We start from the raw sequence: 50701 nt of genomic DNA, 5'->3' as shown, positions 1-50701 counted from the left end.
CTTGGGCAGAGGCTGACATATGGCGAGCGTCTTTGAGTTTCATGGCACACTCCAGACTTAGCTACTTTTTTATGTTAACTAATCCCTGCTCTGGTTAGTAAGACCTACATCAGCCGTCAACCTCAAGACTGTACTATGAGTGACGAAGAAGCCCTTGCTGCCGCTCCTAAGTCCAATAAACCAGCCAAGCTAACAGCTAAAGAGATAGGCAAGTGGCATCACCAAGCACGAATCATGGAAGAACAACTCTATGAAGTACACATGTTCATTGGTAAGTTCTTGTATGATACGCGCAAGAGGTTAGCTAAGACTAGTAGACACCATAAGGGTAAGACGTTTGATAAGTGGATTGAGGAAAACAAAGATGTGCTGGGTATGAGTCGAGCTACTGTGTTCCGTTACATAGATGGATATGAAACATACGGACTAGGCATCAAACCTATACCAGCACAGGAGTCTAGCGGTTCTATTAGTCTCAACGTGAGACAAGTAGAATTACCTCAAACCCAGACACAGCAAGGCGTTGAAGCTCTAGAGAAATTATTAGAGCAGACACCAACACCGACACCAGATGTACATCCAATTGAAGTGAAAGGTATGGGTAGACCAGCCGAGTTGTCTGACCAACATAAGATGAAACTGTTGTGGTTGCAGCGTCATTTCAATCTGAAGACTCAGAAGGCAGTACATGAAAAGTTAGTGGATGATGCTTACGTCCGCTATCACGATAGGTAACAGGATGTGTAAGGACTCTTGGCTTAGCTAGGAGTCCCGCTCTCCGAGACGTTGCACTTATAATTTTCTGGAGTTGGTATGAATGGGCATAACACAATACAGATAGCGTGTAGGCGTTGCAAGGCTGATAGTGTACCAGATTCTTATGTCAAGGCTATGGAGGAGAGCTGTGTATCTGATGGTGCTGTGAAAATATCCTTGCTTTTCAAGGCTGAAAAAATCCTCACAAAATCCTCACAATTGACCTGTACCATGTGGGTAGGTTTGGACGTGAAGTAACCAGAAATAGATAATCATAGAATTCGCGAACAGCTTAGCGGAGTCTATCAGTGATACCCGTAGCCCCAACCACAGGGGCGGAGGGGCAGTGGACGGAGCGTAAAGCTAGAGTGAATTCGAGATAATCAAAGATTTAAATCAATGATTATCACGCAAATCAAAGCTTTTTTACACGACTCAATATCAGATGTGTATCCACTCTTCAGCTTCGCTCATTAATCGCTCAGCCTCATCGAAGATTATCTTCTTGGACATGGCTGTAGTAAATATGAGATGTGTAAATTTATCAAAGATTAACTTTGGAATATCCTAGATATTCTATAGGGTAAGCATAGATTTTTTCAGCAGAGAATATATCTGATGTGTGTAAAGAAATCATTGATTGGAGCGGTCGCTGTAATGTTCATTAATGACCGCGACCTTATCAGCAACTCAAAGCTGAAAAATTATTCACAAATTTAGCGTGAGAGCCAACGTATAACAGTATTTAATAACAAGAAAAAACCCCTTGTTTTGGCTGCAAGAGGATGTGGAGATTATATGCTTATTGAGGACGACGACGAGAAGAAAAAGCGATTAAATATAAAGGTAAAATATAGGTGGAGTTACACCTATTCTAACAAATTTCCATGTCAGAAATTCAAATTAGAGCGCACCAACTGCAACAATTTCCAGAAAAAGGAGACGTGTTTGTAGACCCCACCACTCCACCTACCAAACCAGTCAAAAGATACAGGATTAAGGGTACTGGATTTGTGGTCAATCAAATTCCCCCTGGTGCAAATATGGAAGACTTGGAAGAATTTTAAAAGTCTATCTTCGGCTTACCTTCCTGTGGTTTGGAGTTGTTAGAGTCACTCTCAAACTTGAGATTAAGGTTAGAAGTACCGTTACTATTAGCCCAACTCCAATTTGTCTTTGAGTCGCGCTTGAAATCAGGGATTTGCATCTCGTAGCGGCGTGGGGTGTCGCCATTGTTGGAAGTTCTAGACATAGTTTTTACTCCTATCTTTACTATCTTTACTATCTTTACTATCTTTATTTTCGCTCATCAACCCAACGTCACGATGAATTGATAGTTAGCAAAAGCTGATGCAGCACTTTCTAAGACTCTCACCACACCACCTTGGTGCATGTCGAACCTGAAGAGAGTGTTAACTGGCAACAGAAATCCATTCGTACCAGTGGGAGTACTCGCGTCGAGCGTGAGCCTCACAGGTTGTCCCTCAAAACTTATCAATACACCAGTGGCAGTAGACGGTAGTGTAATCGTTTGAGCCGTGTTGACCGCCACCCTGGTCATGGCTCCCACTACTCGGAAAGATTCGTTGGTCTTGAATGCATTACTAGTGATAACCCACCTCCATTAATTTGCGTAATCGATTAGACCCTTGGACAGAAGCGCATCCACCAGCCCCGACAGTTCCTTATAATCAGATTCATTCAAAGAGTTGATAATGCTGATGGGTACGAACTTGTTATGTTTGAGCGCATCCTTCAAGCGCATGACCAGGATTGCTTTATCAGCAGCAGCCAACGTCTCTTTAGATACCTGGTTATAGCTCTGGCTCCTGATAGCGCGATGCTGGTGCGGCAACTTATTGCTGTTGATTCCCCGTTTCATCTCTTCTCCAAAATAAATGCAACCCCTAAGCCTAAGACAACGATGCTAAGGTCGCGGTCATCCGATAATCCATGCGCGACCGCTCTAAGCATTCCTGTCCACAAGCCCTCTAGCGTACCAAGCTGTGATTCTGTCAGCGTTATTGCCATAGTCCACATTACTCAAGCTATTAATCCAGCTCTGTTTGAGCTTGCCTTGCTTGGTCAGAGCGGAATTGCTAAAGCCTTGAATATTGCGCTTCGACGAACCTCTAGGATTATCGTTAGTGAGTCGGCTCGGCTGCTGTCGTTGCTGAGCCTGTTTCTGAGCCTGGGCTTGCTGTCTGCGATAGGAGACACGCTGATGCAATGCCCACAACCCAGCAGGATTATCGTATGGCTCCCGCTCCAGTGGAGATAGTGACTCAAATTCATCGATGCAATCGTTCAGGATGGACGACCACTCAGCATCGCTGGCTTGCGAGAAATAGACACGCCTCATGTAATTGACGCTATCGAGAGCAGCAGTGTAATCCGGCGCGGGGTCAATTTTAAGGCTGGAAGGTTCGCTAGTATCTTCCGCGTCATAATCATCGTCCTCAGCCCTGAGAGGCTGCTGCTGTTTGACATATTCATCCCGCTGGTCTGTAGGCAGTTGTGGTTTAGGTGTCTGCTTACCAGTGAAAGCCATCTCAATCAGAGCCAAGTCCTCAGTCGTTAGTTTGTGGTGGTAGACGTAAGCCTTAGCCGTGTCTTCATCTAGTCCCCACACCTCATTAGCTAGCTGTAATTGCTGGGGAGATAATCGCATACTCATATATGCATCGTCATCGCTATCAAGATACGCTTGAAATGTTGGTGTCTCCCAGCCATATTCGAGACTACTAGCGACTAATCTAGCGTTCGCTCCTTGGACTTGCTCGGCTTGCTCTTGCGGCTGCTCGGCTTTTTGTTTCTGGATTAGGTATTGCTCGTAAGCAATCTCTTGCTGCGGTCGGGTGTCTACAGGCTTGGCTTGTTCTCGCGGCTGCACGTTCATCCACAAATCATTCTCGTAGAAGTTGGGAATGTAGCCAGGGTCATCTTGGGGTGGATAGTATTCAGTTGGACTTGCAAGCTCGGCGCTCAACTCCGCTCCCAACTCAACGCCGTATTTTTGTGCAAGGGATGCAGCCGTCTGTACTGATTGTGTTACCGCTTGTTGCTCCTGAGACATTATGCTGGCTCCTGTGGCAAATTCTTGCTAATGCGTTTTGTAATAGACTTGACCATCTGCTCCTGCAACCGCTCCTCGCGCTCTGTAAAACGCTTGAGCCGCTCTGCGTTAGGGTTGGTGGGAGCGGCATAAATCTTGTCGAATGCCCTGTCCACAGCTTGATGAATGCCGTCATCGAGCGATAGTTGGAAGTATTCGCACAGACGATAGAACTCGTTCCATAACCTGGTGCTAATCATGAAGGTACTGCAATGCTTGGTCATAGTACTCGACTTACCTTCAACCATATTCAGTATTGGCTCGACTGGGATATGTTTGCGGAGGATGGTAGATTCCACGGTGACATAATGCTCAACGCTACCACCTACCTGCTTGAAATTCTGGGTCAAGCACTTCTGAAGCTGAACCTTTCGCGTTGTCTTGTACCAAGATTCTTTACTCTTCGGCTCTTCCGTGCGCACCACTCCACGACTGTCATTAATTAAATCTAAGATTGCCTGCGATAAAAATGCGTCAATATCTTTTAGCTTGGCAACTTCTTTGAATACTGGCTCAGGCAGGCAATAACGCTGAGTGATAACCTTGCTGTCTTTGAATTCCTCCATCCTTGAAAAAGGTATAGGTTTTGGTGGCGGCTCTTGCATCATCTTGCGCTCGTTAAGTGGGACAATTTTAGGCATATATACTTAAATCCTCCAAAAAATTTAGGTCAGGATTCTGAGGCAGGGACATTATCACTAATTACTCGAACATTTCCACCAATAGAAAACGGTTGTATCGCGCAGGCAGGAGCGCCATCAGTACCCACTGTTGGAGTGTCAAACTTACGTAACTGTTCGGGTGATAAACCAGCTTTATGGTAGAGTCGCTTACCGATTTGTAGGTATAAATGCTGCTGCTCTAGCGGAATGTCTTCCATCTGGATAGTGTCAGTCCTGCCCATCGGCTTGACACGGGTACGACTCATGCTGACATTGGCATCGCTGTTATTGTCGTTTTGCTTACTTTTAGACATCGCTCGACGAACCTCCTTGTTGTTGAACCATCCCAGCCTCACGCATGACCTGCATTAACACCTCCCTGGGTAAGGCTTTGAGCATCTTGGTGAACTCTGCCATCCGAGCCGATTCGCCAAACTCCCTAGTCTGTTGTTGCTGCTGTCGTAGCTGTCGTGCTGTCTCGCGCTCCATGAGCCGCTGTCTTTGGACGCGCATCTGCAAAACCTCATCAGGCGACCACACCTCATAGTCATCGATGGAGTTGCCACCGCCAGCCTTGCGCCGCACTACCCATCCTTCCAGGTTCTCGCCCATGTTGTAGCGCCGAATCATCTCCAGCTTTTGGGCTTGCCTGTCCCATTCATTTGCATAGCGGCTGCTGAATTTCTTCTGAAGCTCGGCGCTGCGAGATACAAGTGGCTCATCTGAGCGAGGATGCTCCCTAATTGATGCATTATCGTGAAAGGCTGGCTGATATCGCTCCCTGTCTAGCACCACAGTATTCATGCTGCCTACTATCGATGGAGGTGGCAGCGTTCTACCTACCCTGACCTCCTGCTCCAACTCTTCGCTAGTCTTGTTACTGTCATCAGAGTAGAATTTGTCTGGGTGATACCATTTTCGATTGTCAAAATCATAGTGATAGCCAGACCTGATGAGATGCTGTACCCGCTCGTTATCAACACTTATACCCAACTCTTGAAGTTGCACTAAATCTGCTGCTGAAATCATGATTTCGTAAACCCTGCATTGATTAATTGTTCTCTTTCCCGCTTCAACTCCCGAAGCTGATAGCGTAACTCAGCATTCTCCTGCGTCAGTGACTTAGTACGCTGGTCTTTCAGTAAAACCTGTAGTCGTAGCTCATCAGGCGTTTCTAGGCGCAAATCCTTAGCAAACTCGTGATAGCTGATTTTGTGTTCTCGTAGAGAGTAATGCGTAACTGCTCGATATAACAACGACGCAACCGAGCAATGCTCGACATTTCCAGCCAAGTGGAATACGAATGCCCTCATGGTTGGGTCAATATGCCACGTATACATATAACGACTGGCTTGTTTCTTAAATGGTCTGGTCACATCTAACTCAATATCCAATCAGTAGTATATCTGTATTGTATAACAGGTATAACCCTTTATCAGTAATACATCTAGCTGAGTAGCAAAACATGGATTACCTATTGTGATACACGTAAGACTCAATGATTAGTTGTTTGCCTAGCTGGTGTAATGCGATGACTAGATTCTTGTAATTCTTGGGTATTTGTTTGGTATGAGGCTATTATCGCCATGCTCAGCCAATGAAAAATCTCATAATGTATCATGAATCGATTCAAGATACATACTTACAACATCAGCATTCTGTTGGTATCACATAGCTCAATGAGTATTGATTGAGTATGACAATTCAATGGTTAGAGCAGAAAGCTTGATGTATCAAAGAATAGAGACGATGTTGCTTGAAGTGAACGAATGAGTATTGCTTCGTGAAGAATTCTGTGTGGCGTAACGGGGGGATGGAGTATCTGAGACTCCTATATGCATTAGGGAGAGAAAATTTATGCTATGAAATTTATGCTACATGACCCCTTCATGCCGATGGGTGAGAGGTGTGTTGGCAGTTTTTTGAAAACAGCCAGGGTGTTACACAAGCAGGCTTAGAGGCGATGCTAGGGACTTGTAACAATTTTAACAGCCATATCGCAATTAAGTAATTATACTTTATAGCCGACTGCTTCTAATGCTCAACCAATACAAAATCAAACTTTTAATAATCAATGCACAAAGAAACTTTAGTCTTGGAGCTAGAACCGGAAGACCTAGAGTTGCTAGCTAATGCTGCAAAAGCAACCGGAAAATCTCCCGAGCAGCTTGTTGCAGCAGCTATAAAGGCTATGTATGGTAGCGTCAACGATGAAGCCATAGCAGCCTTCTTTTACACCATAAAAGCGATTAGAAGAAACTCTCGTGACATATCTGAGGCTGTTAAACAACAAAAGGAAGTGATACATCAAATTTCCAAGAAACCATGAGTCACTGATTGACTGTTTCAGTTGAATTTCTGCAATCAATCTATATCCGCAGATGCTTGTAGAAAAAGTAGACCATTCTTATTACAAAAGGTAGGAGGGCTACTTTTAAATGCATGAGATTTCAGAAGAAAGCATACACTTAGCGCAGTTACACGCCAACCAAGTGCAGGAACACGGTAAGAGATTGGTAGAGTTTGGTCTAGCCTTACAGAGTAAGAGCGACCAGAATACAAGAGATTGTGGTTCCTTGATAAAAGAGTACGGGCGACGCATCCAAGAATTAGGACGTGAATCACTACTGTACGCCCAAGCTGCACGAACAATAAATGGACATTCTACAGAGTTATACGGAAAGGCAGTAGAAGTCCATACAACTGCAACGAAGTTACATATAAAGGCAATGAAGGTTTACGCTGAGAAAATAAAAGAATAGCTTTTTCTTACCGAAGATAGATGAATGTACTTGTCATTTCAACAAATGTGTGATGTAAAGCACATGAGTTGTATCAAATGTGGGTGAGGAATCACGCTGGCAAGTACCGCTTTTAAATGAAAACACGGCGAAATTTCCGGTTGATGTCTACTTGTACTGTGGCAGCTTACACGATAGATGGCTGCTGATTACTCACTACCACTTGGGTAATGCTATTCTTCTTGCCCGTAGAGCTGGGTCATTGAATTTGTTCGTGTTCCCGCAGGATGTTGACCCTAGAACAGAAAAACTGGAGTAACTAGTAGATTAGCCCAGCTATCTTCATTGAGTTATGAAGATAATGCATTCAACTCATCCTTTTGGACGAATTGGACGAAGAATAATCTCGGTAGTCTAGGAAATGTCTAACTTCTGTTCAACTTCTGTCTAACTGCGATACGTCATGTCTGAAGCTACAATCTCTACCCATGCGCTGGAGCAACACGCCCTGAAGCTACAAGAGCATGGACTCAAAGTAGAACAATGGGGTAAGAGATTGCAAGAACGTAGCGACCAATTAGCATTGGAACACGGTCAACTGATTGAGGAATGCGGTCAGTTGATTCAGCAAAAAGCAAAAGAATCACTTGCCTACACTCAAGTAGCGCTAGAACAGAAGGATGATTCTCCAGAGTTGATAATACTGATTGCAGAAACACAATCGGAAGCAAGAGCTGCGTTTATTCAGGCGACTATCATTTACGTACAGATGCTGAAAAAAAGAATCGAGTTAGTCGGGAAGCATCTCTAAAATCGCCTAAACTTCCTCTATCCACATGGCAGTAATCACACAGGGGTGTTCCCGCTGCAAAACTTCCCTGGCACTAGAGATTAATTTGTAACAATAGGCATCGGCATCATTTATAGTCCAGCAGGCGTTACGCCCGCCAGTCCAAAAGAGTTCAATCCCTTCAGCTTCAGCGCAGACAATGTAATACTTCATAAGGTGATGCCGAAGTAAGAACCTGTAGGATTATGTGAGGTAATCGAATACGTTAGGAGACGTTCGACTTAAAGCAAACGTATGCATTTCATCCACTATACTGATTTTTGCTGCACACGGTGTATCAGTATTTCTTAACACATATATAAATGAGCTTCTAAGAGGAACCACCGACCTCTCTATTTTTCTCTAACCAACCTGCCATCCTCGTCCAGCTTGACTACAGCGTACTAGTTGGGCTGACCTATGACTCACAACTCGCTAATTAATGCTGCGTGTGAATCAAATGCTCTGTGGGCTATTGATATTCGACTCTTAAGTGAGTCTGTGCTTGGTCTTACGCTCGCTTGTGGTAAAGACAGGTGTAATGGTCTTAAGACCGCTTAGAGGCACGTCTATCGTGCGGTAATTGACTAAACTTGTGACTGTCACAATCTGAGATTTCCTATCCAAGGTATCAGCTTGTGGAATCACCGTATGGTTGACGAAGCTCTTGTTCGCGCATTGTACGATACGCATCTTTTTGCCTGCCAAGACATCCTCCTCTATTTGGGTGTGTGACGATTGCTGCTCCTGAACTGTAGCTTCCTCCTCCTGCGTTATACACGCTTGCCTGAGCGGGAAGTTGGAGTAAAGGTCTACCCTTGCATTTTCTCGCAATAGTCGCGCTCGTCCTACTGCCTGCGTTAGCCCCTCCTGTATGAAGAAGAATTGCAAAATGCGGATGTCCTCGCTTGCGTAAGTAAGGAAAGTGAATCTAAAGCCCCCATACTCTACAACACGATTCTGCATGGCAAAGTCTGACGGCTGCGTGTGTATACCGAGAACTTGAGCATAGAGGATGTAAGTTATGGGGTGGATGTGTGGTGTCCCTACCACGATTAGGTCTTGCCCCTTGTAAGAGTCGTAGCCCATGACGTTTCCGAAATGCATTTCTTCGAGTGCCTGTTTGAACAAATGCTTGTGTTCGGCAAAAGTAATCACGTTCTTACCTGACTCGTTTATGTCGTCGAGAACCTGTTTCTTGCGGTCGGAGTCTGTAGCAAGCGAATAGCGGCTGAAGGAAAACTCGGTGTGTTGCCGCAGCAATCCTTTAAGCTGCACATCAGATAAATCGTGAAATACCAAAGTATCACCGAATAGCTTGCGGTAAATAAATTCGTTGGCAGTGGCGCTCATGACAATAAAACGCTTCTTCTTGCGCTCCAAGCCCTGTAGAGTGCCAATTCGATTAGATAAGTAGTGAATCTGTAAATCCTTGGCTTTTCCGTTAAGGTACTGCTCTTTATCATGCTCGGTAACGGCATAACAGTCAGCACCAAGAAGCCCCAGAATACAGGAATCGAAAATAGGATTATTCGATACTTCTCGCTCGATAGCCGTGTAGTCAAAGAAGGTAAACTGCGGACGTAGGATTGCAGAGTTACACATTCCACTCAACACCATCTGAATGAAGTCTTTTAAAACTTGTGCATCCTTGGGATGAATGCCGTCTTGCACGTCTGGATGAGAGCGCACTCGCCGAGACAGCGTTTCTAGGTCGGACAATTTAACCGATTTGATTTCTAGCATCGAACGCAGTGGGTCTTCATCAAAGATGACAGTATTAAGATGCTTGAACTCGTGCCAGAAGCACATCTGATGCGTGGTAAGCGTAGTTATGCTGCTTGAATGAAGGCTGTGAAAACTTTTTAGGTAAGCCTTAACAGAAGGATACTCTTGTTCCAATGTCTTCAGGAAAGAATGAGCGCGTCCGTAAGCCCCTATTTTGTAAAGGTAATTTAAGTGTTTCAACGCGCCACTAGGCAGGTCGTGAGGTAGTTCGAGAGACTTGGTGTGTCGCACCATCATGCGCTTGGATACCTCGTCTTTGAGGTCGTGCGTAGGGAACGCTAGAACTACGTTGTTGAGGTGTAAAAGTGCTTCGGTCTTACCAAACCCTGTGGGCAGTAGGAAGACGTGATTTTTGTTGTCATGTAGAGCTGCTTGAAACTCTTTGTTAAATCTTTCTTCTGTTTGCTGTAGTGTCATAGTGGCTCTGGGTTCCTGTAGTCTTATGGGGGTGGTAGGGCGTTTTCTAACCTGCAATAAGTTTAGAAATCTGCGGTCTTCTGGGTAAGGGCTGAAATTCTCCAAACGCATCGGATAGTAACGGCGTTCTCGTAATGATTTCATCAAAGCAGTTGATGTAGGTCTGTCATTGTAGGTGTTGGCAGCGCATCGTTGAAACCAAAGCAGTCCCCCTTCGATATACATGAGATTCGATATTAGTCCCATCCTTTCGTGATAACTAAGCTGCCTGCCTTCCTTCAAATCGCGTAAAATCTTCACGTCAGCACAAGCCGCATCAAAGTCATAGTTCTTCACGCTCTCCAGATTGTGAGCAAACACGGGTTGCTCGTTCGCGCAAAAGGAGGGGTGTACATCGTCCGAAAGATAGTCATAAAAGGACTTTCGAGGATTTTTGCCAATGGAATTTTCAAAATCTATGGGAGAACCTTGAGGGCTATATATATTGTTATAGGGTTCGAGGTTCTTCCGAAGACTTGCCAAAAACTGTCTTTCATTTCCACTCGAATGGCTTATCCCATAAGCGATGCAGCCATTTATCGCCTCGTATAGTTTAGCTTCTGTTAGCACCTCATTTGGTTGGTATTCTATCAAAGCTTGAGTACCACCATAGAATAAACGGGCGATATCACGAGCAGCAGGGTCACTTTCTGGGAATAAATACGGTAAGAGACGTTTTAAGAGGAATTCTGCGAATTTCTTGTCTGTAATAGGTTTGTCCAGAATCCACCCTCCCCGCCATTTCGGACAGAGTAGGGTATCGCTGAAGGTAGCGTAAGCAAAAGTGAAATCTAAGCCAAACTCAGCTAATCTGCTCCTTGCTTCTTCTAAATAGAATCCATTATCAAAGTCTTGACCTATCACCCACATCCCCTCCCAACTACCTACCGTCCTTCTGTTCCTGAAGAAGTAACTAGGTGTCCAAGAATGCCCGTTGGATATTTTCTCTACAAAAGTCTTGGGGTCAATCTTTCTGCGACTACGGGCAACTCTATTGTTGATTTCTGCCGCTGCCTTCTCGCTTGGTTTCTTCTCGTAGCGAATTCTATCCAAGTGGATTTCTATTAAGATTTCATCATAGTTTTGATTGCAGCCGTTATTTTTGTGCATAATATTTTGTAGGTAAGCTTGAAAAAATCTTTACTTCTAACCTCTTGTGGCGCAAGAGGTTTATTGCTTTTTACGAGGTCAATACGGGTTAGTTAGGTAGTCCGGCAGTGCGTAAGGGTCGTGATGGATTAACCATATTGTTTTTCGCAACACCCTCCTCTCGAAATCAGCTTCCTTCTCCTCTTGTGATTTACGGATTGATGCCATTGTCATTTGGAGTAAACGTTCTCCTGTAACTAACTCGCTGTTGCGTATTTTTGCCGATGGTCGATTTTCGTTTGTCATGTTAGGTTATAGCTTCAAGGTGGTTTTATAGAATTTGCCAGGGTAATTAGGGGGTAGGAGAGTTGTCGCTCTCCCACCTCTTTTTGCTATGCTGTTGTTTTTGATTTAGCTAGTTGATGCTTGAATTGTCGTTGCAATGCTTCAACTACTACGGAAGAGAAAGAGCGTTTTTGTTTAATGGCTTTTTGATTGACGAGTGCAATGAGTTCATCGGGCAAGCTAACATTTCGAGCTGACATATTTAGCACCATTGCTAACAGTTTGAACCGATATATTATGCCATATACAAAACACGTTTTATGGGTAAACAAATAACAGCAATCGTTTGGTTACTACAAGCAGAGAATAATCGCAATCAAAGCAAATCAGGGATTTGTGGTAGGCATACTACACCTACGTAGTGCGCGTACATTGTCTGCACGTTATGACCAGTGATTGAAGAAACCGTTATTGGGCTGAGTCCTGACTCTAAGCAATGACTGATGAATGTATGACGGCAGTTGTAAGGCTTTCTATACTCAACGTTTGCCGCTGCTAGTGCTGGCTTCCAATAGCGCATAGAAAATTGAGAATCTTGGATTCCACAACCCCTTGGACTTGTAAACACCAATCTATTAGGGTTTGTGTTTTCTGCTCTCATGTTCAGCAGCAATGACTTAACTGTTTGGTTGCACGGTACAACTCTAGCTTTGTGAGTTTTTGTGTCAGATTTCCTGCCGCGAGATAGCGTCTCACCTACCCAAAAACTGGAACAATCATCAGCTACGTGTTTCCATCTCAGCCCAACGGCTTCAGCAGTCCTTACCCCTGTATTCATCATGAACGTGACGTAGGGTAGATAGTGAGGAAACATCGTCTCAAATGTTTCTAGAATGCGACCTACTTCGTCTTTAGCAAATGGCTTGGCTGATTGCTTAGGTGGTGCTTTAATCGCCTTTAAAGCTACTGTAAGAGGCTTACAATCTATATCGGCAAATCGTAGGACAGCATTTAGCAACCACAAGTCAATCTTGGCTGTAGCGACACCTAATCCACCTTCCCTGAGTTTAGTGTAAATCCTGGCAACTGCTACTTCATCTAGTTCGGATGCAGTTAACTTAGCTAGTCCAGCTCTAGCTAGACGACGTGACAGGGTTCTGTATTTCTCTAGAGAACGAGACGATGTATAGTTAATTTTGTTGTCGATGAAATTAGTTATCAACTCTAGCAAGGTAGGGCTATTCTTCTTTGCTAAGGGCTGTTGCCTGTATTTATCAAGCGTGGGGTCAAAGTAACCACCTACAATGTCTAGCCAAATCTTATTAGCTAGGATTTGCGTTGCTGCGCGACATTCTGGAGTGTCAGGATAACCAGTAGCCAAACAAAGCTGCTTCCCCTGATATCTCCACCTCAGCCTTAACCTACCTTTAACTGATTCAATGTTGACTAGCCCTTTAGGATTTTTCTTCGTCTTGACATTCATGTTAAGTACACCTGACCGTGTAAAAATCAGGTACAACTCTTGCTTTGCTTAGCTTCCATGCTATTTGTCCAGATAGAGGCAACATTCCCTGATGGAACGAAATTAGTTACCGTCCACAACCCGATTCGTTAGTTAGAAATGGGCGGAAGAATAGCTTTACACTTCGTAATTTTTTCTAAACTGAGAAGAGTAGAGGTATTTAAACGCTCGAATTATGATTTTGCGCCCTCACGACCGGATCAAGTTAGACGATACCAACGACCAGCAGTTCTATTCTTTTCCGCGATTTGTCACCCATGTAGACGATAATTTTATTCAACAACTGACTCAGTTATATCGAGAACGGCTCAAACCCCACACCCGAATTTTCGACATGATGAGTAGCTGGGTGTCCCACCTTCCAGAGGAAATGGAGTTTGCTCATGTAGAGGGACACGGGATGAATGAAGAGGAACTAGCCCGTAATCCTCGATTGCATCATTATTTCGTGCAAAATCTGAATCAGAATCCTAAATTTCCGCTACCAGACCAAGATTTCGACGCAGTATTGAATACTGTTTCGATACAATACTTGCAGTATCCAGAAGCAGTGTTTAACGAGATTCATCGGATTCTGAAACCGGGTGGAATTGTTATCATCAGCTTTTCCAACCGCATGTTTTACCAAAAAGCAATTCAAGCTTGGCGCGATGGAACGGAGTCGAGCCGGGTAGAATTAGTCAAACAGTATTTTCAAGCTATACCAGGATTCTCCGAACCCGAAGTTATTACCCATCAGTCCGGCACGAATAATTTCATTCAGTGGTTGGGTGTCGGTGTGAAAGATCCGTTTTACGCTGTCATTGCCCAACGCATCTAAAATCTTCCGAAACTAAAGCAAGCGATCGCCAGAATAAATGATAAGTGTAAAGCATCGAGCAGGAGGCGTTATGTTTTTTCGTCAAGGGCGTAAAATTTTAGTGGCGTTAATGCTGTCATTGTTACTATTTACTACAGCATGTACAGCTACAGAAACTCCAGGGCGGTTTGACCAAGCACAACAGGTCAGCAATCGGCAAAAAAGCGGTCAAGCAGTAGTAAAAGAAGCGACTCAAGGCAGCGAGTTCAACCGATTTTTCCCAGCTGCGAACGGTGAATTTCAACGAGTTTATACCCAAGAGAAAAAAGGTTTTGCTGAGGCAAAATTGAAGAGAGGTGGTAAAGATATCGCAATGCTATCTATTTCTGATACTAAAAGCTTGCCGACTGCCGCAGCAAAATTTAAGACGAGTACGAAACAGATTAACGGTTATCCCGCCGTGGAAGTTGGTACGACACAAACAGCAGTATTAGTAGGCGATCGCTACCAAGTTAAAGTTTTATCTCGCGATCCATCCTTCACAACTAGCGATCGCGAAGCGTGGTTAAAGAAATTCAACCTCAATGGACTCTCAAAATTGCCATGAATTAGTCATTCCGCGATCGCAAATGACAAATGACAAATGACAAATGACTAATCAAGGAGTTTAATATGAGCAAATCAATTATTGAGTTGGTGGACGGATTATCTACCAATAATATGACTGTTTCCATGCTGCGATCGCTTGATTTTGTGATTCCCGGGCAGTGGAATAATTTAGTCGGTTTTGAAAATACAATTCGTACCGTTACAGGCGAAACTGACGAAAGTATTATTCAACAAGTTGGCGAACGGGCAATCTATCTCTACAACGATCGCTCTCAAGGATATCAGAGGGCGATGTGGTTATACCAAACTGTAGATAGTACTGATAAAGCTTTAGGTGCAGCAGCTTTAGCGAATAAAGTTGGAGAAAAAATTCCGCTTTTGGGTTTCTTAAATAAAGTCACTCCTAAAGCTGATAAAGCCCAAACTATCGACTTGACTTTGAAATTAGTAGTTGAGTTGCTAGCTTTTTGTCAAATTAATGGCATTCCTGGCGATAGTATTGGCGATTTCGTTACTTCCCTGGCGGATTACAGTAGCGAATCTTTGATGCGCATGGTAGCTTTAGTTTGCGTCGATGGTTTGATTCCTTTTGGCTCTGATTTTATCCAAAAGGCTTTAGCAACTTTAGATAAAACGAGTCCCCAGGAATTAGAGCAAAACTCTACCTTCCAAAATATCAATAGCGATATTCCAGGAAATAACTCTGCCAGTAAGTTGAACTTTATGGGTGAAAGTTTCAACTCTGTCACGGGTTGGATGAGCGATTTGGTTGTTTCTCGCGGACTAACGCCGCAGAAAGTTGTAAGCAATCTACGAGGTTTTATGGATGTTGCTGACGATAAATTAGACTACCTCGCTGCCTTTCTCGATGTCTCGACCAATTACTACGAACATACAGGAACCCAAACCTTAGCACGACGGTTAATTGAAAGAGCAGTAGCAGAAATATAAGTCTCGTACAGACGTTTGTAGAGGCGTACGCATAGCGTCTCTACATTCTCAGCTTTTTCCACAGAATATTGCTAGCAAAATATCTCTGTAGGGGGATTGTTTTTTAGCAATCAATCCTCTGCATTCTCCTATCAATAAGCCTTGCTTGTATTTGCTATATCAAATTATACCAAACTAAAGCTAGTAGTAAATAATATGGAAGAAACATTTGAACTAACAGAATTGCAACCTGAAGATTTAGAAACAATTAAAGTTGACTCTTTAGCAGATCTAGATAGTTTAATAGCAGAAAAATTTAATCTATTCGTGCGCCCCTATTCTACAGATATCAGAGCTGCATTAGAATTAGTAGCTTGGGATTTAGAAAACTCAGTCGCACCTCACTTTGAGTTATTTCGCGTTGAGGAACACTCCTTGCCAGGACTACCTTTTGTTGCTAGCTTTATCCCAAATGGTGTTTGGGGGTATGGTGAAACTGCGCCTCTAGCAATTTGCCAAGCAGCACTATTTCGGCATAAACAAATTAAGTTTGAGCTATCAGTAAATTCGCCAGGTAGCGAACGAGCTTGAAAAATTGTTGAGGATTGTTATAAAGTGGCGGTACGCTTGTAAGGCTGTTTAAATGTCTTATCTTCCTCACAACTTCCAAACCGACACACTCGCTAAAATTTTTCCAGTAGATGCGCTGACAGTACGTTTGTACGATCGCACTGATGAACTTACCACAGACGCAGCTAAAATTACGCAACGCTATTTACAAAACTTACTGACGCAGCAAGATACTGCTACGGTAATATTAGCAACTGGCAATTCTCAAATTGAATTTCTCTCGAAATTGGTGAATTTAGGTGAGATAGACTGGTCGCGAATTGTCTTTTTTCATCTCGATGAATACTTAGGAATTGATGCTAACCATCCGGCGAGTTTTCGGCGTTACTTACGCGAACGAGTCGAACAGAAAGTCAATCCAGCTGCATTTCACTATATTAAAGGCGATACCGTACAACCGCTGGCAGAATGCGATCGCTACACTAAGTTATTATTGTCCCAGCCTATCGATCTATGTTGTTTGGGAATGGGAGGCAACGGACACTTAGCTTTTAACGAACCATCAGTAGCAGATTTTCAAGATCCTTACTATATAAAACTTGTAAAATTAGAATTATCGACTCGTCAACAACAAGTCAGTCAGGGCTATTTTACTAATATTGAAGTCGTACCACAATACGCTTTTACGCTGACAATTTCAGCAATTTGTTTAGCACAAAAGATATTTTGTTTTGCTCCAGGAAAACATAAAGCTACAGCAGTACAGCAGACTTTAGAAGGCGCGATCGCTACGAGTTGTCCTGCTACTATACTCAGAAGTCAAGCTCAGGCAACATTGTTTTTAGATGTAGATTCAGCAAGTCTTTTGGGAAAGTCAAAAGTTAAAAGTTAAAAACTTAAGTTTTAGTTTTTTGTCGCGCCAAGACGCAAAGGCGCAAAGAAGAAGGCTAAGAGTTTATCTCAATATTACTAAACCATTGAGTAATTCCTTGGGCGATCGCGCTGGCTAGTTGTTGTTGTGCTTGCGGATTGACGATCCATTCAAATTCGTAAGGGTTAATCATAAATCCTAGTTCTAATAATATTGTTGGGGCTGAAGCGGGACGAGTTAAAGCGAGGTTGTTCCAGTACAGTCCGTAGTCAGGGCGGTTCAGTTTTTGGACTAAATAACTATGTAAAAAGCTGGCGAGATCGTGTGCTTGGGGATGATACCAAAAGGCGGCTAATCCCTTCGTTTTCATGGCATTACCTGCATCTGGTAGAGCATTGTAATGTAGAGAAATTGCGATCGCGGGTTCAATTTTATCGATTATGTCTACTCGATCTGGTAACGATAAATCGCGATCGTCCTCCCGCGTCAGGTAAACTTCAGCACCTCGCCGTGCTAATTGTTCTCGAACTAATTTAGATATTAATAAATTGATATCTTTTTCAGGATAACCCGTTGGTCCCAAAGCCCCAGTTTCCTTCCCTCCATGCCCGGGATCGAGAAGAATTTTGATTCCTGCAAGAGGGGAGTCGGTAGGGGCGCACTGCTGTGCGCCCGTACAGGGGAGTTGGAAGTCGGAAACTTGGAATTTTGAATTTTGAATTTTGAATTTTGAATTTTGAATTTTAGGAGAATGACGCAGTGTCAACACCAAACTCGTTCCTTCGTAGCGCAATTTATAACCCCATTGCTGTTGGGATTTGAGGTTAAAAATATATTCCAAGCGATCGGGTGTGACTTGTTGCCAATCGAGGCGAGAGATCGTTGGGTCGTCGTCGAAGCGGATTGTATCGGTTTGAGCGGTGGTATTGTATAGAGTTAGTGTTAAAGTGCGATCGCCCTGCTGTATACTTACGGGTACGGGGACTTGTAGCGGAAACACGATTTCTGTTGCTCCAGATACGCGACGGGCGCTGACACTCCGAATGAGCGATCGCGGTGGGATTGCTCCTGGTATGATTCTGGTTTCCTTACTATTAATCCAACCGCCATAATCTAAGCGCAGCCATTCCCCTTCTTTTCCTGTAACTGCTGCCTGCGTACCCTTGGGTAAAGGTGTGAGGCGAGAGTAATCGGTACTCGCACCAGTTCGCGCTACCCCTTCATTTGCTGTGACTTCGACGACTTCTAAATTTGCAGGTGAGAGGATTGTAACTTTACCTGGACTTGGTTGAGTCACGGTTTGACTGTTTAATGTTAGTTGAAACTGTGGTTGAATTCCAGTACTAGGAGTGAAACCGCTAGTAATAGTATTATTGCCATCTACCAGATTTCCTAGTTCTGGCAGAGTTGTACAACCTTGGTATTGCCCAGACGTTAATTGTCGAGTTGGCTGATTTCGTCCGGTTAAAAGTGCGGAGTTAGCTGGTAGTTGTGCTTGCTGTAGTTGGGGGAGAAGGCGAATGTTATCTTTGCCCAATTGCACGGAAACTACAGATTGAGGAGGTGCGATCGCGCTAAAACAAACAAGTTCCCCTGGCATTCTGGCAATATCGACATTAGGAGTCAAGGAATCTTTACCAAAAGCCAAGCCTACAGGTGGCGCGGGAGTTGTATCTTGTCGCTGTACCTTTAGTTGCACCTGTCGATCTTGATATTGCAATATAAAAGTATTCTCCCCGACTCGCAAGGGAAAACTAGGGGCAAAATGTCCGGCGCGACTGCGTTCTATCGGTTTACCGTTAACCAAAACTTTACCCGTTGGCGGCGCTGTTCCTACCAAAAAGATGCGATCGGCTACTGTTTGGTGGTTAGCAGGGGGATACACTACTGATAGTTGCTGTTCTGCCCCAACTGGACGTACCATAAGCAGGACAAAGATAGTTCCGAGCAAGAATAATCCGAAAAGTTTTTTCACGCCAAAATAGGAGAATAGGGTATCGTAGGGGCGGGTTTACCTAGAATACCTGTTATCTAATAAGTATGCTTAATAAACCCGCCCGTACAGGAGTGGGGAGTCGGGGATTTTGACTTTCAACTTTTGACTTTTAACTTCTCCCTTCCCCCTCAAGAATATGTCACAATTATCGGGGTGAATGGCTGAAAGTTGCCCAAGATTAAGAAAAACTACTATGACTAAATTTGTGTTTGTGACTGGTGGCGTAGTCTCCAGCATTGGTAAGGGTATTGTAGCGGCAAGCTTGGGACGGCTGCTCAAATCGCGAGATTATTCAGTTTCTATTCTCAAACTCGACCCCTATATTAATGTCGATCCAGGTACAATGAGTCCCTTTCAACACGGGGAGGTTTTTGTCACCGAAGATGGCGCGGAAACAGATTTAGACTTAGGACACTACGAACGCTTTACTGATACTTCCATGTCGCGCCTCAATAGCGTCACGACTGGTTCAATTTATCAGGCAGTAATTAATAAAGAACGGCGTGGCGATTATATGGGGGGAACGGTACAAGTCATTCCCCATATTACGAATGAAATTAAAGAAAGGATTCAGCGCGTTGCCAAAAATACGAATCCCGATGTCGTCATTACCGAAATTGGCGGTACGGTGGGAGACATCGAATCGCTACCATTTCTCGAAGCAATTCGGCAGTTTCGTAAGGATGTAGGGCGACAAAACGTCTTGTATATGCACGTTACCCTCGTTCCCTGGATTCCTTCGGCGGGGGAAATGAAAACCAAACCGACACAACATTCTGTTAAGGAGTTGCGGTCGATCGGGATTCAACCAGATATTTTAGTCTGTCGCAGCGATCGCCCCCTACCCGACGGTCTAAAAGCAAAAATGGCTGAATTTTGTGACGTATCTGTGGAATGCGTCATTAGCTGTCAAGATGCCAGCAGTATCTATGAAGTCCCTTTAACTTTAGAAATAGAAGGGCTGGCACAGCAAACCATAGAATTGCTGCAACTCGGACAACGCCAGCCCGATCTCTCGCAATGGCAAACTATAGTACAACGACAAGCCAACCCCACTCACCAAGTTGAAGTTGCAATTGTTGGTAAGTACGTGCGTTTAAACGATGCTTATCTATCGGTAGTAGAAGCTTTGCGCCATGCAGCGATCGCGACAAATGGCGAATTACACCTGCGTTGGATCAACTCGGAAGATTTAGAAATAGAAGGGGCAGACGCTTTACTACAGGGCGTTCATGGGATCGTCGTCCCTGGAGGCTTCGGCGTGCGCGGTGTAGATGGTAAAATCGCCGCAGTAGAATACGCCCGCGAACATCAAATTCCTTTTCTGGGTTTATGTTTGGGAATGCAATGTTCTGTGATTGAATGGGCGCGTCATGTTGCACGTTTGGAAGATGCTAATAGTGCAGAGTTTGCCCCTAATTGTCAATATCCCGTAATAAATCTTTTGCCAGAACAGCAAGATGTGGTCGATTTGGGTGGAACTATGCGGCTAGGGTTATATCCTTGCAGTCTCACACCCAACACCCTAGCGCACAGACTGTATCAAAAGCCCCTAATTTACGAACGCCATCGCCATCGCTACGAATTTAACAACGCCTACCGCAACCTATTTTTGGAGTCGGGATACGTCATTAGTGGCACTTCCCCTGATGGACGCTTGGTAGAAATTATCGAACTACCCAGCCATCCATTTTTCATTGCCTGCCAATTTCACCCAGAGTTTCAATCTCGCCCTAGCACGCCTCATCCTTTATTTAAAGGGTTTATTGAGGCGATCGCCCAACGTACACAGCCAAATGCGATCGCGCCAACTCCAGTAGAAGTATCGTAGATCGGGAAGAGACGTTGCATGTAACGACTCTACAAGCGAAAACTATCTTGGCGTTATATGCCGTCGCGGGGATATTCCTGGGTTGATTACCGCAGCAAATTCTTCAGGGCTTAGCTTGCTAATTTGAGCATCCAATTCTGCAACTGTGAATTTGTATCCTCGCTCAGATGCAATCTGAATGAAAGCTTCTGGTTCAGTTGTAGCCTTAAGTCTAGCTTGTAATGATTCATCATGCATGACGGCTTTAAAAAAGCGGGCAGCGTGTTCTTGGGTCATATAAATCTCCTGCTGTTAAAGAGCAATTAAATCTAGTGACTCATTAGCGAAGTTTGACAAAGTTAACTCCACTCCCCACCCAAACTGCGATCGCACCTATATTTCGCAAAGATTTTGTCTAGCTGCTCCTGTATCTGTGAGCATAGACCCTTTTCTGAAAAAAATTCATCAAATCTTGATATAAATTAAAGTTTTTGGTAACAATGTAAACAAAAATTGGTAATGGGTAGTTGGTATTTGATAATTGGTTGTCGGTTGGTATTCTCCCCCTCAGCTCCCTCAGCTCTCTTCACTCCCTCAGCTCTCTTCCCCCCCGCTCCCTGCTCCCTGATAAAGTGGTATTGCTGCTAATTCTGAAACAATCGTGAAAGCAATTACTCTCCTGGGATCGACTGGCTCTATTGGTACTCAAACTCTGGATATTGTGGCACAGCACCCCGACCAATTTCGGATTGTCGGGTTGGCGGCTGGACGCAACGTGGCAATGCTGGCGGCGCAAATTCGGCAGTTTAAGCCGAGTATTGCTGCTATTTGCGATGTAGATAAGTTAGCAGAATTGAAAGAAGCGATCGCAGATCTCGACCCACAACCGATTCTATTGGCAGGGGAAGAGGGTATTGTAGAAGTTGCCCGTTATGGCGATGCCGAAAGCGTAGTAACGGGAATTGTCGGCTGTGCGGGTTTGCTACCCACAATTGCGGCGATTGAGGCGGGTAAAGATATTGCGCTAGCAAACAAGGAAACTTTGATTGCGGGTGGTCCTGTTGTCTTACCATTAGTAGAAAAACACGGAATTAAACTTTTACCCGCAGATTCGGAACACTCGGCGATTTTTCAGTGTCTTCAAGGCGTACCGGGACGTGGCTTGCGGCGAATTTTACTCACGGCTTCTGGGGGTTCTTTCCGCGATTTACCTATAGAAAAGTTAGCAAATGTCACCGTTGCCGATGCTTTAAAACATCCTAACTGGACGATGGGACGGAAAATTACGATCGATTCAGCAACGTTGATGAATAAGGGATTGGAAGTCATTGAAGCTCATTACGTATTCGGATTAGATTACGATCGCATCGATATTGTTATCCATCCGCAAAGTATTATCCATTCTCTGATCGAACTACAAGATACTTCTGTATTAGCACAGTTAGGCTGGGCAGATATGCGTTTACCATTGCTATATGCCATGTCATATCCAGAAAGAATTTATACTGATTGGAAGCAATTAGACCTCGTAGAAATTGGTAGTTTAACTTTTAAAGCCCCAGACCATGATAAATATCCTTGTATGCAATTAGCATATAGTGCGGGTCGTGCGGGTGGCTCGATGCCAGCAGTTTTAAATGCAGCTAACGAACAAGCTGTAGCCTTATTTTTAGAAGAGAAAATCCGCTTTTTAGATATTCCTCGTTGTATCGAGCTAGTTTGCGATCGCCATGCATCTGATAATTGTTCGACTCCATCTTTAGCTGACATCGTAGCAGCAGATCGCTGGGCGAGACAAGAAGTATTGACAGCAAGCGAAGATCTGAGTAGAGGCGATCGTTTTATTTCCTTACGATAGATCGATCGGCAAACTTTTGTCCATTCAACTAACCTGCCCAACTATAGGTTCAATAGTTTTGACTTTTAACTTTTAACTTTTGACTTTTCCATGATTGAGTTTGCTATCAAGTGGGGGACGAAAACATTTCCTACTCAATATATTGCTCTATGTATCTCTATTTTGGCAGTCGTCGCCACTTGGGGAAATTTTTGGAACTCAAGAAGAACGTTTGCGGCTGCTAACTATCCTAAATTAAAAGCAGAACTCAACTGGTTGCCAAATCGAATCTTTCCTAGCTGTAGTCTATTCAATGAAAGTGACAAAATTTCTGCTAACGATGTTCATATTACCGTGAGTGTGGCTCGGAGCGATCGCTGGTATTTCGATCGCGAAAGATGGTTTACTTACGAATACGCAGAATTAGCTAGACTCAAACCATTAGAAGGTTTCCCCCCTCCTCCAGAAGATGATTTGGTTCAATGGTGTCAAACCAGAGGTTACAAACAAAGATTGTATATTCCAGCCGAATCTGCTCAACTGCAAGAAATCGTTCGCCAAATTTCTTATTCGGATGTCTATTATATTCGCCTCAAGGTAGCTTATACATCTAACGTATTTGGAGCTAATAGAGTATGTAAAATTTATCGAACATATAGAATAGAGCGACAGCAGAATATGCCAGAATTACCAGTGGGCGATCGCTTATTTTGGGAAACACGAAAAGAAACTCAAATTCTAGATCGAGATGAGATTTCTACAAACTAACTGCTTGATTTATCGCTCTACTTGTCATCATAAAGTATTCGGAATTGACTGCGACCGGGCAATCTTGAGGAGGGAAAAATGGAACTCAAATCTGTAGCAATGGAAATTCCTGAAGGTAGCAATATTATCATCGGTCACAGTCACTTTATTAAAACTGTGGAAGACTTATACGAGATAATCGTCGGGATCTCTACCCAAGCAAAATTTGGGATCGCTTTCTGTGAGGCTTCTGGTTCCTGTTTAATCCGCATCGCCGGAAATGACAAAGAACTACAAGATATTGCTACTAAGAACGCTCAGGAGATCGCGGCAGGACACAGTTTCGTGATTCTGATGAAACAAGCCTACCCGATTAACTTCCTCAATGCAATCAAACAATGCCAGGAAGTCTGCAATATCCATTGCGCGACAGCAAATCCAGTAGAAGTCATCCTAGCAGAAACTCAACAAGGACGGGGAATCTTGGGTGTTGTAGACGGATTTTCTCCCAAAGGTGTAGAGAACGCTGAGGACGTACAAGCACGACAAAAGTTTTTACGCCAAATTGGATATAAGCTTTAGTAGTCATTTGTCAGTTGTCATCGATCGTTTGCCAGCAGCCGATTACCAATTACCAATTACCAATTACCAATGCCAATCTCTGAAGTGTCATAATACCACTTTGGTAAAGGTAGGTAAATTAGGTTTAATACAAGGGATTAGTTTGCGCCTGCTAGTCTCTAGTAGCCGCTGCTAAATTATTGCTTCTGTGTCATACTTAACGGGGCAAAACAAGCGCGATGCAAAACTCTTATATGCATCATAATTTTAAGTTGCAAAAATTATGAAATAAGAACCCGAACGCATTGTAAGGACGAGACGTGTAGGAGTATAAAAACCTACGCAATTGGCTAAACCAGCTACGAAATCTTAGAAGAATATTACAGTAGTAGAAATTCTCGGCAAAGGAATAGTTAATATCTTTACAATACAGCTTTAAAGCTGGCGTGCGGCGTACCTGGAGGAATGTTAAGTTGAGTTACTTCCAAGAAGCTAAAGCATATTTCGTAGCAAGTCATCAGAACCCGATCAACATATTTTTACATCATTTAACAGTCTTACTGGCGATATCGGCGGTTGTATTGCTGTTCTACGATTGGCGATGGACGCTAGTTTGTCTGGTACTGACACAAGTATTCGCGATCGGCGGACATGCATTTTTTGAGAAGAATAAACCTGCATTTGTCAAGTACCGCAGCGGAATTATGATTCCCGTTTCGATTTCTTGGTCGTTCGAGAATTTATTTGGCTTGCGTCAGCTTTGGCGTTATTTTCAAAGCAAAAATCGCGAAATGGAAAAAAACGCATAAAAAATTTCTGTACGGGCGGGTTTACGAAGATGCTTTACTACTGACAGAGATTTCGGGTGAACCCGCCCCCTACAACAACTCACTACTCACTCTTAAGACATTCGAGGAAAATACATGTATCAAGGTTTACCAGTTATCGATGCAGATGCCCACAAGCTTGAAAATCCCTTAGTCATGCGGGATTATCTAGAGCCAAAGTATCGCGATCGCGTGGGGATGGTAATCGATAGTCTGGGCGATCAGCGGGCGCGGGTAGTAGATTTTAACCCTGCTACAGGCAAAAACGATCTAACACGGATGTTTCCCCAGCCTCAAGGCATGGGGAAAGGTGGATTTCGTAACTTACACCCGACAACAACGTTGGGCGCAACATTCAACCGCCTGCGGATCGAAGATATGGATCGGGAAGGGGTAGACGTACACGTAATTTTCGGTACGTTCAACCTGACATTTTCTAGCATTTTAGATAAAGACTTAGCGATCGCCCTGTGTCGAGCTTATAACGACTATATTGCCGAAGATTGTCGTCCATATGGCGATCGTCTCAAACCAATTGGTGTCATACCTCTACAAGATGTCGATGCGGCTGTCGCCGAAATGCGTCGCTGCGTCAACGAACTAGGAATGATTGGTGTTGCTGTCGCCCCAAATATGCCCATTCCCCACCCGAAAGCACCCCAGGCTTTCCCCGATATCCGCAGTTGTAAGCCAATTAGCCATCCTGACTTCAGACCAATTCTACAAGCAGCAGTAGATTTAGATATTGCACTGGGAATTCACGGTGGTCCAGGTTCTTACATGATGGGCGGAATTTCTGACTACATGGAAACTTTTGTCCTGACTCACATCTTCGTCCAACGCAACCAACAGCAGCACGCTTTGGCGCGGATGGTATTTGATGGGGCATTTGAACAGTTTCCTACGTTGCGGGTTGGCTTTTTAGAAGGCGGTTGTGGCTGGCTACCGGATCTCGCCCATTCTTTCCACGAACATTGGGAAAAACGCATCCGCGATTTCGATCCCAAAAATCCTTATCGTCCTTCGATGATGGATGTCACGAAATTGATGCTGCAAGAACGCAAAGGACGCGATCGCGCTAACATCATGAGCATGACTAAGAACCTCTTCGATCTGTTGTGGAACGCCGAACACGACCCTGCCAAGATCGATGATGCGAGTCTTTACGAGCATTATGACCTGCGCCATCGCGACCCGATGGAATATTTTGAACGGGGACAAATCTTTACTTCCTTTGAATCCGACGACCCCGCACCCGCCTACTTACCCGTAGCAATGGGTGAGATTGGCAAGCACTTAACTTGCTTCTCAGGAGACTACGGACACTGGGATGGTGTATTGGAAAACTGCGTTAAGGATGCGGCGGGAGTAGCTGACTACGATCGCGAACACTTAGGGTTATTGCTAGGAGGTAATGCCTTAGAGTTATATGGCGATCGTCTGCGTCGTTCTCTCCCTAGCTACCTGACAGAACAGACGGCTGCTAGCGTCAGCTAACCGATCCTCCCCTACCCCCCTTAAAAAGGGGGGAGTTTAAATCTCAGTCCCCCTTTCTTAAGGGAGATTTAGGGGGATCTCAGATCGGTGCAGAAACTACTCCACCTTACATTTGCGTAATTTTTAGTATCACTGGGTTCAACAAAGTAACACAGGCTGCTAAAGTGATCTCAACTAGAACCTGCCTGTAAATAAAATAAAACTAATTATTTGCAGTTTTACAACAGAACAACTTAAAGACAATCGGAACAATAATGCAACCATTTGATGTTGCAAGGGGTGGTGTTAAATGCGAGTTTTACTCCTATATCCTCTTTTTCCCAAATCATTTTGGTCTTTTGATAAAGCGATCGAACTAATTGGTCGTAAAGTGGCAATGCCTCCACTGGGACTAATTACAGTGGCTGCAATTCTGCCCCAAGAGTGGGAATTTCGCCTCGTAGACCGCAGCGTGAGATCTGAAACAAAAGCAGACTGGGAATGGGCAGATTTGGTCATCATCTCAGGGATGATCGTCCAGAAACCAGATATGCTGCATCTAATTAGAGAAGCAAAGCGACATGGAAAATTAGTCGCCGTTGGTGGTCCCTACGTCACCTCCGTACCGGAAGCAGCCAAGGCAGCTGGGGCAGACTTTTTAGTATTAGATGAGGGTGAAATTACCTTACCGATGCTAGTAGAAGCATTGGCAAGAGGCGAGACTTCTGGTACTATCCGCTCTGATGGTGAAAAGCCCGATGTTACCACCACACCAGTTCCCAGATACGACTTGCTAGATTTAAGTGCCTACGCTGATATGTCAGTGCAATTTTCGCGAGGCTGTCCCTTCCAGTGCGAATTCTGCGACATTATCGTGTTGTACGGACGTAAACCACGTACTAAATCTCCGCAACAATTATTGGCAGAATTGCAAACTCTGTACGATTTAGGCTGGCGGCGATCGATTTTTATGGTGGATGACAATTTCATCGGCAACAAACGCAACGTCAAGCTGTTATTAAAAGAACTCGGTTTTTGGATGGCAGAAAAAGGATATCCTTTTAGCTTTTCTACCGAAGCATCGGTAGATTTAGCCCAAGACGAAGAACTTTTAGATTTGATGATTGCGGCTAACTTTAACGCCGTATTTCTAGGAATTGAAACGCCAGATACTGATAGCTTAGAACTAACACAGAAATTCCAAAATACTCGCAATTCTCTGATTGAATCAGTGGAAAAAATCAATCGGGTAGGACTGAGAGTGATGGCTGGTTTTATTATGGGCTTTGATGGCGAAAAACCTGGAGCAGGCGATCGCATTATCGATTTTGTGGAAGCAACTGCAATTCCTCAAGCTTTATTCAGTATGCTGCAAGCCTTGCCAAATACTGCTTTGTGGCATCGCCTTCAAAAAGAAGGACGTTTACTCGAAGGTAGGGGAGTAGCAAATATTCACCAAACAACCCTGATCAACTTTATTCCTACCCGTCCTGTAGAGGACATTGCTCAAGAGTATGTTAGATGTTTCTGGGAACTGTACGAACCCAGTCGCTACTTAGCTAGAGTTTACCGCCACTTCCGGGTCATGAAACCGAAATCTCTGAAGAAAAAGCTGCGGATGCCAGGTTTGATTGAAATACGCGCCATATTAACTATCTGTTGGCGACAGGGAATTAAGCGAAATACGCGCTGGCAATTTTGGCGGCAATTATTTTCGATGTTGCGGCATAATCCTAGCGTGTTTGAGTCCTATCTGATCAACTGCGCCCACTTAGAACACTTCGTCGATTATCGCCAAATCGTCCGCGATCAAATTGAGTCACAACTAGCAGAACTCGCAGCCTTAGAAGCGACAATGCAACCCCAAAAAGCAGCGTAGAAAAGTTAAAAGTTGAAAGTCAAAAGTTAAAAGTAATTTTTCTACCCCTGCTCCCTGCTCCCTGCTCCCTGCTCCCTAATAACTGATAATCTACCTGTAGGCTAGAAGCAATTCTTGGTGAAATCCGCTACTGTGTGGCTAGTTTCATCAATTTTGGCTAAAAAGCGTCATGGTTCCCATCCGCGATAACGTTCCGACGAAGATCGTTCCCTACGTCACTTATGGACTGGTTGCAGCTAATATTCTCGCCTTTATTTACGAGGCAGATTTGCAATCGCAACAATTAGATGGCTTTTTTCATCTATTTGCTGTCGTTCCTAGAGAGTTAACAGCTAGTTTTGCCGGAATTACTGTAAATCAACCCGTACCAGAGTGGATTACCCTCATCACCTCCCAATTCCTCCACGGAGGATTGCTGCATTTGGGAGGCAATATGTTGTTTCTCTGGATTTTTGGCAACAACGTTGAGGATCGTTTAGGACACGTCAAATATCTAATTTTTTATCTTGCCTGCGGCGTATTGGCAGCGCTGACGCAATGGTACTTTTCTCAATCTTCCGGTATTCCTTCCTTGGGTGCAAGTGGGGCGATCGCCGGAGTGATGGGTGCGTATATCCTCCGCTATCCCACGGCTGAAGTCCTAACTCTCATTCCACTAGGATTTTTCTTTCCCGCCGTCCGCATCCCTGCTTTTTATTTTCTGGGATTTTGGTTTTTACAACAAGCCGTCTACGGTGTTGCCAGTTTAGAAGCTCGAACTAATATTGGCATGGAAAGCGGCGGTATTGCTTATTGGGCGCACGCAGGCGGTTTTCTGTTTGGTGCTGTTCTCGGCTTCCTGTTTGGAATGCTAAAAACAGATCCTCAAGACCAGTATTCACAATACAGTTGACAGTTATCAGTGACTAGTGGCTGGTGACTAGAATTGAATCTAGCCACTAGTCACCAGCCACCAACCACTCATCAATGACAAATTCAAAAGATTGGGAAAACCGCTATCAAGTCGGAACAACGCACTGGGATATCGGACAAGCCGCACCACCATTTGTCAGTTTATTAAATTCTCCTCAAGCCCCAAAACCTGGTAAAGTTGCGGTCTTGGGTTGCGGTCGCGGTTATGATGCCTTACTATTTGCACAGTATGGATTTGATGTCATTGGAATTGACTTTGCTCCTAGTGCGATCGCCTCAGCTACAGCCTTAGCTCAAACAGCAGGTAGTTCGGCAAAATTCTTAGAGCGAGATATCTTTGAATTATCAGCAGAATTTCCCCATTATTTTGACTATGTATTAGAACATACTTGCTTCTGCGCGATCGCCCCATCTCAGCGCCTAGCCTATGTCAAATTAGTCCGAGAAATATTACAACCTCAAGGACGACTCATCGGTTTATTCTTCACCCATTCTCGCCCAGGTGGACCACCCTTCGGCAGCACTCCAGCCGAGATCCGCAACCACTTTACTCCAGACTTTGAAATTCTCTCTCTCGAACCCGTCACAAATTCAGTTCCCGAACGCCAAGGAGAAGAACATTTAGGAGTGTTTCAGGTAACACTTATCAGTTAACAGTGATTAGTAGAGAGTGGTGCGTGTTGAAAATGCAAATGACCAATTACCCATTACCTATTACCCATTACCAACAACTAATGACAAATGACAAATGACAAATGACAAATTAGGCATTTTCGGCGGTACTTTCGATCCGGTACATTGGGGACACTTGTTGGTTGCTGAGAGTGCTTGCAGTCAAGTTGAATTAGAACAGGTGATTTGGGTAGTCAATTCTCGCCCACACTACAAGCAATCGACACCATTTCAGCATCGGTGGGAAATGGTACGACAGGCGATCGCAGATCGTCGTGATTGGGAAATCGCACCGCCATCGGATACTTTTATGAAAACCACCTATGCCAGCCAAACTTTGCAGGCACTGCAAGCAAATTACCCTGATGGGCGCTGGTACTGGATTTTAGGGTTAGACACGTTTCTCACCTTACCCCGTTGGTATCATCGCCAAGAAATTGCCTCTGCTTGCGAGTGGTTAGTCGCTCCGCGTCCATTATGTGAGTCAGAAAGTCCCCCAATTCAGGTATTATGCGATCGGGTAGCACAACAGTTAGCCACTGAATCTATAAACATTCGCTGGCAAATTATCGGTCTACCTTTAGTAGGGATTTCGGCAAGCTTAGTCAGGCAATACTGCCGCGATCGCCGTTCGATCCGCTACTTCGTCCCTGAAGCAGTGAGAATCTATATTGGCGATCGGCAGTTATATACATAACGATCCCAATGATTTGTGTGCTTTTTCTGTCAATGTCACTGAAGCTAGTTTAGAATAGAGCGCCCTTTGCGATATGATCGATTGTCAATAATAGGTATTTAATTCACTACACCAGAGGGCAAGACGCTGTGATTAGAGTTGCAATCAATGGTTTTGGGCGGATCGGACGTAACTTCATGCGTTGCTGGCTTCTGAGAGACAGCAGCGATATCGAAATAGTCGCGATCAACGATACTTCCGATCCGAAGACCAACGCTCATCTGCTGAAGTATGACACCATGTTGGGGACTTTAAAAGGCATCGACATCAGCGCAGATGAAAATTCGATTATCGTCAAGGGTAAGACGGTTAAATGCACCTCCGATCGCAATCCAGAGAACTTGCCTTGGAAAGACTGGGATATCGATCTGATTATCGAATCGACAGGCGTATTCACCAGTCGGGAAGGGGCAACCAAACACTTGAACGCTGGTGCAAAGAAGGTGCTGATCACGGCTCCAGGTAAAAATGATGATGGTACGTTTGTCTATGGCGTAAACCATCACGAATACGCACACGAAACGCACACAATCATCAGCAATGCTAGCTGTACCACGAACTGCTTAGCGCCCATCGTCAAAGTGCTGCACGAAAAATTCGGCATCATCAAAGGCACGATGACCACCACCCACAGCTACACTGGGGATCAAAGATTACTCGATGCCAGCCACCGCGATGTCAGACGGGCAAGAGCCGCAGCTATGAACATCGTTCCTACATCTACTGGTGCTGCCAAAGCAGTGGCTTTGGTACTACCAGATTTGAAAGGTAAGCTGAACGGTGTTGCTTTGCGCGTTCCTACTCCTAACGTCTCGATGGTAGACTTGGTTGCTCAGGTTGAAAAGCCAACCTTTGCTGAAGAAGTCAATTCCACGTTGAAGGAAGCTGCTGAAGGCTCCCTCAAGGGTATTCTAGAATATAGCGATCTACCTCTAGTATCCTCGGATTACCAAGGTCACGATGCTTCTTCCATCGTTGATGCTAGCTTGACGCTTGTTATGGGCAACGACTTAATTAAAGTCATGGCGTGGTATGACAACGAATGGGGCTACAGCCAACGGGTATTAGATCTAGCTGAGTTAGTTGCTAGAGATTGGAAATAGGAATTTGTCATTAGTCATTAGTTAAAAGCAAATGACAGATGACAATTGACCAATGACGATTAAAAATGTTGAAACCCCCGATCGCGATTTAAAATGCGAGCGGGGTTTTTGTTGGTGCGATCGCCTAGTACGATCGCCAATTCTGCAGTGATTTCGCCAATAATTGCCGCTCCTTCACCCAAATGTTCGATCAGGGCTTCAGCTGGTTGTTGAGGTAGACACAGAACTAACTCAAAATCTTCGCCGCCATACAAAGCCCATTCTACAGCCTGTTCTGCGGTAACTAAATTAGACAAAGCTGGAGGAATCGGAATTCGATCGCGATCGATTCTCGCACCAACACCGCTCATTTGGCAAATTTGGGCGATCGCATCGGCTAAACCATCGCTGCTGTCCATGCCAGAAATGGGGAATTCGGAATTCGGAATTCCGAATTCCGAATTAAATGCTCTCTTTGCCTTCCCTACATCTCCTGCTAAAATTTCTTGCAAAATAGGTAAAACGTCTAAGCGGGGTTTGGGGCGTTGGTGCGATCGGATGAGAAAGGCGCGATCGCGATCGCTCAAATTTTGCCCGATTTCTGGATGTATGAGCAATTCTAAACCAGCATGAGAAGCACCATGAAAGCCTGTGATGGCGATCGCATCTCCAACTTGCGCTGTATTGCGATAAATCGTCTGGTTTGGCTCTACTTCGCCAAAAGCTGTAATCGAAACTGTAATAACTGGAGAACGACAGACATCTCCCCCTACAATCGGAGTCTGATGTAGTTTCAAACATTCATCCATGCCTTTGTAGAGGCGTTCTACCCACTCAACAGGAACCTCACCAGGTAATCCCAAGGCAACGGTAATTCCGAGCGGTCTAGCCCCCATTGCAGCTAAGTCAGAAAGGTTAGCCGCAGTCGATCGCCACCCCACATCTTCTGGACTAGTGGTAGCATCGCTAAAATGTACCCCATCCACTAGCATATCTGTGGTTACTACCAGAGATTGTTCTGGTGATGATGTTATTACGGCTGCATCGTCACCAATAATTTCTGCCGGACAAAAACGCTGCAACCGCTTTAATAAACCTTGTTCGCCAATATCTTTAATTTTCACAAAAAATAGGGAGCAGGGAGTAGGGAGCAGGGAGCAGAGAAGAAAAGGCGTTTTGTGGTAGCTTTAATCACAATCCAAATATACTTTTTCCCATTCTCGATCGGATAGCGGTTGTACGACAAATTCAGCTTGAAAATAACTTTTGGCAGATGTAACTAAAGCATCTATGATTGTTTGAATTAAATCTTCCCCTCGTTGATTCAGAGGTAGTTTTACTGGAGCAAAAACATCTTTACCAAACACTTGAGCAAACAACTCCTCATCTGGTTCCAGCCGCATCGAACCATGTTGAAGGATAACACCACCCCGCCTTAGTTGAGCGCTACCAATTAATTTTGTCCCATCCTCCAAAACGAGATCCGCTCCCGTTGCCGTACCAAAGCAGTTAGGGTTATGAATGTACCCTCGTCCAGCCGTACCATAGTGTAGCTGGATACCGAGCGATCGCCACCCCTGAATGAGAAATTCACAAATTTGTTGGTATGCCTGAGTGCGACTTCCAGATAATCCTGACATCACCACAGCATAGGTTAAATCGCCTTGATGTAAAACTGCCCTACCTCCCGTTGGACGGCGTACCAAATCGAGCGCCCTACCATGCCAAATTAAATTTTGCCAGCGATCGGGATACTGATGTTGATGGTAGCCAAGAGAAATTGCTGGCGGCGACCAAGTGTAAAACCTTAATGTAGCAAGCATTAGACCTAACTGATGCTGCTCGACCAGATAGCGATCGATCGCCATTTGGACTGTTCCTGGTGCTTCTAGGTGAGGAATTAACCGCCAAATGCGGGAGTCGGGGAAGAGAGCTGAGGGAGCTGAGGGAGCAAGTGAACAACTATCCATTACCCATTACCCATTGCCCATTATTAACTACCAACTACCCATTACCCATTACCATCAATTAGCAAATTCTTGTTGTAAAGCTTCGTCATTATCATCGGCGATTGTAGCTACGACTGTAATTAGGCGGGATACTTCGCCAGCAGAAAGTTCTGCTACAGTGCGGGTAGACAAAACTACAACTTGCTCGTCAAAGATACCGAAACTGGCTTCAAAGGTATCAGACCAGTTCATTTCTAGTAACCGTCGCATTAAACCAGCATCATTTTTGGTGGGTAATTTTAATACCGCCGACCAAACTTTGAACGTGTCTTCATCGGTTTGTCCGGTTAGTTGCACGAAGACTTCAACGCTACCATACTTAAACTTCCATAAATAGCTATTCTGAGTATGACTGACCATTGCACTTTCATCTTGCTGCAAGCTTGCAATGACAGTTTCGATCACCTCTACATGGTTAATACCAGTACCTTCAACTAACTCTTCGAGGATTTCTTCGCTAGACATAGAGTCACTTACTACCGTTGCCGGATCGGGTCGATCGCTCGTCATAGAAATGCCTTCTAACAGCTTTGAGGTCTTCTAGACCCAATTTATCGCTTTTAGGCATAGTAATTGCCTGTCTTTAGCAATAAATCTTAACTTTCTCCCGTCATTCAAAGGCGGTGACGATGCCACCGCCTTCGATCGCAATTTTTACACTCGCAGTTGCTACACTGGCTTACATGCTACCAATACCTTACTCATGTATTGGACTTCAGTAGTGACATTCTCAAAACCTACCTTTTCTAAACGCTCTACTAAGTCATCTGTCATGTAATGTCTGTAGTATGGCTCGTGAAAGGTTTCGTAGAAGCCTGTCATGGCTGGCTCCATTTCTGGGGAATCGCTCATCTGAATCGAGTCGCAGATGATAAATTTACCACCTGGTTTAGTAACTCGGAAAGCTTCTTCGATAACTCGCTGCCGTGCGACTGCTGGTAGTTCGTGGAATAAGAATACGCTGGTCGTAGCGTGGAAGTAGTTATCCATATATGGCAACTCTTCAGCATTAGCTTGCAGCAGTTGCGGTAGTTCCCCAGAAATTTGAGACAACATCTGATTGGCTTTGCGCAAATAGGCTGGGGATAAATCTGTACCGAATAGCGATGCTTTGGGTAAAGCGACGCGAATCATTTTTAAGGTACGACCAGTACCGCAAGCAATATCGAGAACCTTAAATTGGCTAGCGGGTACATCGTCAAAAGCACTCAATCCTTGCTTTAAGGGTACGAGAATCCGCCGCCGCATGGCATCAGCCGAGCCGCCAAATAAGATTTCCACTTGTAAATCGTAGAGATTGGCTGACAAATCGCTTAAATAGCCACCCGTTTGATGGTGGAAATTTTGCAGGTAGTAGCTGGGATAGCCAGCAATATCTAAATTCGAGTCGAAATCTTGGTAATTTTTTTGTTTGGCTCTTTCCCAAATTTGCGGCAAATCGAACCATACAGCCGGATAGTAGAGGAAAAACTCATCCCAAGGGTTATCGAACAGGATATTGTGAGGATAGACTCCTGCCTCGGCATCTTGCCAGTCTACTTCCAACAGACGTTCGTAACGCTGGTGAATTTTCTGTAGCAGGTCTAGAGGCAAAGGCTTAGACTTGCGATCGCTCGGCGAAACGAGGCTCATCACCCGCGTGCTGAGCATCTTGTGAGCCAGTCCGAAGTAATTTTTGCTCTGCTGAAAAGTTTGATATGTCAGTTTTGTTAAAGTATCAGCCATAGGTAGTTGCTGGAATCGGTTTTGAGTCGGTCTTTACCTAATCTTTAATTTATTGTAAATAAGTGTTACGAAAAATTCCTAAATCTTTCGATAGGTATGTAGATTTTTGGTGAAAAATTTTTGGACAAGGGAGACAATGTAGGGGCGGGTTCACCAACAATCTTTGAGATCCAACCAAATATCCCAGCAAACCCGCGATAACATATTTACCGCATGAAAAAAGCCACCTGCGATGCGATCGCGGTGGCAAAGAATTTATTCTGACAATGTACGGACGTTACATGTTACGTCTCTACCTAACAATCGTAGTAGAGGGCAAATTCATAAGGATGGGGACGTAACCGCATCGGGTTAACTTCGTTATCAAGCTTGTAAGCAATCCAGGTTTGGAGGAAATCTTCCGTGAATACCCCAGTTGTCGTCAAGAATTCATGATCTTTTTCCAATGCTTCTAGAGCGTCTTCTAACGAGCCTGGAGTGGAAGGAATCTTGCTTAACTCTTCTGGAGACAAGTCGTAGATATCCACGTCTAAGGGTTCGCCAGGGTCGATCTGATTCTTAATCCCGTCTAGTCCAGCGCAAAGCATAGCAGCAAAGGCTAGATAGGGGTTAGCCGTTGCATCTGGACAACGAAACTCTAACCGCTTAGCTTTAGGATTGGGTCCAGATAGCGGAATGCGGATGGAAGCAGAGCGGTTACCTTGAGAATAGGCAAGGTTTACAGGCGCTTCAAATCCAGGGACTAAGCGCTTGTAAGAATTAGTTGTGGGATTGGTTAAAGCTAAAAGTGCAGGAGCGTGCTTGAGAATACCACCAATGTAATGCAGCCCCATTTCACTTAAACCAGCATATTTATCGCCTGCAAACAAAGGCTGCCCGTCTTTCCAAATTGATTGGTGGGTGTGCATCCCCGAGCCATTGTCGTTAAACACTGGCTTTGGCATAAAGGTGATAGTTTTGCCATACTTTCTGGCAACATTTTTGATGACGTACTTATAAATCATCAAATTGTCAGCCGACCTAATCATAGTATCGAAGCGAATACCAAGTTCGCACTGTCCACCGCTTGCAACTTCATGGTGGTGCTTTTCGATTGGCACGCCACACTTAGCCATCGTCAGTAACATCTCAGTCCGCATATCCTGAGATGTATCTGTTGGCGCAACTGGGAAATATCCCTCTTTGTAGCGGGGTTTGTAACCCAGGTTGCCACCCTCTTCTTTTCTACCTGTATTCCAACGCCCTTCAATGGAATCTACGTGGTAGTATCCTTCGTGCTGATTTTGGTCGAAGCGGACATCATCAAAAATGAAAAACTCGGCTTCTGGACCAAAAAAGGCTGTGTCACCGATGCCTGTGGAGATTAGATAGTCTAGGGCTTTTTGAGCAATAGAGCGAGGATCGCGAGCGTAAGGCTCTCCCGTACGAGGTTCAATAATGCTACAGATTAGGCTTAGAGTCGGTTCTGCCATAAATGGATCGATCCAAGCGGTTTTTGGATCGGGAACCATTGCCATATCTGATTCATTAATGGCTTTCCAACCGCGAATACTAGAACCATCGAAGGCTACGCCGTCGGTGAAGCTACTTTCTTCAATTTGGTTTTGGTATACCGTCAAATGCTGCCAAATTCCAGGCGTGTCAATGAATTTTAGATCGATGACTTGAATGTTCTGATCTTGAATCATCTTCAAGACTTCTTGTGCGGTTTCGGGCATGGTGACTCCTTAATCTGCCAATGACTGAATGGAACTACTGCGCTCTTAGCTTGCTGCCACGATGTGGTTTACTGGAAGCCAGATCTTGCCACATTTGAATCATCCTAGAAAGAGAGTGAAGGCAATTTTGTAGTTTAAATGACAAAACGTCTGCCTGGAGGCTTATATTAGTTATTCCTTAACAAGCTGTATTAATTGGGACGCATGGATGGTTTCTCATCGGGGTCAAATTTAGCTTAAAATCCTTAAAGAGCAATGGTTTGCTTGTAGGCTTTCAAGCTTGAGGTGGCACGGTCAGTCGTTAACAAGTGCAATTCCTTAGCTCAACAATATCAAACCACAGATAGGAAAAATTCGGAGAGCAATCAAATGCGGGATGCAATAACAAGCTTAATTGGGACTTACGACGTGGCAGGACGGTACTTCGATCGCACTGCATTAGAACGGCTCAAGTCCTACTTTGACACCGGAACGGCACGGGTTCAAGCAGCTGCAACAGTCAACTCAAATGCTGCGTCAATTGTCAAGCAGGCTGGTTCGCAATTATTTGCCGAACAACCAGAATTGATTCGTCCTGGTGGTAATGCCTATACGACGCGGCGCTATGCCGCTTGTCTGAGAGATATGGACTATTACCTCCGTTATGCGACTTACGCGCTGGTAGCTGGCAACATGGATGTGTTAGACGAGCGCGTACTACAAGGCTTGCGGGAGACTTATAATTCTCTGGGTGTACCAATTGGTCCTACAGTGCGCGGTATCCAAATGATGAAGGATATTGTGAAGGCACAAGCAGTAGCAGCTGGCGCAGAAAATACAGCTTTTATCGATGAACCGTTCGATCACATGACTCGCGAATTGAGCGAACGGGATATCTAATTGGTAGTTGGTAGTTGGTGATTGGGCGATCGCGTTCTGTTTAAATTATGAGGGCGATCGCTTTTTTATTCACCAATTCAAATTTTGGCAAGAATTGTTTGAGCAGCTGCTTCATCGATAATTAACCCTGTAATTAGCTTGCCGCGTAAAGCAGCTAAAATGGCTTCTGCTTTTTTCACGCCACCTGCTACACCAATAACGAGCCTTTGTACTGGTTGTTCCAACGGTACGCTGGCGACACGGCTATTCGTTCCCTGTTGCAGCAAAACTCCGTGGCGATCGTACGCCCAGCCTGCAATCTCCCCCACTGCACCCAGTTCGACTAATTCAGCTATCTCGTCATCGTTAATAAAGCCATTTTGATGTAATGGGGCATTCCAAACAATCTGACCGATACCGACAAACGTTGCCTTAGCTTGCTCGGCAAGAGTTTTGACGGCAATGAACGATCGCTGCGTTTGCAACAGTTCCCGTTCTTCAACACTAGTCGCTACAACCGGAGTCGGTACGGGATACGCTTGCGAACCAACCCGCTCTGATAAATGCATCACGACTTCATGATGACCTGCCCGCCCGTAATGAGACATATTACCAATAGTAGAAACAATTTTATGCTGCGGTCGCTCCATTGACGGGATCTGCTCCACCATCGATCGCAATGTTCGCCCTGAAGTAAATGCCAATACTGTAGGCGTTTTTGCAATAAGATACGTTTCTAAACAGCTAGCAGCACGCACGCCGATACCGTTGAATGTGTCGCCACTTCCCACGTCACTCGGTACGACTTCGCAAAGCGATAAATCGAATTTGTCGCGTAACGCTTCAGCCAGAGCAATACATTCACTCAAAGGATGATCGAGCCGAAATTTGATCAGCTTTTCACTCACTGCCAGCGCAATGAGGCGTTGTGCTGCTTGCCGAGACACGCTGAGCTTTGCTGCAATTTCTTCTTGCGTATTTCCAGCTATGTAATAGAGCCAAGCCGCATGAGCTGCCAGATCTAACTTGCGATCGCGCCGCTCCGAACCAGTTTCTCCCATATCCTACCTTCAGGATTTGTATATCTCTCAAAAGGAAGATTGTACTTTTGAGCATATGCTCAAAGCAAGACATTTTGCTCAGTTCTTTACAAATTATTAAAAGTGGTAATGGGTAATGGGTAATTGCTTGTTAGTTGACAGTAGATGCGCTCCGCTTCACTGCGTGAAAGACAGTTGACGGTTGCTCCTAGTCCCCCTTGTCCCCCTTGTCCCCCTTGTCCCCCTACTGTCCACCCGTAATCTCCAAGTTAAACCCAGTAATATAGCTGGCTTCTTCACTCATGAGAAACTCCACACCATTAGCAACCTCTTCTAAGCTTCCCAAACGGCGCATTGGTACTGAATCGATCATTTGCTGCTCGACGACTTTGGGATCGGAATCAAAGTATTGAGATCCTACAGATGCCTGTAATTCTGTTTGTCGCGTCCACATCATGCCAGGACCGATTAACGCTGGAGAGAGTGCATTGACTCTAATACCATAAGGAGCGAGATCCTTTGCTGCTGTCTGAGTCATGCCGATGACCGCAAACTTAGAAGCAGCATAAGCCGACATGTTCGGTGGACCTACTACCCCCGCATAACTTGCCATATTCACAATTGCCCCGCCACCAGATTCGCGCATATGTCGTGCGGCAGCCTTGAGAACGTGAAAAACGCCGACAACGTTGATGTCAATGACTTTTTGAAAGTCATCTTCTGGATACTCGTCAGTCTTGGCAAACAAACCTTGATAGCCTGCATTATTAAAAACATAGTCGATCCGTCCCAACTGCTCTACAGCCCCGGCAAAAGCTTTAGCAACATTTTCAGGGTTTGTGACATCACAGCCAAATGTGGCGACTGGAACGTTGTACTCTGCTAGTTTTCGCGCTACATCTAGCATTTTGGTTTCGTTTAAATCCAAAAGTGCCACACCTGCACCATTAGCAGCAAAACGATGTGCGGTCGCTTTGCCAATGTCTCCTGCACCGCCTGTAATTAGGATGGTCTTACCCCCAAAGTCATAGGTGGCTCTTGCTGTCATTGGTTCTACCTATTGTTGAAGAATTATTGCAAATACTCATTGACTTCTCATTTTTTAAATCGAGCCGAGTACGATCTCTATTATTGAGCTTTTGCCCGACGTAAGAGCATAAAATCAAAATTTCATTTAATTTTTTAACATCAAAGGAGTTATGCGGTGCGTATCCCCCGCTTCGCTAAAGTACTGGTTGCATTCGTAGCTGGGTTGGTGCTGGTGCAACTGCTACACGCTTGTTCGTCTTCATCAGCCGCCGAGAAAACTAGATTGACGATCGCCACCGTTAACAACGGTGACATGGTTGTCATGCAGGCGCTTTCTCGCCAGTTTGAACAAGAAAACCCCAATATCGAACTCAGGTGGGTGGTGCTGGAAGAAAACGTGTTGCGCCAACGCACGACTACGGATGTTGCCAGCCAGGGAGGACAATTTGATGTCTTGACAATCGGTTCTTATGAAACCCCGATATGGGCGAGACGAGGTTGGCTAACACCATTGAATAGCCTACCTGCTAGCTATGACGTAAACGATCTGCTAAAACCCATCAAAGAAGGACTTTCCAACGACGGCACGCTCTACGCGCTGCCGTTCTATGGAGAAAGTTCAATGCTTTACTACCGCAAAGATTTGTTTGCCAAAGCAAAGATTAACGTTCCCGAACAACCAACATACGCTCAGATCGCACAATGGGCGAGCAAAGTTCACGATCCGGCAAACGGGGTATATGGCGTTTGCCTGCGAGGAAAACCTGGCTGGGGGGAAAACATGGCATTTCTGTCTACGTTGGTCAACACTTCCGGCGGAAGATGGTTTGACATGAAGTGGCAACCTCAGCTCGATACTCCAGCCTGGAAAGAGGCAGTAGGATTTTATGTCCAACTGCTACAAAAATATGGACCCCCAGGAGCCAGTTCCAATGGATTCAACGAGAATCTCGCGTTATTCTCGACGGGTAAATGCGGCATGTGGGTAGATGCAACCGTTGCAGCGGGGCTGTTATCCAATCCGAAAGAATCTCAAGTCACCGATCGCGTTGGCTTTGCCCGTGCGCCAATCGAAGAATATCCTAACGGCTCTAACTGGCTATGGGCTTGGGCGTTAGCAATTCCTCAAACCTCAAAATCTCCCGCAGAGGCGCAAAAGTTCATCGCCTGGGCAACATCCAAGGAATACATCCAATTGGTTGCAAACAAAAACGGCTGGGTTGCTGTTCCACCAGGGACGAGGACTTCCACCTACAACAACCCCAACTATCAAAAAGCCGCACCGTTTGCTCAGATTGTCTTGAACTCAATCCAATCTGCCGATATTACCCATCCCGCCGCCGAACCAACTCCTTACAAGGGAGTTCAATATGTAGACATTCCAGAATTTCAAGCGATCGGCGCTTCTGTTGGGCAAACCATCGCCGCCGCACTGACCAACAACATTTCGGTAGATCGAGCATTGCAACAATCGCAGAGTGCAACCGAACGTTTCATGAAACACACCGGATATATTGACCAGTGAGTCGTAGGGGCGGGTTCACCAATCGTATTTGATTCTGACCAGTATTTCGGGTGAGCCCGCCCCTACAATTTTTAACTTTTGACTTTTAACTTTTGACTTACTTATGTCTTCCTCATTAGCTGTAAAGCCTCAACAGGCAACGCCACCACCCGCCAAGCGTTCTAGGCGACAGACATCGACCTTACCTTTAGTTGCGCCTTCGGTCGTTGTGCTGTTGCTATGGATGATTGTGCCTCTGGCGATGACCTTATGGTTTTCCTTTCAGCGGTATAACCTGCTGAATCCAGATGCCCGCAGATTCATTGGAATTGAAAACTTTACCTTTATTCTCACCGATCCGGCATTATGGACGGCGATCGCCACCACTCTAATTTTGGTCGCCTCCGTGTTAGCAATTACGATCGCGCTAGGCACGTTACTCGCAATCTTATTTGACCAAGACTTTCCTGGTCGCGGGATTGCGCGGGTATTGGCGATTTCTCCATTCTTCGTCATGCCTACAGTCAGCGCCCTGATTTGGAAAAATATGCTGATGCATCCAGTTAACGGACTGTTTGCTCAAATTACAAGAGGATTGGGCTTAGGGGCGATCGATTGGTTTGCCGATTTTCCCCTGCTGGCAATTATCATGATTGTTTCCTGGGAATGGCTGCCCTTTGCACTGCTAATTTTATTAACTGCCATTCAGTCTTTAGACCGCGAACAACTAGAGGCGGCGCGGATGGATGGAGCAAATGCGATCGCCTTATTTCGTTTTGTCATGCTACCGCATTTGAGTCGTGCGATTGCCGTAGTCGCTGCGATCGAGACGATTTTCTTCCTGACAATCTTTGCCGAAATCTTCGTGACTACTGGTGGTGGACCTGGACTGGCAACTACTAACCTTGCCTATTATATTTTCCTGAAAGCTTTGCTGGAATTTGATGTTGGCGGTGCTTCAGCGGGTGGATTAATCGCCGTCATCCTTGCCAACATCGTAGCGATCTTTTTAATGCGTAGCGTTGCTCGTAATTTGGAGACCTGATCGTGGCACGTAAAAATTCTCGCCTCTGGCTGTGGACATTGCTAGGATGGCTCGCCGCTGCCATCTTGTTTTTCCCGATCTTCTGGATGTTTATTACCAGCTTCAAAACCGAAGTGGCAGCTGTTTCTACTCCACCGCAATTGTTTTTCCAGCCCACATTGGAAAATTATGTTGCCATCCAAGATCGGGCAGATTATTTCAATTATGCGTTTAATAGCCTAGTAGTTTCGCTTGGATCGACAATACTCGCGCTGCTGCTTGCCGTACCTGCTGCCTATGCAATGGCATTCTTCCCCACCAAGCGCACCAAAGGAACCTTACTGTGGATGCTGTCTACTAAAATGCTGCCACCCGTTGGCGTATTAGTGCCGATCTACATTCTGTGTCGCAACTTGGGATTGCTAGATACCCGCATCGGTTTGATTATTATTTATACCCTGATTAACTTGCCGATCGTTGTCTGGATGATCTACAGCTTCTTCAAAGAAGTTCCCAAAGATATTCTCGAAGCCGATCGCATGGATGGGGCAAATACTCGCCAAGAACTGATCCACGTCTTGCTACCCCTAGCATTACCTGGAATTGCTTCCACTGCACTGCTCTCAATTATTTTGTCATGGAACGAAGCCTTCTGGAGCTTAAACCTGACGACAGCAGATGCAGCACCACTCACAGCATTTATTGCCTCATTTTCCAGTCCCCAAGGGCTATTCTGGGCAAAACTCTCCGCCGCATCAACATTGGCGATCGCACCCATCCTAATCTTCGGCTGGCTCAGTCAACGGCAACTGGTACGGGGGTTGACGTTTGGAGCAGTGAAGTAGGGGACAAGGGGGACAAGGGGGACAAGGGAGCAATTCAAAATTCACGCATTCAAAATTCCCTACACCCCACAACGCCAGTTGCTACAACGAGGGAACCCCCCGCACCGCACCGGCTCCCCCACACCCTATTTACTGCTGGTTCCACTAGCCACCAGCCACTAGCCACTATAACAATTACCAATTACCAAAATTATGTCAACACTCACATTAAGAAACATCCATAAACGGTATGCCGATACTGAGGTGATTAAAGGTATCGATCTTGATATCGGCGATCGCGAATTTGTTGTCTTTGTCGGTCCTTCTGGTTGTGGCAAATCAACTTTGTTACGGGCGATCGCGGGACTGGAAGAAATCACATCTGGCGATTTACTCATTGATGGCGTGAGAGTGAATGACGTGCCACCAGATAAGCGCGGGTTGGCAATGGTGTTTCAAACCTATGCCTTGTATCCCCACATGACGGTAGCAGAGAATATGGCGTTTAGTCTGCGCCTAGCGGGTGTTCCCAAGGCTCAGCGTCTTGAAAGAGCGAAAGAAGTTGCCCGTATCTTGCAATTAGAACCGCTATTAAATCGGAAGCCTAGAGAACTCTCAGGAGGACAACGCCAACGGGTAGCGATCGGTCGGGCTTTAGTGCGCAAACCTAAAGTCTTTTTGTTCGACGAGCCGCTGTCAAACTTGGATGCAGCTTTGCGCGTACAGATGCGGATCGAACTTGCTAGCCTACATGATACTTTGCAAGCCACGATGATTTACGTGACGCACGATCAAGTGGAGGCGATGACGCTAGCTGACAAGATTGTGGTGTTGCAGGGTGGCATTATCGAGCAAGTCGGATCGCCGTTGGAACTGTACCACCATCCCCGCAATTTATTCGTGGCTGGGTTTATCGGTTCGCCCAAAATGAATTTTCTCTCAGTTACGGTGGCAGCTGTCAATGCTTCTAGTACGACAGTTGCACTGCCTGGTGACGCAACAGTCACAATTCCGGTTCAGCCTGGATTGTCGGTGGGCGATCGCGCCACGCTGGGGATTCGTCCCGAACATTTGCGACTCGATCGCCATAACGCTACGCTCAACGGTGAAGTGCTTGTTGTAGAACGATTGGGTGGAGAAACTTTTCTCTACGTCAAGATTGCGGGTGGCGACACCTTAATTGTGCAAACAGACGGAGATAATCCCAGCCGGATGCACGATCTCGCACCGCTTCAAATAAATGGAGATCTCTGTCATTTATTTAACCAGCAAGGTGAAGCCATTCCTAAAGTCCGTCGCCACCATTTAACTTCTCATGAATTCCATGAACAGCAATATCAGCACAGGCTCAACAATTAAGCTGAATGAAGCTTCCTTATCTCGTTTGTCAAACAACATCCGCGTTCCCAATTACGATCGCCACCAAATAATCAATGGCATTGTCCATATTGGCGTAGGTGGATTCCATCGAGCGCATCAGGCGTTATATCTTGACAACTATTTGCAGCAAACTCGCGATCGCGAATGGGGGATCTGTGGGGTAGGACTGCTGGAATTCGATCGCCGGATGCGCGATGCTCTGCATTCTCAGGATTGTTTGTATACTTTGGTGGAACGCTCGACTGAAGGCGATTGGGCGCGTGTTATTGGCTCGATTACACGCTATCTCTTTGCCCCAGATAACCGCGCCCGCGTTATTGACGCACTGGCAGATCCTCACTGTCGAATTGTGACGCTGACGATTACGGAGGCAGGTTACTACTACATTGAAGGTAGCGGCGAATTTGATGCTAACCATCCAACAATTCAGCACGATCTGCAACATCCACACGAACCAATCGGGGTTTACGGCTTTTTGACAGCAGCACTCGATAAGCGCCACCAACAAGGATTGCCACCATTTACGGTGTTATCCTGCGACAACCTACAGGGTAATGGCAATATTGCCCGTAAAATGTTAACTGCTTTTGCTCAAATGCAAAATCCCGAGTTAGGAAATTGGATTCGCGATCGCGTCACCTTTCCTAACTGCATGGTCGATCGCATTACTCCCGCAACAACAGCAGCCGATCTCAAAATGGTGGCGGAGCAATTTAAGATTGATGATGCCTTTCCAGTGGTAGCAGAACCATTTCTTCAGTGGGTGGTTGAGGATAACTTTTGTGCGGGTAGACCGGATTTAGAATCTGTGGGCGTACAAATGACCGATGACGTTCATCCTTATGAAATGATGAAAATTCGGTTACTCAACGCCAGTCACCTACTCATAGGCTATCTCGGCACTTTAGCAGGCTATACCTACGTGCATGAGGTAATGGCAGACCCAGCGATCCGGCAAGCCGTCGATCGCTTGATGGCAGAAGTTACGCCCACGCTTCAACCCGTACCGGGAATCGATTTAGACGATTACAAACAGACTTTAATTCAACGATTTGCCAATCCCAAGATTCAAGATCGATTGCCGCGCCTATGCCTCAATAGTGCTGCTAAAATGCCAAAATTCATTCTGGGTTCGTTGCGTGACGCACTACAACAGGATGGGGCGATCGACTATATGAGTCTGACAATTGCTGCTTGGTTCCGCTACCTGAAGGGACAGGACGACCGAGGCAATGCGATCGAGATTGACGATCCTATGGCAGACATTTTGACACAACGCGCCCGTTCTGGGGGTTCCGATCCTAGACCTTTACTAAGCCTATCTGAGATTTTTGGCGACTTGTCGCGATCGTCGCGTTTTGTGGAGACAGTTGGAAATTACTTACGCAGTTTAGATGAATTTGGAGCCAAAGGAACGCTAGCTAGATAGCGATCGTTTCTTGCTGTTCTCTTTCTCCAGCTAACTGTATTTTTCAAAACATATTTCATGCATGGACACCCGTATGCTGAATCCGAGGCTAGATTCGGAAATCCATTTAGTGATATGACTACGGCAGCTACCCCAGATGCAAGTTTCTATATCAACGATCGCAACTACTGGATTAACGGTGCGGCGTTAGCCTACGTCTTGGTAGGATACAGCTTTGCCATCTTCTGCATCGTGCAGCATTTGTGGTGGTTAAACCTCTTGGGTACGGTGTTATTAACCCATACGCTAATTTGGGCAGCATACTTCGTCCATGAATTCATTCATGGCAACATTTTTCGTAACCCGCGTTGGAATGTCGCATTTGCGCAGGTAATGCTGTTTGTGACAGGTTCTTGCTACAGTCGTTATCGCGATGTTGCCAGCAACCATTTAGCCCACCATAAAAACAGGGCTGACTTTTCTGCTTTTTCCCTACCAGATTTCCTGCAAACTGCACCAAAGCCGCTAGTACGGCTAATTGTGGTGCTGGAATGGCTTTATTTTCCTGCCGTTAACTTTTTGTTGCGGTGGTTTAATGCCCTTTCTCCATTTTTGGGACAACAGCGTCGAGATGAACGAGTGCGTAACGGTTTGTTACTATTACTCCGAGGTAGCCTATTCACAGCCTTAGCAATCTATTCTCCCCGTGCTATTGTTCTTTACTTTTTCGCTTACATTTGCTTTATCAACATCCTCAGATTTATTGATTGTTTTCAACACACGTACACTGTGTTTCAACTAGGTCAATTCTTACCGCAATATAGTTTGGAACATGAGGAAGCAAATACTTTCTCTAACCTCATTTCTTTGCGGTGGTCTTGGCTGAATCTATTGCTGCTAAACTTTGGCTATCACAACGCCCATCATCGAGTTATCCGTTGTCCTTGGTATCTTTTGCCTAAATTAGATGCCGAACTATATTCCCGCAATTATCGTCAGTATGTGACGCTACCTCAACTCATCGCTAACTACCATCGTTTTCGGATTCATCGCTTATTCTACGGTCAAGGAACGGTCGTGGATACCGAGAAAGGGTTGAATCTAGATAACTTTGTCGGGGCAGTTGGAGTCTCTTTTCTATTTTCGCGAGAGCCGATAGACTGGTTGAAGCTTGCTGCTAGTGATAGTGATGGCGCATTTAGCGTTCGCGAAGTGTAGCACAGATAAGACTCGATCCCCCCAACCCTTCGCTCCGCAGGGGCAATCTTCCCCCCTTTTTAAGGGGGGCTAGGGGGGATCTTCGAGGATCTAATACTTTTAACTGAACCGTATTGGGCAATGCCCTACACTTGAATTTCCGAAGGACATCCAGGTTTGCGCCTTGCTGCTAAATACTCGGCGATAATTTGTTGATATCTTTCCTTGCCAAAAATCGTGTAGTGACCGGGATAAACTGTCTCTATTGGGAGTTTTTCTAGCCGTTCGTAGGTAGCAATATAAGTAGGGATATCACTGCAATGAAGTTCGTCTAACAACTCACCATCATAAATTACATCTCCTGAAAACAAATCTTGCGCTCTAGGTTCATATAAAGCAATACAGCCGGGAGAATGTCCAGGGAGATGCAACACCTCAAAAGCGCGATCGCCTAAATCTAATACGTCTCCTTCTTGTAAAATCTGTGTAGGTTCTGCTGCATTTAAGGTATATGTTTCGACTGTAAATCCAGGGTAAGGTAGCAAGTCGAAATGTTCTTCTAATACCCAGCCTTGTGCTGGCGTACACAACGCCTCATAATCATCTCCTTTTTGCAGTGCTTCGGCTTCCGCCGCATGAATGGCGCGTTCGTCGAATTCGTGCATCCCACCTGCATGATCGAAGTGAATGTGAGAGGCGATCGCCAACAACGGTTTATCAATTAAACTAGCAATGTATTGCCGCAAACTCGCAACCCCTAGCCCAGTATCGATCAAAAGATCGCGATCGCGACCTTTAATTAACCAGAGATTTGCCCGATTCCACCAATAGTAATGCGGTTCGCTAATTAGGTAGAGGTTGTCACTAATTTTTTGCGTCGAAAACCAGCTTTGACAGACAGCTTTAGAGTGCATCATGGTGAGTGGTAGTAAGGTGGGCAATGCCCACCTTACAATTTGGATGATAAAGTTTAAGTTGATTTGACTATAGAATCATCGTACAAAGATTTCAGCTCAAGAGGTTTAGGAACTATTTTAAAGTCATAAGCAGCTCTTGCCGTCAGCTCGAAATTTTTCATTGCATTGTTGGGATGATTTAAGTTAAATGCAATTGACTTGTTACTGTCCAAATCAAAAATCTTGACTCCCGCGATTTGTTCTTTTGCTTCCTCTGGCGTGACTCCTAACTTTTGAGCAGCAATTTTGATTGCTTCTTCATCACCAGAATTCACTAACTTAACTCCCTTATCGATCGCCCGCAAATAAGCCTGAAGATCCGATCTACGGCTTTCAATCAGTTTTTGTCTTACGACTAATACGTCAGCAATCAAATTTGTACCTTTGGTGGTAAAAATGATTTTTCCTCCACTTTCCTTGGCTGCTTTAGTCAACCAGGGTTCGTAAGATACGGCAGCATCGACACGTTTGGCAGCAAATGCCGCTGCTGCATCTGCGGCAGTTAAATCTCTTGCGATGACATCTTGTTCGGTCAATCCGCCTTTCTCTAAGTAGCTACGTAATAAAACCTTCTCAAATAATATATTTTCTCTAGCAACGGTTTTCCCTTTCATGTCTTTGGGACTGTTGATATTATGACCTAAAATACCATCCGATCCATTTGAATAATCGACAACAAAAATCATCCGAATCGACGGGTCTTTGCTAATCATTTGTACTGCATCTCCTGATGTTACCCAGCCTACGTCAACTTTTCCAGCTAGGAATGCAGTAATACCTTCTGTTGCACTTTGAAAGAAAGTTTCTTGCACCTTGATGCCTTCTTGACTAAAAAAATCTTTTTGGAGTGCGACATAGTGACCTGAATATCCAGGCCAAGGATTAATTCCAGAAATCAATACTTGAGGTTGAGGCGCGGGAGATGAAGGGGAAGAAGATGAAGTTGTTGAATTTTGAGGAGAACAAGCAACAGCCCATAACAAAGATACCAAAGCCAGCACAATCAAACGTCTTGCAGGAAATTTAACCATCACTTACACTCTATTTCTGAAAGTTGCACGAATAAATCTTTCCGACTCCCATACGGGCGAGTTTGGAAACCCGCCCCTACCGACTCCCCTACTCACCGCGCAAAGCGTGCAGAATTTGACGTTTTATCTCAACAAATTCTGATGAGAGTTTAATTTCTAAATGACGGTTAGCTGGCAAATTGACAGGTATTTCTAGTTGTAGCCGACCGGGATGACTGCTCATGACATAAATGCGCTGGGAAAGAAAGATTGCTTCTTCGACATCGTGAGTAATCATCAATACAGTCGTATGAGTTTGCTCCCAAAGTTCTAACAAAAATTGCTGCATTTGTTCTTTGGTTTGAGCGTCCAAAGCGCCGAAAGGCTCATCCATCAATAGCACTTCTGGTTCGTTAGCTAAAGCACGAGCGATCGCAACTCGTTGTTTCATCCCGCCTGATAATTGCTTTGGGTAAGCTTTAGCAAACGGAGTCAAGCCAACTACGTTCAAGTAGTATGTTACCCGCTCTCGCTGCTCCACTTTAGACATTTTACGCAACTGCAAACCAAATGCAATATTTTGCGAGACTGTCAGCCAAGGATAGAGCGTGTAGCCTTGAAACACCATACCGCGATCGCTCCCAGGACGACCAGTCACAGTTTGACCGTCAACTAATACTTGACCTGCACAAGGAGTTGTGAGTCCAGCCACGATATTAAGTAGAGTAGATTTACCACACCCAGATACACCAACCAAACAAACAAATTCTCTAGGGTCAAGTTGGAAGTTAATCTTTTCTAGTACTACTAATTCCTTACCACGGTTGGAATAGGATTTGCAGATTTCTCGAACTTCCAACTTAGGTTGATTTAGATCGGCTCGTCCCGATTGGGTTGATTGTTCCCGCAATTGACCGTTGAAGCGGGTATCAAGCATAAGCTACGCATTCCTAATCTACAATTACTGCGATCTATACTTTTGTCAAGCTGCTCTAATTAAGTCAATCTCAAGCTATCTACTAAAATTGTTAATTGAGATACAGATTTTTTGAGAGTTGATGGTTATTGGTCAAAGGCAAGAGTTTTCTAACTGACAAATTACGACTTCCGACTTCCCAATATAGCTTTAAAGCGCGATCGCCAATCAACTATTTTGATCGGGACGATCGCAGTTGCAAGAGAAAAAAACAAAGGAGCGATCGCCGCGCAAATTGTTGTCGATAGGGTACAAAGTATTACCTGAATAGAGGTAAAATAGCTTACACAAAATTCTTTCAATTGTGATACTTAATCTGAGTATAAATAAATACAAACATATAAATTGAGCAACTGTAATAGTATTGAAATAAGCTGCCCAAATCGGTTCTATCGGCTGTAGTATGCTAATGTATAAAGATTTACAATAATTAGCGGATGGAGCCTCTACTAACTCAACTACTAAATTTACCAGGGATTGTAGTTG

Annotated in this window: 53 protein-coding genes and 1 pseudogene; 30 read left to right on the top strand and 24 right to left on the bottom strand. The window is 44.9% G+C overall.

The genetic code is table 11. The features are described from left to right. The first annotated feature begins 135 nt into the window (after positions 1-135). Both H6G17_RS26210 and H6G17_RS26205 read left to right on the top strand, forming a co-directional pair. Entirely contained in the window at positions 136-735 is a 600-nt protein-coding gene (locus H6G17_RS26210) for a hypothetical protein (protein WP_192161510.1), read from the top strand. Positions 736-1643: 908 nt separating this feature from the next. After that, on the top strand, positions 1644-1823 hold the full coding sequence (locus H6G17_RS26205; protein WP_192161509.1) for a hypothetical protein: 180 nt from the start codon (positions 1644-1646) through the stop codon (positions 1821-1823). Here H6G17_RS26205 and H6G17_RS26200 read toward each other — a convergent pair. The 8 genes from H6G17_RS26200 to H6G17_RS26165 all read right to left on the bottom strand — a co-directional run bounded on the left by H6G17_RS26200 (position 1820) and on the right by H6G17_RS26165 (position 5909). Next, positions 1820-2008, bottom strand: coding sequence for a hypothetical protein (locus tag H6G17_RS26200; protein ID WP_192161508.1), 189 nt, complete (start codon positions 2006-2008; stop codon positions 1820-1822). The genes H6G17_RS26205 and H6G17_RS26200 overlap by 4 nt on opposite strands. Before the next feature lie 57 nt (positions 2009-2065). Next, positions 2066-2317, bottom strand: a complete 252-nt coding sequence (locus H6G17_RS26195) for a hypothetical protein (protein ID WP_192161507.1) — start codon at positions 2315-2317, stop codon at positions 2066-2068. Positions 2318-2380: 63 nt separating this feature from the next. Beyond that, entirely contained in the window at positions 2381-2638 is a 258-nt protein-coding gene (locus tag H6G17_RS26190) for a hypothetical protein (protein WP_192161506.1), read from the bottom strand. 84 nt (positions 2639-2722) lie between these two features. Continuing rightward, a complete protein-coding gene (locus H6G17_RS26185; protein ID WP_192161505.1) occupies positions 2723-3832 on the bottom strand; it encodes a hypothetical protein in 1110 nt (369 codons plus the stop codon). Then, positions 3832-4512: a hypothetical protein gene (locus H6G17_RS26180; RefSeq protein WP_192161504.1), complete on the bottom strand. Its 681-nt coding sequence runs from the start codon at positions 4510-4512 to the stop codon at positions 3832-3834. The genes H6G17_RS26185 and H6G17_RS26180 overlap by 1 nt, the downstream gene beginning before the upstream one ends. Before the next feature lie 29 nt (positions 4513-4541). Further along, the gene (locus tag H6G17_RS26175) at positions 4542-4847 is read right to left on the bottom strand and encodes a hypothetical protein (protein ID WP_192161503.1); all 306 of its coding nucleotides are present in this window, start codon (positions 4845-4847) and stop codon (positions 4542-4544) included. Continuing rightward, positions 4840-5562, bottom strand: a complete 723-nt coding sequence (locus tag H6G17_RS26170) for a hypothetical protein (protein WP_192161502.1) — start codon at positions 5560-5562, stop codon at positions 4840-4842. The genes H6G17_RS26175 and H6G17_RS26170 overlap by 8 nt, the downstream gene beginning before the upstream one ends. After that, positions 5559-5909: a hypothetical protein gene (locus H6G17_RS26165; protein WP_192161501.1), complete on the bottom strand. Its 351-nt coding sequence runs from the start codon at positions 5907-5909 to the stop codon at positions 5559-5561. The genes H6G17_RS26170 and H6G17_RS26165 overlap by 4 nt, the downstream gene beginning before the upstream one ends. Before the next feature lie 698 nt (positions 5910-6607). Here H6G17_RS26165 and H6G17_RS26160 point away from each other — a divergent pair. From H6G17_RS26160 to H6G17_RS26145, 4 genes are all read left to right on the top strand, one after another. Then, on the top strand, positions 6608-6862 hold the full coding sequence (locus H6G17_RS26160) for a hypothetical protein (protein WP_192161500.1): 255 nt from the start codon (positions 6608-6610) through the stop codon (positions 6860-6862). A 109-nt stretch (positions 6863-6971) separates the two neighbouring features. Continuing rightward, positions 6972-7295 carry a hypothetical protein gene (locus H6G17_RS26155; RefSeq protein WP_192161499.1) on the top strand — a complete coding sequence of 108 codons (324 nt, stop codon included), beginning with the start codon at positions 6972-6974 and terminating at the stop codon, positions 7293-7295. Between the two features lie 79 nt (positions 7296-7374). Next, complete coding sequence (locus H6G17_RS26150; protein WP_192161498.1) at positions 7375-7593, top strand: hypothetical protein; 219 nt, start codon at positions 7375-7377, stop codon at positions 7591-7593. 144 nt (positions 7594-7737) lie between these two features. After that, complete coding sequence (locus H6G17_RS26145) at positions 7738-8085, top strand: hypothetical protein (protein ID WP_192161497.1); 348 nt, start codon at positions 7738-7740, stop codon at positions 8083-8085. Between the two features lie 6 nt (positions 8086-8091). Here the strand turns inward: H6G17_RS26145 and H6G17_RS26140 are convergent, their stop codons facing one another. From H6G17_RS26140 to H6G17_RS26125, 4 genes are all read right to left on the bottom strand, one after another. Then, complete coding sequence (locus H6G17_RS26140; protein ID WP_192161496.1) at positions 8092-8277, bottom strand: hypothetical protein; 186 nt, start codon at positions 8275-8277, stop codon at positions 8092-8094. Between the two features lie 315 nt (positions 8278-8592). After that, positions 8593-11457 (bottom strand): hypothetical protein, encoded by a 2865-nt coding sequence (locus H6G17_RS26135; protein WP_192161495.1) that lies wholly within the window; start codon positions 11455-11457, stop codon positions 8593-8595. A 371-nt stretch (positions 11458-11828) separates the two neighbouring features. Further along, complete coding sequence (locus tag H6G17_RS26130) at positions 11829-11981, bottom strand: hypothetical protein (RefSeq protein WP_192161494.1); 153 nt, start codon at positions 11979-11981, stop codon at positions 11829-11831. Between the two features lie 116 nt (positions 11982-12097). Next, the gene (locus tag H6G17_RS26125) at positions 12098-13204 is read right to left on the bottom strand and encodes a site-specific integrase (RefSeq protein WP_192161493.1); all 1107 of its coding nucleotides are present in this window, start codon (positions 13202-13204) and stop codon (positions 12098-12100) included. A gap of 57 nt (positions 13205-13261) precedes the next feature. On the opposite strand from H6G17_RS26125, the pseudogene H6G17_RS26120 reads away from it, so the two are divergent. From H6G17_RS26120 to H6G17_RS26095, 6 genes and pseudogenes are all read left to right on the top strand, one after another. Next, positions 13262-13336 (top strand): annotated as a pseudogene (locus tag H6G17_RS26120) (urease subunit gamma); the annotation flags it as partial. 82 nt (positions 13337-13418) lie between these two features. Next, complete coding sequence (locus H6G17_RS26115) at positions 13419-14063, top strand: class I SAM-dependent methyltransferase (protein ID WP_015156629.1); 645 nt, start codon at positions 13419-13421, stop codon at positions 14061-14063. A gap of 70 nt (positions 14064-14133) precedes the next feature. Beyond that, positions 14134-14649 (top strand): hypothetical protein, encoded by a 516-nt coding sequence (locus H6G17_RS26110; protein WP_192161492.1) that lies wholly within the window; start codon positions 14134-14136, stop codon positions 14647-14649. A gap of 65 nt (positions 14650-14714) precedes the next feature. After that, a complete protein-coding gene (locus H6G17_RS26105; protein WP_192161491.1) occupies positions 14715-15602 on the top strand; it encodes a hypothetical protein in 888 nt (295 codons plus the stop codon). A gap of 195 nt (positions 15603-15797) precedes the next feature. Next, a complete protein-coding gene (locus H6G17_RS26100) occupies positions 15798-16172 on the top strand; it encodes a hypothetical protein (RefSeq protein WP_192161490.1) in 375 nt (124 codons plus the stop codon). Between the two features lie 52 nt (positions 16173-16224). Beyond that, positions 16225-17043 carry a glucosamine-6-phosphate deaminase gene (locus tag H6G17_RS26095; protein WP_192161489.1) on the top strand — a complete coding sequence of 273 codons (819 nt, stop codon included), beginning with the start codon at positions 16225-16227 and terminating at the stop codon, positions 17041-17043. A gap of 55 nt (positions 17044-17098) precedes the next feature. Here the strand turns inward: H6G17_RS26095 and H6G17_RS26090 are convergent, their stop codons facing one another. Next, positions 17099-18946, bottom strand: coding sequence for an N-acetylmuramoyl-L-alanine amidase (locus H6G17_RS26090; protein ID WP_199317004.1), 1848 nt, complete (start codon positions 18944-18946; stop codon positions 17099-17101). A gap of 265 nt (positions 18947-19211) precedes the next feature. Here H6G17_RS26090 and H6G17_RS26085 point away from each other — a divergent pair, with 265 nt between their 5' ends. Next, entirely contained in the window at positions 19212-20849 is a 1638-nt protein-coding gene (locus H6G17_RS26085) for a CTP synthase (RefSeq protein ID WP_192161487.1), read from the top strand. A gap of 42 nt (positions 20850-20891) precedes the next feature. On the opposite strand, the gene H6G17_RS26080 is transcribed toward H6G17_RS26085, so the two are convergent. Next, positions 20892-21125 carry a Nif11-like leader peptide family natural product precursor gene (locus H6G17_RS26080; RefSeq protein WP_192161486.1) on the bottom strand — a complete coding sequence of 78 codons (234 nt, stop codon included), beginning with the start codon at positions 21123-21125 and terminating at the stop codon, positions 20892-20894. Between the two features lie 364 nt (positions 21126-21489). Between H6G17_RS26080 and dxr the strand changes: the two genes are divergently transcribed. From dxr to H6G17_RS26030, 10 genes are all read left to right on the top strand, one after another. After that, positions 21490-22686 (top strand): 1-deoxy-D-xylulose-5-phosphate reductoisomerase, encoded by a 1197-nt coding sequence (gene dxr, locus H6G17_RS26075; protein ID WP_192161485.1) that lies wholly within the window; start codon positions 21490-21492, stop codon positions 22684-22686. 90 nt (positions 22687-22776) lie between these two features. Continuing rightward, positions 22777-23433 carry a hypothetical protein gene (locus tag H6G17_RS26070; RefSeq protein ID WP_192161484.1) on the top strand — a complete coding sequence of 219 codons (657 nt, stop codon included), beginning with the start codon at positions 22777-22779 and terminating at the stop codon, positions 23431-23433. 78 nt (positions 23434-23511) lie between these two features. Further along, complete coding sequence (locus H6G17_RS26065; protein WP_192161483.1) at positions 23512-23994, top strand: adenosine-specific kinase; 483 nt, start codon at positions 23512-23514, stop codon at positions 23992-23994. Between the two features lie 452 nt (positions 23995-24446). After that, positions 24447-24782, top strand: coding sequence for a DUF962 domain-containing protein (locus H6G17_RS26060; RefSeq protein ID WP_192161482.1), 336 nt, complete (start codon positions 24447-24449; stop codon positions 24780-24782). Between the two features lie 114 nt (positions 24783-24896). Continuing rightward, a complete protein-coding gene (locus H6G17_RS26055; RefSeq protein WP_192161481.1) occupies positions 24897-26297 on the top strand; it encodes an amidohydrolase family protein in 1401 nt (466 codons plus the stop codon). Positions 26298-26586: 289 nt separating this feature from the next. After that, on the top strand, positions 26587-28155 hold the full coding sequence (locus tag H6G17_RS26050; protein ID WP_192161480.1) for a B12-binding domain-containing radical SAM protein: 1569 nt from the start codon (positions 26587-26589) through the stop codon (positions 28153-28155). A 169-nt stretch (positions 28156-28324) separates the two neighbouring features. Then, entirely contained in the window at positions 28325-29047 is a 723-nt protein-coding gene (locus tag H6G17_RS26045; protein ID WP_192161479.1) for a rhomboid family intramembrane serine protease, read from the top strand. A gap of 74 nt (positions 29048-29121) precedes the next feature. Then, positions 29122-29721, top strand: a complete 600-nt coding sequence (locus tag H6G17_RS26040; protein ID WP_192161478.1) for a methyltransferase domain-containing protein — start codon at positions 29122-29124, stop codon at positions 29719-29721. Between the two features lie 94 nt (positions 29722-29815). Next, positions 29816-30436, top strand: a complete 621-nt coding sequence (nadD, locus tag H6G17_RS26035; RefSeq protein WP_192161477.1) for a nicotinate (nicotinamide) nucleotide adenylyltransferase — start codon at positions 29816-29818, stop codon at positions 30434-30436. A gap of 128 nt (positions 30437-30564) precedes the next feature. Next, entirely contained in the window at positions 30565-31578 is a 1014-nt protein-coding gene (locus H6G17_RS26030) for a type I glyceraldehyde-3-phosphate dehydrogenase (RefSeq protein ID WP_192161476.1), read from the top strand. A gap of 59 nt (positions 31579-31637) precedes the next feature. On the opposite strand, the gene thiL is transcribed toward H6G17_RS26030, so the two are convergent. From thiL to glnA, 5 genes are all read right to left on the bottom strand, one after another. Beyond that, entirely contained in the window at positions 31638-32681 is a 1044-nt protein-coding gene (gene thiL, locus H6G17_RS26025; protein ID WP_192161475.1) for a thiamine-phosphate kinase, read from the bottom strand. Positions 32682-32744: 63 nt separating this feature from the next. Beyond that, positions 32745-33527 carry a biotin/lipoate A/B protein ligase family protein gene (locus H6G17_RS26020; protein ID WP_192161474.1) on the bottom strand — a complete coding sequence of 261 codons (783 nt, stop codon included), beginning with the start codon at positions 33525-33527 and terminating at the stop codon, positions 32745-32747. 54 nt (positions 33528-33581) lie between these two features. Next, a complete protein-coding gene (locus H6G17_RS26015; RefSeq protein ID WP_192161473.1) occupies positions 33582-34076 on the bottom strand; it encodes a YbjN domain-containing protein in 495 nt (164 codons plus the stop codon). 159 nt (positions 34077-34235) lie between these two features. Next, on the bottom strand, positions 34236-35291 hold the full coding sequence (locus H6G17_RS26010) for a class I SAM-dependent methyltransferase (RefSeq protein ID WP_192161472.1): 1056 nt from the start codon (positions 35289-35291) through the stop codon (positions 34236-34238). 296 nt (positions 35292-35587) lie between these two features. Further along, on the bottom strand, positions 35588-37009 hold the full coding sequence (glnA, locus tag H6G17_RS26005) for a type I glutamate--ammonia ligase (RefSeq protein WP_039713633.1): 1422 nt from the start codon (positions 37007-37009) through the stop codon (positions 35588-35590). Positions 37010-37378: 369 nt separating this feature from the next. On the opposite strand from glnA, the gene apcB reads away from it, so the two are divergent. Continuing rightward, the gene (apcB, locus tag H6G17_RS26000) at positions 37379-37888 is read left to right on the top strand and encodes an allophycocyanin subunit beta (RefSeq protein ID WP_192161471.1); all 510 of its coding nucleotides are present in this window, start codon (positions 37379-37381) and stop codon (positions 37886-37888) included. Positions 37889-37965: 77 nt separating this feature from the next. On the opposite strand, the gene H6G17_RS25995 is transcribed toward apcB, so the two are convergent. Beyond that, positions 37966-38928: a sugar-binding transcriptional regulator gene (locus H6G17_RS25995; protein WP_192161470.1), complete on the bottom strand. Its 963-nt coding sequence runs from the start codon at positions 38926-38928 to the stop codon at positions 37966-37968. Positions 38929-39151: 223 nt separating this feature from the next. Next, positions 39152-39955 (bottom strand): SDR family NAD(P)-dependent oxidoreductase, encoded by an 804-nt coding sequence (locus H6G17_RS25990; RefSeq protein WP_192161469.1) that lies wholly within the window; start codon positions 39953-39955, stop codon positions 39152-39154. 204 nt (positions 39956-40159) lie between these two features. Between H6G17_RS25990 and H6G17_RS25985 the strand changes: the two genes are divergently transcribed. The 6 genes from H6G17_RS25985 to H6G17_RS25960 all read left to right on the top strand — a co-directional run bounded on the left by H6G17_RS25985 (position 40160) and on the right by H6G17_RS25960 (position 47294). Beyond that, the gene (locus H6G17_RS25985) at positions 40160-41461 is read left to right on the top strand and encodes a sugar ABC transporter substrate-binding protein (protein ID WP_242038602.1); all 1302 of its coding nucleotides are present in this window, start codon (positions 40160-40162) and stop codon (positions 41459-41461) included. A 103-nt stretch (positions 41462-41564) separates the two neighbouring features. After that, complete coding sequence (locus H6G17_RS25980) at positions 41565-42485, top strand: sugar ABC transporter permease (RefSeq protein WP_192161468.1); 921 nt, start codon at positions 41565-41567, stop codon at positions 42483-42485. 2 nt (positions 42486-42487) lie between these two features. After that, on the top strand, positions 42488-43309 hold the full coding sequence (locus H6G17_RS25975; RefSeq protein WP_192161467.1) for a carbohydrate ABC transporter permease: 822 nt from the start codon (positions 42488-42490) through the stop codon (positions 43307-43309). Positions 43310-43501: 192 nt separating this feature from the next. Continuing rightward, positions 43502-44647: a sn-glycerol-3-phosphate ABC transporter ATP-binding protein UgpC gene (ugpC, locus tag H6G17_RS25970; RefSeq protein WP_192161466.1), complete on the top strand. Its 1146-nt coding sequence runs from the start codon at positions 43502-43504 to the stop codon at positions 44645-44647. Further along, entirely contained in the window at positions 44613-46097 is a 1485-nt protein-coding gene (locus H6G17_RS25965) for a mannitol dehydrogenase family protein (RefSeq protein WP_192161512.1), read from the top strand. Before ugpC ends, H6G17_RS25965 begins: the two co-directional genes overlap by 35 nt. Before the next feature lie 114 nt (positions 46098-46211). Then, on the top strand, positions 46212-47294 hold the full coding sequence (locus H6G17_RS25960; RefSeq protein WP_242038599.1) for a fatty acid desaturase: 1083 nt from the start codon (positions 46212-46214) through the stop codon (positions 47292-47294). Between the two features lie 125 nt (positions 47295-47419). Here the strand turns inward: H6G17_RS25960 and H6G17_RS25955 are convergent, their stop codons facing one another. The 3 genes from H6G17_RS25955 to H6G17_RS25945 all read right to left on the bottom strand — a co-directional run bounded on the left by H6G17_RS25955 (position 47420) and on the right by H6G17_RS25945 (position 50176). Then, positions 47420-48187, bottom strand: a complete 768-nt coding sequence (locus tag H6G17_RS25955) for an MBL fold metallo-hydrolase (protein WP_192161511.1) — start codon at positions 48185-48187, stop codon at positions 47420-47422. A 56-nt stretch (positions 48188-48243) separates the two neighbouring features. After that, entirely contained in the window at positions 48244-49260 is a 1017-nt protein-coding gene (locus H6G17_RS25950; protein WP_192161464.1) for an ABC transporter substrate-binding protein, read from the bottom strand. Positions 49261-49348: 88 nt separating this feature from the next. Next, positions 49349-50176 carry an ABC transporter ATP-binding protein gene (locus H6G17_RS25945; protein ID WP_192161463.1) on the bottom strand — a complete coding sequence of 276 codons (828 nt, stop codon included), beginning with the start codon at positions 50174-50176 and terminating at the stop codon, positions 49349-49351. Positions 50177-50701 lie beyond the last annotated feature (525 nt).

The organism is Chroococcidiopsis sp. [FACHB-1243] (assembly GCF_014696895.1).
In the GTDB taxonomy this organism is placed as follows: Bacteria; Cyanobacteriota; Cyanobacteriia; order Cyanobacteriales; family Chroococcidiopsidaceae; genus Chroococcidiopsis.
The sequence above is the reverse complement of the archived record's forward strand: the minus strand, read 5'-3'. Positions and strand labels throughout refer to the sequence as shown.

Coding starts and splice junctions, on each gene's coding strand:
- H6G17_RS26180 (WP_192161504.1), bottom strand. CDS start 4,512: ATGCCTAAAATTGTCCCACTTAACGAGCGCAAGATGATGCAAGAGCCG.
- H6G17_RS26130 (WP_192161494.1), bottom strand. CDS start 11,981: ATGTCAGCTCGAAATGTTAGCTTGCCCGATGAACTCATTGCACTCGTC.
- H6G17_RS26015 (WP_192161473.1), bottom strand. CDS start 34,076: ATGACGAGCGATCGACCCGATCCGGCAACGGTAGTAAGTGACTCTATG.
- H6G17_RS26110 (WP_192161492.1), top strand. CDS start 14,134: ATGTTTTTTCGTCAAGGGCGTAAAATTTTAGTGGCGTTAATGCTGTCA.
- nadD (WP_192161477.1), top strand. CDS start 29,816: ATGACAAATGACAAATTAGGCATTTTCGGCGGTACTTTCGATCCGGTA.
- H6G17_RS26145 (WP_192161497.1), top strand. CDS start 7,738: ATGTCTGAAGCTACAATCTCTACCCATGCGCTGGAGCAACACGCCCTG.
- H6G17_RS26020 (WP_192161474.1), bottom strand. CDS start 33,527: ATGGATAGTTGTTCACTTGCTCCCTCAGCTCCCTCAGCTCTCTTCCCC.
- H6G17_RS26210 (WP_192161510.1), top strand. CDS start 136: ATGAGTGACGAAGAAGCCCTTGCTGCCGCTCCTAAGTCCAATAAACCA.
- H6G17_RS25950 (WP_192161464.1), bottom strand. CDS start 49,260: ATGGTTAAATTTCCTGCAAGACGTTTGATTGTGCTGGCTTTGGTATCT.
- apcB (WP_192161471.1), top strand. CDS start 37,379: ATGCGGGATGCAATAACAAGCTTAATTGGGACTTACGACGTGGCAGGA.
- H6G17_RS26125 (WP_192161493.1), bottom strand. CDS start 13,204: ATGAATGTCAAGACGAAGAAAAATCCTAAAGGGCTAGTCAACATTGAA.
- H6G17_RS25995 (WP_192161470.1), bottom strand. CDS start 38,928: ATGGGAGAAACTGGTTCGGAGCGGCGCGATCGCAAGTTAGATCTGGCA.
- H6G17_RS26115 (WP_015156629.1), top strand. CDS start 13,419: ATGATTTTGCGCCCTCACGACCGGATCAAGTTAGACGATACCAACGAC.
- H6G17_RS26070 (WP_192161484.1), top strand. CDS start 22,777: ATGATTGAGTTTGCTATCAAGTGGGGGACGAAAACATTTCCTACTCAA.
- H6G17_RS26135 (WP_192161495.1), bottom strand. CDS start 11,457: ATGCACAAAAATAACGGCTGCAATCAAAACTATGATGAAATCTTAATA.
- H6G17_RS26170 (WP_192161502.1), bottom strand. CDS start 5,562: ATGATTTCAGCAGCAGATTTAGTGCAACTTCAAGAGTTGGGTATAAGT.
- H6G17_RS26185 (WP_192161505.1), bottom strand. CDS start 3,832: ATGTCTCAGGAGCAACAAGCGGTAACACAATCAGTACAGACGGCTGCA.
- H6G17_RS26080 (WP_192161486.1), bottom strand. CDS start 21,125: ATGACCCAAGAACACGCTGCCCGCTTTTTTAAAGCCGTCATGCATGAT.
- H6G17_RS25990 (WP_192161469.1), bottom strand. CDS start 39,955: ATGACAGCAAGAGCCACCTATGACTTTGGGGGTAAGACCATCCTAATT.
- H6G17_RS26010 (WP_192161472.1), bottom strand. CDS start 35,291: ATGGCTGATACTTTAACAAAACTGACATATCAAACTTTTCAGCAGAGC.
- H6G17_RS26095 (WP_192161489.1), top strand. CDS start 16,225: ATGTCTTATCTTCCTCACAACTTCCAAACCGACACACTCGCTAAAATT.
- H6G17_RS26100 (WP_192161490.1), top strand. CDS start 15,798: ATGGAAGAAACATTTGAACTAACAGAATTGCAACCTGAAGATTTAGAA.
- H6G17_RS26105 (WP_192161491.1), top strand. CDS start 14,715: ATGAGCAAATCAATTATTGAGTTGGTGGACGGATTATCTACCAATAAT.
- H6G17_RS25980 (WP_192161468.1), top strand. CDS start 41,565: ATGTCTTCCTCATTAGCTGTAAAGCCTCAACAGGCAACGCCACCACCC.
- H6G17_RS26200 (WP_192161508.1), bottom strand. CDS start 2,008: ATGTCTAGAACTTCCAACAATGGCGACACCCCACGCCGCTACGAGATG.
- H6G17_RS25955 (WP_192161511.1), bottom strand. CDS start 48,187: ATGCACTCTAAAGCTGTCTGTCAAAGCTGGTTTTCGACGCAAAAAATT.
- H6G17_RS26050 (WP_192161480.1), top strand. CDS start 26,587: ATGCGAGTTTTACTCCTATATCCTCTTTTTCCCAAATCATTTTGGTCT.
- H6G17_RS26065 (WP_192161483.1), top strand. CDS start 23,512: ATGGAACTCAAATCTGTAGCAATGGAAATTCCTGAAGGTAGCAATATT.
- H6G17_RS25945 (WP_192161463.1), bottom strand. CDS start 50,176: ATGCTTGATACCCGCTTCAACGGTCAATTGCGGGAACAATCAACCCAA.
- H6G17_RS26055 (WP_192161481.1), top strand. CDS start 24,897: ATGTATCAAGGTTTACCAGTTATCGATGCAGATGCCCACAAGCTTGAA.
- H6G17_RS26140 (WP_192161496.1), bottom strand. CDS start 8,277: ATGAAGTATTACATTGTCTGCGCTGAAGCTGAAGGGATTGAACTCTTT.
- glnA (WP_039713633.1), bottom strand. CDS start 37,009: ATGCCCGAAACCGCACAAGAAGTCTTGAAGATGATTCAAGATCAGAAC.
- H6G17_RS25960 (WP_242038599.1), top strand. CDS start 46,212: ATGACTACGGCAGCTACCCCAGATGCAAGTTTCTATATCAACGATCGC.
- H6G17_RS26195 (WP_192161507.1), bottom strand. CDS start 2,317: ATGACCAGGGTGGCGGTCAACACGGCTCAAACGATTACACTACCGTCT.
- H6G17_RS26085 (WP_192161487.1), top strand. CDS start 19,212: ATGACTAAATTTGTGTTTGTGACTGGTGGCGTAGTCTCCAGCATTGGT.
- H6G17_RS26205 (WP_192161509.1), top strand. CDS start 1,644: ATGTCAGAAATTCAAATTAGAGCGCACCAACTGCAACAATTTCCAGAA.
- H6G17_RS26090 (WP_199317004.1), bottom strand. CDS start 18,946: ATGGTACGTCCAGTTGGGGCAGAACAGCAACTATCAGTAGTGTATCCC.
- H6G17_RS26175 (WP_192161503.1), bottom strand. CDS start 4,847: ATGTCTAAAAGTAAGCAAAACGACAATAACAGCGATGCCAATGTCAGC.
- H6G17_RS26045 (WP_192161479.1), top strand. CDS start 28,325: ATGGTTCCCATCCGCGATAACGTTCCGACGAAGATCGTTCCCTACGTC.
- H6G17_RS26040 (WP_192161478.1), top strand. CDS start 29,122: ATGACAAATTCAAAAGATTGGGAAAACCGCTATCAAGTCGGAACAACG.
- H6G17_RS26155 (WP_192161499.1), top strand. CDS start 6,972: ATGCATGAGATTTCAGAAGAAAGCATACACTTAGCGCAGTTACACGCC.
- ugpC (WP_192161466.1), top strand. CDS start 43,502: ATGTCAACACTCACATTAAGAAACATCCATAAACGGTATGCCGATACT.
- H6G17_RS26160 (WP_192161500.1), top strand. CDS start 6,608: ATGCACAAAGAAACTTTAGTCTTGGAGCTAGAACCGGAAGACCTAGAG.
- H6G17_RS25965 (WP_192161512.1), top strand. CDS start 44,613: ATGAACAGCAATATCAGCACAGGCTCAACAATTAAGCTGAATGAAGCT.
- H6G17_RS26190 (WP_192161506.1), bottom strand. CDS start 2,638: ATGAAACGGGGAATCAACAGCAATAAGTTGCCGCACCAGCATCGCGCT.